The organism is Methylorubrum aminovorans, from assembly GCF_022179725.1.
GTDB lineage: Bacteria > Pseudomonadota > Alphaproteobacteria > Rhizobiales > Beijerinckiaceae > Methylobacterium > Methylobacterium aminovorans.
Map to the genome: position 1 here is coordinate 1 of NZ_BPRC01000026.1, position 56,463 is coordinate 56,463.

A 56,463-nucleotide genomic window follows, 5' to 3' on the forward strand; every position below is an offset into this window, starting at 1 on the left:
TGGCGGGTTCGGCGGTCATGGCGGGTTCGGCGGTCATGGCGGGTTCGGCGGTCATGGCGGGTTCGGCGGTCATGGCGGGTTCGGCGGTCATGGCGGGTTCGGCGGTCATGGACTGCGCCATGGCTTCTACGGGGGGCACGGGGGCTATGGAGGCCATTATGGCTACCGCCGTCACGGCCACTTCGGTTACGGCGCGGCGGGTCTGCTCGGTGGTTTCGCGCTCGGAGCTTTGGCCGCGAGACCAGCCTACTATGGGTACGGCTACCCTGCGGCTTACGGGTATGGCTATCCGGCCTATTACGGCGGTGACTGCCACCTCGTGCGGCGGCGCTTCATCGGAGCTTATGGCGGAACCTACATCCGCCGGGTTCGCGTCTGCGACTAGATCGCAGCAGAGCTTCAGCGCCGGTCAAGTGGACCTGTTCAATTTGTAATACTGGACAGGCGCGCGTTGGCCACAGTCAGCGGCCAACTAAAAGTCAGAAACCTTGTTGCCGCTGATGATAGCGAGAATCAATCGAGAGAGCACGCAGATGTGGCAGACTTCGATTGTGCTTGGCGCGCCAAGTCCTGATTGGGGCGCCAAGTTAGGACACCTCGTCGCAGATGTCATGCCGAAAAGCCTGGGCCTCCTCTTGCTGATCTTAATTCCGCTGCTGCCGTCGCAGGCGCAAGCCATTTCGGATCGACGGGATCAGCCGACACAGGCCGACATCCCGGAAGGCACGCGGCCGCCGACGGACATCGCGCCGCCTCGCGCCTTGAGGCCTGCCACGAAGGTGATGCCCGGCAATACCGGCCTGACCGGAACAAGGCGCTCGCGCACCAACCCGCTGGATCACCTGAGCAAGCCGTACCGGAGGCCGGGCGAGCATAAGGGCCACCGGCGCTGAGAAGGCCAGCCTGCCGTTTCCACCACCCTCGCTCCCGCGTGCGAAGGCAAACAGGACGCTATTTGCCGCGAGCAGCGTTCGGTACGAACCCACCACCGGTTTCTGCGCTGGCCGATCCAGCCGCGAAGCCCGGGCCCACTCCAGCCTCCGCTCAATCCTCCTCGACCGCGTCGACCGTGTGGCCTGCACTGTCGATGGCAAAGACCACGATCTGCGGATCGGCGGATGCGTCCACCCGGACCTCGCCCGTTCGGGAATCGGCTCTCACGACCGTGTCCTCGCCGAGCTGATCCATGATCGCCCGGGCGATCCTGCGTTCGCACTCGTTGCCGGTCATGCCAGTGACCTTGTAGACGCGCATGGTTGCCCTTTCTGCCTTGATCGTTGCCGTGCGCCGTGCCCGTCTGCCGCAACGGTGAACCGCTCTCTATTCCGCCGGCAATGCCGCGGCGTCTTCAGCGTCGGGGCTGCGCTCGTCGCGGTCCTTGCCCCGCCCTCGCACACGCTCCGCTGCGACGTAGAAGACAGGGGTCACGAACAAGGTCAGGATCGTGGCCACAAGCAAGCCGCCGATGACCACGGTCCCGATTGAGATGCGCGCGTTCGCGCCCGCCCCGCTGGCGGCGGCCAACGGCACCGAGCCGAGGATGAAGGCGAAGGCCGTCATCAGGATCGGCCGGATGCGCAGATGGGCGGCATCCTGCGCAGCCTTCAGGGCATCCACGCCGGTCGCGCGGGCCTCCTCGGCGAACGAGACGAGCAGGATTGAGTTCTTGGCTGCGAGGCCGACAAGCAGGAGCAGGCCGATCTGCCCGAAGATATCGAGTGGCAGGTCGCGCAAGGCCAGCGAACCAACCGCCCCGAAGATCGCCAACGGCGTGGCCAGGATCACCACGAAGGGCAGCCTCAGGCTCTCGTACTGCCCGGCGAGCAGCACGAAGACCATCAGCACGCCGAGCCCGAAGATCACGGGCGCATAGCCCCCCGCGAGTTTCTGCTGGTAGGCGACCTCCGTCCACTCGATGGCGTAGTCGTTCCCGAGCGTCTTCCCTGCCAATTGCTCCACCGCGGCGATCGCCGATCCCGAGCTCGATGCCTCGGCGGTCTCGACGGCGATCTCCACGGCCGGGTAGGTGTTGTAGGACAACACCGCCGTCGGACCGCTGACGAAGCGCGGCGTCACCAGAGAGCCGATCCGCACCGGCTCACCCTGGTTGTTCAGCACGGTCAGGCGCTCGAGATCCTCGATGCTGCGTCGGCCCGAAGCCTCGCTCTGGACATAGACCTGGTAGACGAAGCCGAATCGGTTGAAGAGGTTGACGAAGGACGAGCCCACATAGGTGCCGAGCGCGTCGAACAGGCGCTGCAGGGACACGCCGAGCTGCTCGGCTTTGGCCCGGTCGATGTCGAGCCGCACCTGCGGTACGCCGTAGCTGGTGATGGGAACGGCGCTGCCGATCTCGGGCAGCTTCTGGAGTTCGGCGACGAAGCGATCGGCCGCTTGGGCAAGCTTGAGGCCACCTGCGCCGCTCCGGTCCTGGAGTTCGACCGTCAGGCCGCCGCGGGAGCCGAGCCCGGGCAGGGGTGACGGATCGATGATGCGGATCTCGCCGTCCGGATGGTTCTTGAACTTGGCCTTGACCGCAGCGATGACCTGATCGGCGCTCTCCTTACGCTCGCTCCAGGGCTTCAGGGCCGGGATCTGGAAGCCGTAGAACGGCGCGATCGACTCGGACAGGATACCGCGTCCGACGACGCCGAGGGTGTTTGCCACCGCGGGCTGCTCACGCACGAACGTGCCGACCTCCTTGACCAGCGCCGCCGTGCGCTCCACCGAGGCGCCCTTCGGCATGGCGATGTCGGCGAAGAAGTAGCCCTGATCCTCCTGCGGCAAGAAGGCTGCCGGGCGCTGCGATACCAGCCAGTAGGTGCCGGCGGCAAAGCCGAGAAACACCAGGCCGGTGATCACGAGGTGACGCGAGAGCGCCCCAATTGCGGCCACGACGGTGTCCGCGCCGCGCTGGAGCGCGGCATCGAACCAGCGCAGGGGCGCGCGCCACCACCGCTTCTTCTCCCCGCCGTGGCCCGGCCTGAGCAGCAGGCCGCAAAGGGCCGGCGTCAGCGTCAGCGAGACGATGCCGGAGATGCCGACCGAGATCGCGATGGTCAGCGCGAACTGGTTGTAGAGCTGGCCCGTCAGCCCCGGGATGAAGGCGACGGGCACGAACAGGGCGCCGAGCACCAGCGTCGTGGCGATCACCGGGCCTGCGACCTCGTTGACGGCCTCGCGCGCGGCCTCCTTCGGACTCATGCCCTCGCCGATCAGCCGCTCGGTGTTCTCGACGACGATGATTGCGTCGTCGACGACGAGGCCGACTGCGAGCACCAAGCCGAGAAGGCTCAGGGTGTTGAGCGAGAAACCGAGCGCGGCCATCGGGCCGAAGGTTCCGACGAGCGCCACCGGCACTGCGATCGCCGGGATCAGCGTGGCGCGCCAATTCTGCAGGAACAGGTAGGTGACGAGTACCACGAGCGCGATGGCTTCGAGCAGGGTCTTGTAGACCTCTCGGATCGCCTCCTTCACGAACTCCGTGCGGTCGAGAGCGATCTCGTACTTGAGGCCGGGCGGAAAGCGCTTGGCGAGCTCCTTCATGGTGGCACGCACGCTCTGCATCACCTCGACGGCGTTGGCTTGCGGGTTCTGGTACAGGCGCAGCGCTGCCGAGGGCTTGTTGTCGAAGCTTGAGCGCACCCCGTACTGCTCCGAGCCGAGCTCCACCCGGGCGACGTCGCGGATGCGCACGACGGAGCCGCCGGGGTTGGCGCGCAGCACGATGTTCTCGAACTCGCTCGTATCAATCAGCCGCCCCTTGGTCACGATCTGCAGTTCCAAAGGCGGCGCGTCCTCCATCGGCGGCTTGCCGAGGGTGCCGGTGGTGATCTGCGCATTCTGCTGGCGCACGGCCTCGACGACGGCCTGGGGACCGATGCCGAGCGCCTCCATCTTGGCTGGATCGAGCCAGACCCGCATGGCGTAGCGCTTGTTCGAGAGATTGACGATGCGCCCCATCCCCTCGACACGGCGCAGCGGCTTGATCACCTGCGTCTCGGCCCAGTTCGACAGGAACAGCTCGTCGTACTGGCCGTCCTCGCTGTAGAGGACGACGTTGCCGAGCTGCTGGCGCGAGCTCTTGGTGATCTGCAGGCCCTGATCGCGGACCGCTTGCGGCAGCCGCGCCTCGGCGCGGTTGGCGCGGGTGAGCACGTCGGCGGCGGCCGCGTTCAGGTCCGAGCCGACTGCGAAGGTGGCGTAGAGAACGACGCTCCCGTCGGTGTTGCTGAACGAGTAGATGTAGATCAGGTTCTGGGCGCCGTTGATCTCCTGCTCCAGCGGGATCGCGATCGCCTCGTACGCCTGCTGGGCGCTCGCGCCGGGATAGGTCGCCTCGACGGTGATGATCGGCGGCGAGATCTGCGGGAACTGCGCGGTCGGCAGGCTCAGGCCCGCCACGGCACCGATCAGGGTGATCAGGAACGAGATCGCGCCTGCCAGAATGGGCCGATCGACGAAGTAGGCGAACATGCCAGGCCTTCCGCTCGTCTCCCATTCGAGCGAGGCTTGCGGCGCTCGCGGCGGTGCAACGCTTCGCGCTCGGGCGAGTTCCCCCCGCGCCAGGGCGCCTGACGGGTGCCCGTCTCACGGACTTGTTCGCTCCTGGATTTGTTCGCTCCTGGCTCGGAGGGCTGACGCGTGCGCACGCGGCTTCGTTATGGACTGGCCGGCCTCGCTCTCATCCTGGCCGGCATCGGCGTCTGGGCTGCGACGGGCCGTCCGCTACCGGCGGCCGTGCTGAGGATGTTGCCGGCTTCTCTCGCCGGACGCCTCGCAGCAGAGCCCCCCTCGGGTGCAGAAGCAGGCCAGAAAGGCCCGGGCGAGCCAGAGTTCGACGTCGGTGTGGTCGAGGCGAAGCTGGCGACGGTGCCGATCAGCTTCGACTACACCGGGGTGATCGTCTCGCCGCAGGACGCGGCGCTGCAGCCGCGCGTGACGGGCGCCATCATCGAGCGGCCCTTCGAGCCCGGTGGTACGGTCAAGAAGGACCAGGTGCTGTTCCGGATCGACCCCCGGCCCTTCGAGGTGGCGCTGCAGGACGCCAAGGCACAGAGCGAACGGGCCAAGGCTGCGCTGGAGTTCGCCGAGGCAGAGGTGCAACGAACCGACACGCTGGCCGACAAGGGCTACGCCACCCAGCAGCGCCTGCAGCAGCTCGAGAGCAACCGGACCTCGGCCAAGAGCCAGGTTCAGGCGGCAGAGGCCGCGATTGCCCGCGCGCAGCTCGACCTCGATTACGCCGTGATCAAGGCGCCCTTCGATGGCCGTGCCAGCCTCTCGGGGATCAATATAGGCGACCTTGTCACAGCGAACGCGACGAACCTCGTCAGTGTCGTGCAGATCGATCCGATCGACGTCCAGGTCGCGCTCTCGACCGACGATTCGAAGGCCGTACGGGCCGCCATGCAGGGTGGTGGCGCCTCTCTGACCGTGCTGGGCGATGACGACGAGCCGGGACGGGAAGCCGAGATCTACAAGCTCGACAACCGCTTCGATCCCGCGACGGCTCGGCGTCTGATCCGGGCCAAGCTCGCCAACGCGGATGGACTCTACCTGTCCGGTGAGTTCGTCCGGACGCGCCTGCAGGTCGGCCGCAAGGAGCGTCTCCTGGTGCCGACCCGCGCCTTGTCGGCGCAGCTCGACCAGCGCATCGTCTGGAGCATCGGCGCCGATTGCCGTCTCAGCATGCTGCCCGTCGAGACGGGTGGAAGCTACGGCGATCAGACTGCGATCGTGAGCGGATTGAAGCCCGGCACCCGGATCGCGTCGGATCATCTGCAACGCCTCAGCCAAGGCCTGTGCGTCGGTGTCCGTCCTGCAGCCAAAGCGGATATCGCGCAGGATGGCACACAAGGGCTGCCTAAGCCGGGCCCCTCAGGTGGTAGGGCTGGCTCGGCTGCTCCCTGAACGGGCCGGCCCGCTGCAGCGTGGAGATCTCTCGTTCGCTCACACCATAGGAGCGCTGGCAGGCCGAGGAACGACACGATCTCCGCAGCCGTTATCTCGTCCGCAGCCACAGGGCGCCCGGACGAAAAAGCGACTCCGCCGAAAAGGATCATTCTCGTGAGATCACGCCTCCTCGCATGCACGGCAGCCGCCCTCCTTGGAAGCTTTGCCCTGTATGGGTCCGCCGTGGCGGCCCCGGGCACGTCGGTGCCACGCGCTGGCCTGAACCCAGGTCTCTCACTCGTTCGCATGACCCGAGGCGAGACGATGCACCACCGGATGCCGCGCGGACACCGAATGCGGCCGCGCCGCATGGGTGATCCCAACGCGCGCAACCCCTCCCGCCCCGGGTACCAGCAGCAGAAGGGCAACACTTCGGGCGGCCCGCGCTACTGAGGGCCGTCATCCGGACGTGGTCACCAGTTCGTGCAGGCCCGCACGCCGAAGCGCCTCCAATGCGGAACAGTCGATATTGCGCCATCTCGCTCGGAACCGGCACGGAAGCGGGCGCTCGGCAGCAGACGGGCGTGTGGCCGGTTTCAGGGGGCACAGCGACCGGGCAACCGTTGCTCGACAGGCTTGGCTTTGGCCGGGGAGAGATTGAGCGCCGTGCCGATGAGGGCCAGATGCGAGAAGGCCTGCGGGAAATTGCCGAGCTGGCGCTTGGCCCGCGGATCGTACTCCTCGGCGAGAAGCCCGACATCGTTGCGGAGCGCAAGCAGGCGCTCGAAGAGAGCCTGCGCCTCCTCGCGCCGACCCTGCAGCATCCAATTGTCGGCAAGCCAGAAGCAGCAGGGTAGGAAGGCCCCTTCACCGGGCGGCAACCCATCCTCAGTTTCCTCGGTGCGGTAGCGCAGGACGAACCCGTCGATCAAGAGGTCTCGCTCGATGGCGCTGACCGTCGCGCGGATGCGCGGGTCGCTCGCGGGCAGGAAGCCGACCAGGGGCAGCAGCAGCAGGCTCGCGTCCAGGGTTCTTGAGCCGTAGGACTGCACGAAAGCGCCTACCTCAGGGTTGAAGCCCTGCCGGCACACATCGGAGTGAATCCGCGCCCGCAGCGCCCGCCAGCGCGCGACCGGCCCGTCCCAGTCGAACTCGGCTGCGGTTTTCACCATCCGGTCGAGCGCGACCCAGGCCATCACCTTCGAGTGGACGAAGTGCTTGCGCCCGCCGCGCACCTCCCAGATGCCCTCGTCCGGCTGGTTCCAGACGGTCTCAAGATACTCGGCCAGCGCCTTCTGCAGGGCCCAGGCTTCCGGGTTCTCGGCTAGCCCCCCGTGCCGGGCCTGGTGCAGCGCGTCCATGACCTCGCCAAAGACATCGAGCTGAAGCTGTGCAGCGGCGGCGTTCCCGACCCGGACGGGACGCGAGCCCTCGTAGCCTGGCAGCCAGCCGACCTCCCATTCGCGCAGGCGGCGCTCGCCGGCGAGGCCGTACATAATCTGGAGCTGGGCCGGGCTGCCGGCCACCGCCCGCAGGAGCCACTCGCGCCAGGCCCACGCCTCGTCGTAGTAGCCGGCGTTCATCAGCGCCAGCAGTGTGAGGGTCGCGTCTCTCAGCCAGCAGTAGCGATAGTCCCAGTTGCGCGCTCCGCCGATCCTCTCCGGTAGGGAGGTGGTGGGGGCAGCAACGAGGCCCCCGGTCGGTGCATAGGTGAGCGCCTTCAGCGTGATGAGTGAGCGGCCCACGGCCTCGGACCAGCGGCCCTGGTAGGTGCACCGGCTCGACCAGGCACGCCAGAACGCCTCGGTCTCGGCAAGCGCGCGGAATGGATCGACCGACACGGGCGGCGGCTGATGCGACGGGCCGTGGCTGAGGACGAACGTTGCGGTCTCCGCCTCGCCGAGCGTGAACGCTCCGACGGTTCTCAAGTCCTCACCGTGCAGCGGCACGCCCGTCTTCAGCACCAGCATGTCGGGTCCGGCGATGGCCCGCAGCAGACCGCCCTCCAGGCGGCTCACCCATGGCACGATCGCGCCGTAGCCGAAGCGCACGACGAGGTCCGTTTGCAAGGTCGTGCGTCCTCGCCGGCCAACAACGATGCGCACGAGGTCCGGAGCGGCACTGCGCGGGGGCATGAAGTCGATCAGGGTGACGGCGCCCTCGGCCGTCTCGAACTCCGTCTCAAGGATCAGGGTGCCTTCGCGGTAGCGGCGCGACATGCGGAACCCTGGGTCGGCGGGTGCGATCTGCCAGCGGCCGTTCTCGGATGAGCCAAGCAGGGCCGCAAAGCACGCCGACGCGTCGAACCGCGGCCAGCACAGCCAGTCGATCGAGCCGTCGCGCGCCACGAGCGCGGCTGCCTCGCAGTCGCCGATCAGGGCGTAATCCTCGATCCGGGACGGCACGGCCGGTGCCTCTCGCGCGCTCAGGTTTTTCGCAGCTTCTCCTCTTCCTGAAGGACCTCGTTCTCGACCTGAACGGTGACGTGGCGCGTGTTGAACTCGGCCGCCATGACCCGCTGCACCGCTTTGAGAATGCGCGCGGCCTCGGCCATGTCGGTCACGACGAGATGCGCGCTCATGGCGTCGATGCCGGAGCTGATCGAGCGCACGTGCAGGTCGTGGACGGAGCGCACGCCCAGGATCGTCAGCAACTGACGCTCGACGATGCGCGTGATCAATGACGCGACCTCCGAGCCCTTGAAGCCGTGCGCAGCCTCGTAGGCATCCAGCGGTTGAGCCCACGCGCCCTGTGCCTGCGCCCCAGGTGCAACTGAAGCGAGCATGAGGAGACCGGCGACGAGGGCGAGGGTGTTCGGCATCTGCGATCTCACGGACGAACCTTCCTCAGCAGTGGTCGGGTTGGCGGGTGCGATCCACGCCACGGTACGCCTGCAACCGCCTTCCTCGCCAGCCCGGCTTGCCGCAGTTCCGCCGGCCGTGCTCGCGCTCGGAATTGCCCCAGGCACCCGATCAAAGTCTGAACGCACAGCAGAGCGTACAGTGCCACCAAGCCCGATTTCCAGTCCAACGTTGCACGGGAGAGCCGCCGTCGCGAACCGCCCGGTTGCTCCTGCGTTGAGGCGGCACAGCTTTGCGGCTGTCCAACAACCGACAGGAGACGACATGTCCCGGATCGCCCTTTCCCTCGCTCCGCTCCTCTTCCTTTCCGGATTTGCTGCGGCCCAGACGAGCCCGCCTACCCAGGCACCGACCCCTGCGGCTGCCCCTCCGGGTGCTGCGCAACCTGCCCACGGCACGACCGGTCACAAGGAGCGCGAGCACGAAGGTCTGCAGACCGCCAAGGTCTCTCTCGCCCAGGCTCTCGACACGGCCGAGAGCAAGGGACCTGGTCGAGCGATCGAGGCGGACTTCGGGAAGGAGGGCGGCAAGCCCTTCTACGAGGTCAAGCTGCTTGGCAGCGACGGCAAGCTCACCGACCACCACATCGACGCGACCACGGGTCAGGTGACCAAGAGCGACACCCACCCGATCGAGAGCTACTTCGTCCGCCTGAAGCCGTCCGATGTGCAGAACGCCCCCACGACGCTGAAGCAGGCGGTCGCGACCGCCGAGCAGAAGGCGGGCGGCAAGGCGGCCGAGGCTGAGGTCGAGCGTGAGGCCAGCAGCGTGCAGTACAAGATCACGGTGATGACCGGCAGCCAGTCGCAGGAGATCAGGGTCGGGGCGGACGGAAAGATCATGCCGAGCAAGTAGGTCGGCAGCACTGGGCGGAGTTCTCGGCTCCGCCCGGACAGCACCGATCAGCGAGCCATAGGCGGCACGCGGCTCTCGTCTGCTGGTGGCTCCAGGTCGGTTCGTGCGCCATCCGAGAGATCCTCGGACGGTTGACCGGTGAGAGCGCTGCGCACCAAGGCCACAAGGCGGCGTCCGTTGATCAGGAACAGGATGCTGGCCAGTCCGAGATAGACCCAGGCAAGCCAGGTCAGCGTCGCGATCGTGCGCGCCTCGTCGTTGCGGTAGACGAAGGCCAGACCGACCTGCACGGCAAACAGCCCGGCCAGCGCCAGCGCGGACCAGAGGCCGAGGCGCAGGCGCAGCAGGAGCGCGATGCCGAGCAGCGACTGGGCCGCCGTCAGGAAGAACTCCTCGCCCTGGCGCGCATCGAGCGGCAGGGGGCTCATCGCGCCCGCGCCGACGCTCAGGGCCAGTGGCAGCATGCCGACGAGCAGCGTCCATTGGTTGATCTTGTCGCTGATCATGGCGATCAGCCCGTCGCCGGCACGGTTGGCCAGCACGAACAGCACCGCCACCGAGATCGCGGGCGCCTCGCTGGCCAGGGGCGCCAGCCACTGGATCAGCAGAAACTCGTTGAGCCCGATCGCCCGGCCGGTGCCCACCATGGCCTCGGCGAAGGGTTCGGCTGAGGCGAGGATGACGCCGCAGGCCACAACCACGAGAGCCCCGATCGCGGCCCATTGCTGAGCCGGAGACAAGGTGTTCAGCGCGGCTGCGGGGCCGGGCTCCTCCGCCTCGTCCGGGTTGTCGCTCTTCTGCAGGTTGCGCACGCGCCAGACATACGCCGCAAAGATGGCTGCCAGGACGGCGAAATCCACGACGGAGATGCTGCGCTTGAACAGGATGACGAAGGCGTAGAGGCTGGCGAGCAGCAGGAATCCGATCTCGACGGCATTGGCCGATGCGAGATCGACCGCACGGTGCCGGTCCTTCGTCCAGTGCAGGAACACCATCAGGGGCCAGGCCAGGCCGACGAGCAGCCGGTTGGCGCCGGTCATGTTGGCGGCGGCGTAATGCACGTACTGCGACTCCGGGCCTTCGAGCCCGGCCTTGTAGGCGTAGTAGAGGTCGACCGCGTATTCCGGCAGCACGGTCACCAGAGCGACCACGGCCAGGATCAGGCCTTGCGCGATGTGCTGCTCGGCGGTTTCCGCGCCCCACGACAATAGGAAGCCCGCCGCCAGGATAGCGCTGCCGAAGGCGGCGGCATCGAGGACCGGGCTTGGCCGCCAGCCCGTTATGCGCAGCAGGAGAGCCGGGAGGGTGGCCGCCACGGCGACGGCAACCAGGATCAGAAAGCGTCTCACGCGAGTTCCTCCGCACTAGGTCACGGCCTGCCCGTCCGCGTCCCGCTGAAGCGAGCGTCACGCGATCGCGCCGGCAAAGGACAGGTCCTGCCGCGCCTCAGCCCCGAGCGCCGCTCCGGCCTCCGAAGGTGGCGACACGGTAGAGGTAGAGCACGAGCGCCAGGACCAGCACGCCGTTGCCGATCGGCTCGATGAAGCGGCCCACGCTGCGGTAGCTCTCGCCAAGCCCGTAGCCGGCCGCCGTCAGCAGTCCGGTCCAAACGATCGTGCCCAGGGCCGAGTAGACCAGAAAGGGCGTGAGCGGCATGCCGGCAACCCCGGCCGGCACCGAGATCAGGCTGCGCACGCCCGGGACGACGCGCCCGACCAGGACGGTGAGGCCGCCGCGCCGGGCGAACCAGGCACCGGCCCGATCAATCTCCTCCGGGCTCAAGGTCAACCAGCGCCCATGTCGGGCAGCGAAGCGCCGCAGGCGCTCGCGCCCGAGCCAGCGCCCCACGCCGTACCAGACCAGCGCACCGGAGAGCGACCCGGCCGTGCCGGCAAGGAATACGCCGACGAGACTGAGCTGGCCGCGCGCCGCGGCGAAGCCTGCCAGCGGCATGATCACCTCGGAGGGGATCGGCGGGAAGATATTGTCGATCAGCATCAGCAGGAAGACGCCGAGGTAGCTGGTCCGCTCGATCGCGGTCACAATCCAATCGATCAGCGCAACCTCCTCGCGAGCGGCACCGTGCAGTGGCCTTGCCGCCGCCACAGGCCAGACCGGGAACGCGCCGGGCAGGCGCGGGTTCATACGCGGACACCAAAGCGCAGGCAGCGAGCCGCCATTCGGGGACCGAGACGCGCCGATGCATCATCCGCCCCACACGGCCTCGGTCCCGCTCACGGGCGGGACGAAGCTGCTGCAGCCAGGCCTGACCTGTTGGCGCGTCGAGCGGGCGGCGCGCTTTGCCCCGATCGTCGATGCCGCCGCCTACTTCGCGCATCTGCGCAGCGCTCTCCTGCGTGCCCGACACTCGGTTCTGTTCGTCGGCTGGGAGTTCGACACCCGCATCAAGCTCGACCCCGATCATCCCGTAGCGGGCCTGCCGGAGGAACTCGGCCCGTTCCTGTCGGAGCTCGGGCGGCGCCTGCCGGAGCTGAGCATTCGGGTGCTGCAATGGAATTTAGGGATCCTCGGCACGCTGGCGCGTGGCACCACACCGCTCTACCTCCTGAACTGGATGCGGGCTCGCGGCTTCCGGTTCCGGCTCGATAGCGCCCATCCGGCCGGGGCCTCGCATCACCAGAAGATCGTGGTGATCGACGATGCGCTCGCCTTCTGCGGCGGCATCGACATGACGGACGATCGCTGGGACACCCGCGACCATGCCGACGAGGACGAACGCCGAGTGCGCCCGTCGGGACGCGCCTATGCGCCGTTCCACGACGCCACGGTCACGGTCGACGGCGCGGCCGCCGCGGCCCTCGGTGCTCTCGCCCGGGAGCGCTGGCTTCGCGCCACGGGCGAGCGGATCACGCCACCCGACCGGCCCGATCACGATCCCTGGCCTGAAAATCTGATCCCGCGCCTGCGCGACGTCGATGTCGCAATCGCCCGCACCGAACCGGCCTATCACGACCGTCCTAGCGTGCGCGAGGTCGAGCAGCTCTACATAGCCGGCATCGCGGCCGCGCGGCACACGCTCTACGTCGAGAGTCAGTACTTTGCCTCGCGCTGCATCGCCGAGGCGATGGCAGCTCGTCTGGCGGAGCCGGACGGACCCGAGATCGTCGTCATCAACCCGGATCGCGCCATGGGCTGGCTCGAGGAAACGGCGATGGCGCGCGGGCGCAGCCGCGCGCTGGCGCACGTCCGGGCCGCGGACCGCTTCAAGCGCTTCCGCATCTATCGCCCCGTGACGGCAGCCGGGCGGCCGATCTACGTTCATGCCAAGGTGCTGATCGTCGATGGCCGCCTGCTGAAGATCGGCTCATCCAACCTCAACAACCGCTCGATGGGCCTCGACACCGAATGCGATCTCGCCGTCGAGGCGGTCCCCGGACAGGCGGCCGACCAAGCGGTCGAAGGAGCGATCCTCGGCTTGCGCGACGCGCTTCTCGGCGAGCACCTCGGTGTTCCACCGGACGACATCGCCCGCACCCTGACGCGCACGGGTTCGCTGATTGCGGCAATCGAGGTGCTCCGCGGCGATGCTGGGCGTACACTGCTTCCTCTGGACGCATCAACCGCGGGAGCCATGCAGCCGTTGAGCGAGGGCGAACTGCTCGACCCCGAGCAGCCCGAGCCGGTCTGGAGAGCCTTGCTGCACGCGCTCGCCGATCGGCGTCGCCGCCGTGCTGATCTCGCGCAGTCCCCCGCCGAGCGCAAGGGTGGTTCGCGGGCATGACGGACCTCAGATCTTCAGCAGGTCGACGGTGCGCCTGTTGAGGTCGTCGAGCGTCGCGATCACCTTCAGGTTAGACTCGTAGGCGCCCATGGCTGCGCGCAGCCCGGCCATCTCCGTGGCAGGATCAACGTTGGGCAGCTTGAGAGTGCCGCGCGCGTCCGCGGCGGGGTGGCCGGGGCTTTGGGTCACCCGGAAGGGACTGGTGTCGCGTACGACGCGGCCAATCGGCTCGGCCTCGGCCCCGACCGGCTCGAACACCGCGATCTTGCGCCGGTAAGGGTCGCCGCCGGGCGTGCTCGCCGTGCTGTTTGCGTTAGCGAGGTTTTCGGTCATGACCCGCAGGCGGCCCTGCTGCACCCGCAGGCCGGCCGCCGCAATGGAGGAACCCGTCATACCATCGGCCTGTGCCATCCGCCTCCTCCAAGAACCGATCAGGGGGCTGGTCGCCGAACCTGCAATACCTCAATGAATGATTAGCGATCGTGCTTAATAAACAGTTAATACCAAGCCTTGGTGAGGGTGACTCACGTGGGGCGAGTGGCGCGACGATCATGGGTGTGATTTCTTACTCTGGGCGTGGTTGCCCGAGGAGTATGCGATGGCCGCTCCTGTGCCGCTCCGGTCGGATTTCGATGCGCCGAGGCTGCGCGCGCTCGCCAAGACCTCACGGATCCAGCCCAGATACGCTGTCTCCTGGCACTCTCGGCCATCTACGCAGGCGGATCGCGTTCACAAGCAGCGCAGATCGGCGGGGTTGGGCTGCAGACCGTGCATGATTGGGTTGCTGGCCTTCAACGCACAGGGACCCGGCGGCCTGATCGACGGCAAGGCGCCCGGTGCGCGCCCGCGCCTGAACGCGGCCCAGCGCGAGGCCCTGCGCACCCTGGTCGAGCAGGGTCCGACACCGACCGCTCAGGGCGTCGTGGGTCGTGTCCCTTGGCGTGGTGTAGCTCGCTGAGGGCCACCACAATTACCGGCTCGGGCCGGGAGGATCAGGCTGTCAGGGTTGGCAGGCTGATGAGGGGATCATCGCCGATCGGGGCAATGCTTTCCAGGGTCACGTAACGGGACCGCTGGACGGCCCATTCGTCGTTTTGTTCGAGCAGGATCGCGCCGACGAGGCGGGTGATGGCAGCCTCGTTGGGGAAGATGCCCACGACCTCGGTCCGGCGTTTGATCTCGCCGTTCAGGCGTTCGAGGGGGTTCGTGGAGTGGAGCTTGACCCGGTGGGCGGCCGGGAAGCCCATGTAGGCCAGCACGTCAGGCTCGGCCGTGTCCATCAGGGTCGCGAGCTTGGGCACCTTGGGCCGGAGTTGATCGGCCACCCGCCGCCATTGCTGACGTGCGGCCTCCGCGTCGTCCTGGGCAAACGCGGTGGCGATGAAGGCCGACACGACGCGGCGACCCGAGCGGCCGTCATGGGCGAGGACGTTCCTCATGAAGTGAACCCGGCACCGCTGCCACGTGGCGTTCATCACCTTGGCCACCGACGCCTTGATACCCTCGTGCGCATCCGAGACCACGAGCTTGACGCCTCGCAAACCGCGCGGGGCGAGCTTGCGCAGGAAGGCGGTCCAGAACGTCTCGGCCTCGGAGGGACCCACATCCATGCCCAGGACCTCCCTTCGGCCGTCGCTGTTGACGCCGACCGCCACGATGACGACCACCGAGACAATGCGGCCGTCTTGGCGCACCTTCACGTAGGTCGCGTCGCCCCAGAGATAGGGCCAATCGCCCTCGATGGGGCGGTCGAGGAACGCACCCACCCGTTCGTCGATCTCCTGGCACAACCGCGAGATCTGGCTCTTCGACACGCCCGTGCCGCCCATGGCCTGCACGAGGTCATCCACCGAGCGGGTCGAGATGCCCTGGATGTAGGCCTCTTGGATCACCGCCGTCAGCGCCTTCTCGGCCATGCGTCGCGGCTGCAGGAAGCCAGGGAAGTACGAGCCCTTGCGCAGCTTCGGGATGCGCAGTTCCACCGTGCCGGCGCGCTTCTGCCAGTCCCGGTACCCATTGCGCTGGACCAGACGCTCGGCGCTCTTCTCGCCATGAGCGGCACCGGTCAGGCCACCCACCTCCAGCTCCATCAGCCGCTCGGCCGCAAAGCCGATCATCTCACGCAGCAAATCTGCATCGGCGCTCTTCTCCATGAGGCCGCGCAGGGTCATCATCTCGTCGGTCATCGGGGGGCTCTCGGGTTCGGGGTTGGCTGTCGCAACCCGACCCTACTCGGCAACCGCCGATGACCACCCGTCAGCTACACCACCGCCTGGGACACGACCATACCTGGCTCCTGTCGTGTGCCCCGAGGGGCTAACACCGGCAGGTGGCATCCGTTGGGCGGGCATGGAGCGGCTGTGTGTCCGGCTGCGGCCACAAATGCGAGCTACCAGGCGATCGCACCTTCTGTTCAGGTGCAGTTCAAAGGTGCACACCGAGGCTCAGAATACGACGGCCCGATACCCGTGCCGTTCACCCAGGAGAGAATGCAAATGACAGACGCGCCTCGCTTTAGAGCGGCCCTGACCGCCGGTCTGTTCGCCCTGGCGGTCGGTATCGGCTTCGTGTCGCTGTCAGAGCCGGCCGCCGCTCAGGGGCATGGCTATGGTCATTCCCGCGGTTACGGCGGATCCTACGGTCGCCACGGCGGCTCCGGCCGGCACGGCTATTCTGGTGGCCATGGACGGTCTTACGGCCGCCACGGAGGTTTTGGTCGCGGCCTTGGCTATGGGGGAGGTCACAGACGCTCCTTCGGCGGCCATGGCGGTCACGGAGGACAGGGCTACTGACCCTGCTCCGCCCCCAGCGAACCATCAGCCCCCCATCAGCCCCGCAGTCGACGCGACCAAGATGGCGTTGATGAGCGTGCCCCGGAACAAGGCAGAGTGGGGAGCGCCCGGTGAGAATGTAGCGCGGGCCGCCCAGCATCGTCGCGACCGCCAACTCTACGGTGGGCTACTCAAGCTCCCCGCTGCGATCCAGAGTGTATGGGCACGTCCATTTGGCGTCAGAGAGGAGACGGATCCTAATTCCGGCTTGAGCGTTAGTATTCGCGATAACGACAAGGAGGTCCAGGCTGCCGGGGAGGTCCAGGCTGCCGGGGCGGAGCAAAACTAGGCCATTGGCGGCAGGTAGGCTGAACGCTGAAGACGCCTGAGCGAGCCCCTTCAGCTTCGTAATTGATCGTCAGGGTCAGGTCGGCAGGACCTCGCCAGTCTCGGGATCGTGGGGATCGGCACTGGCCTGGTTTTGCTCCGCCGCGTCGAGGCGGCCGCGCCGGCTGCGGGAGGCTTTGAGGCGGTAGCTGTCGCCATTCAGGCTCAAGATGCTGACATGGTGGGTCAGCCGGTCGAGCAACGCACCGGTCAGCCGCTCCGAGCCCAGAACTGACATCCAGTCCTCGAACGGCAGGTTCGAGGTCACCACGGTCGAGCCGCGCTCGTAGCGCTGCGAGAACACCTCAAACAGCAACTCCGCCCCCGTCGACGACAGCGGCACGTAGCCGAGTTCGTCGACGATCAGGAGCTTGACCGCGGCCAGTTCGCGTTGAAGCCTGAGCAGGCGGCGCTCGTCACGCGCCTCCAGGAGCTGGTTGACCAGCGAGGCCGCGGTGGTGAACGTGAGCGGGAAGCCCTTCTGGCAGGCCGCCAGGCCGAGAGCCAAGGCGATGTGGGTCTTGCCGGTGCCCGAGTTGCCGAGCGCGATCACGTTCTCCCGGCCGAGGATGTAGCCGCAGCGCGCCAGTTCCAGCACAAGCATCTTGTTCAGGCTCGGGATCGCGGCAAAGTCGAAGGTGTCGAGGCTCTTCACCGCCGGGAAGCGTGCTGCCCGGATCCGGCGCTCGATCATGCGCCGCTCGCGGTCGATCAGCTCCAGCTCGACCAGCCGCAGCAGGGCTCACGCCACACAGCGCCGCGAAGCCTGCCTTCGAGCGCAGGCTTTCGAGGTTATCGCCGGCCGTCAGGAGAAGCTGGGCGGCGCCATTGCGGCCGATGGAGTTGCGGGCCACGAGGTCCGGCGCAAGCTCGTCGACGATGGTGCCGATCATGGCATCGAGATCGGCGATCTCGTCGTGCAGTTCCGGGTAGCGCCGCGCCAGGGACTTCAGGCCGATCCGGTAGGCAGCCTCGACGTCGCGGTAGGCGCTCAGATCGGGCCGCCACGCCGCCAGGGTCCGCACGAGCTGCATCCGGGTCATCCGGCGCAGCGTCTCGCGCAGGCCGTCGGGCGCGCACACGATGGTGTTGTGGATCATCTGCAGGGCGATGCGCCGAGCGGCGACCGCGGTCTTCCGGCACGCGTTCAGGACGCGCAACGCCTCGACCATGCCGTCGCGGGTGCGCGGCGTGACGGTACGGGTGCCGGCGAAGGCCGCGTGCGCTGCACTCTGGGCGTCGAAGTCGTCGTTCTTGCCTCGCCGCCGCCGATCCTGGACGTCGGGGGCGGTCACCTCCAGCACCTCGATCCCAGCCTGCTGCAGGAAGCGGAGCAGGCCGGCGCCATAGCTGCCGGTCGACTCGACCCCGACGCGTCGTAGCGCGCCGAACGAGCGCATCCAGGCCAGCATCTGCCGATAGCCCTGGCGGGTCGCGGCAAAGCTGGCGCTCGCCAGAACCTGATCCCGGTCATCGACGACCGCGGCAACGTGCAGATCCTTGTGGGTGTCGACACCACCAACAACGTGTCGCTTCTGAGCTTCCTGCGCACTCATCCCATCCTCCTGGCGATCGAGCCTAATGGCTTCACCACGACCGGATGCGCGGACAAGACAGTCACGAGACCAGACGGTCAGGCCCTTCTCGGGTCACAGGCATCGGCGAGGTAAAACCTCACCGCAGGGCGTTCCCAGGCGACCGACAGGTCCGGGGAAAGACACGTCCGATCGATCAGAGTGCGGGTCAGGCACACCGGGACGCCTTGCGGCGCCAGCTTAACCGATGGTCCATCGCTGTGCGGGTCAGACCGCCCGGGAACTGGCACCGATCTTCTGACTGTCGCTATGGTGCACGAGCCCGCCGCTCCGGAGAGGTCGGCGCTCGTGCAGGGCCTGCTCCAGAGCCCTCATCCTGAGCTTGTCGAAGGACGAGCACGAAGGCGGCGTGCGCCGTGCGGGAGACCCGCCAACCGACGATGCGCCGGGCATAGGCATCGATTACGAAGGCCACGTAGACGAAGCCGCTCCATGTGGCGACGTAGGTGAAGTCGCTGACCCATAGGGCGTTCGGATGCGGCGCCTTGAACTGGCGGTTCACCCGGTCGAGCGGACAGGCCGCAGCTGGGTCGGGGATGGTAGTGCGAACCTTCTTCCCCCGCACGATGCCCTGCAGCCCCATGACCCTCATCAGCCGAGCCACCGTGCAACGAGCCGCCGCAATCCCTTCCCGACCGAGTTGCCGCCAGACCTTGCGCACGCCATAGACGTGGAAGTTCTCCTCGAACACGCGCCGGATCTTGACCATCAGCGCCGCGTCCGAGCGAGCCCGGGCTGGCAGCCTGCAGGGATCGGCCCGCCGCGCGGCATGGGCGTAGTAGGTCGACGGGGCGATCGGCAGAACCTTGCAGATCGGCTCGACCCCGTAAGCGGCGCGGTGCTCGTCGATGAAGGCGATCATGTCCGCGACCGGCGGTCGAGCTCCGCCAAGGCAAAATACGCGCTGGCCTTCCTGAGAATCTCGTTGGCCTGCCGCAGTTCGCGGTTCTCGTGCTCCAACGCCTTGATCCGCTCGCGCTCGTCCGTTGTCGGGCCGGCCCGCTGACCTCGGTCCCGCTCAGCTTGGCGCACCCAGTTGCGCAGCGTCTCGCCTGAGCAACCGATCTTGGACGCGATCGAGCGGATCGCCGCATATTGCGAGCCGTGCTCGCCCTGATGATCAAGCACCATCCGGACCGCGCGCTCGCGGACTTCAGGCGAAAAGGGTATGCTGCTGACCTTGCCCCCTGTTTGCCCCCGTTCATAACCAGAGTCCGTTCTGGTTCTGGTCCTGTTTGGACCGGGTTGCAAACGCGTTCGGGGTGAGCCCGCCGAGGCTCGTGTGAGGGCGGCAGGTATTATAGTCGACCCGCCACGCCTCGATGATGGTCCGGGCCGCCGGCAGGCTCCGGAACAGATGCTCGTTCAAGCACTCGTCGCGCAAGCGCCCATTGAGGCTTTCGACAAAACCGTTCTGTTGCGGCTTGCCGGGCGCGATGTGGTGCCACTCGACTGCACGCTCCTCCTGCCAGCGCAGGATGGCGTGCGAGGTCAGTTCGGTGCCGTTGTCCGAGACGATCATCAGCGGCTTGCCCCGGTCCTTGATGATCCGGTCGAGTTCGCGCGCGACCCGCTGGCCGGAGAGCGACGTGTCGACCACCAGCGCCAGGCACTCCCGCGTGCAGTCATCGACCACGACGAGGATGCGGAAGCGCCGCCCGTCGTCGAGCGTGTCGGAGACGAAGTCGAGGCTCCAGCGCTGGTTCGGCTCCTGCGGCACCGCGGCCGGCGCTCGCGTGCCCAGGGCTCGCTTGCGACCGCCGCGCTTGCGCACCGACAGCCGCTCCTCCCGGTAGAGACGGAAGAGCTTCTTGTGGTTGAGAGCGAGGCCCTCCCGCCGCAGCAGGATGAGCAGGCGCCGGTAGCCAAAGCGACGGCGCTCGCCGGCCAGGCTGCGCAGGCGCACCCGTACGGCTGCATCGTCACCGCGGGTCGAGGCGTAGCGGTACGTCTTCGGCTCCAAGCCGATCAGCCCGCAGGCACGACGCTGCGAATAGCCCTTCTCCTCGATGGCCCAGCTCACGGCTGTTCTCCGTGCGCCGGGCGTCAGAAGTTTTTTCCCAGCGCCTCGCGCAGCGTGGCCACGTCGAGCATCGCTTCGGCCAGGAGTTTCTTGAGCTTACGGTTCTCCTCGTCGAGCGCTTTCAGGCGGCGCGCGTCCGAGACCTCCATCCCGCCGAAGCGCGAGCGCCACGTGTAGAACGTCGCGTCGCTGATGCCGTGGCGGCGGCAGATCTCAGCCACCGGCAGCCCGGCCTGCTGCTCCTTCAGAATGCCGATGATCTGCTCTTCGCTGAACCGGCTCTTCTTCATCGTCCGTCTCCTGCTCGACGGACCCTAGCTTCAGAACGAGGGCAGGACAGGGGGCAAGGTCACTGCGCTTCGTCATGGCTCCATCCTCTCAAGAGTGGGAGCCTCCGGGAAACCCGGAGCGGTTCACCGATCAAACCCAGACGTTCGATCCTTCACGCACCGGACGGCTGGGACACGATGCACGCACCCCGCTGTCACAAGGCGAGGCCTTACGCCTCATGCGCGCACCGCCCGCCGCCCTCCGACAGGCCCTATGGCCGATGATGGCCTTCCCCAGCGGGAGGCCTGAGAGCTGTTGAACCTCAGCGCTTTACGGCGAAGGCTCGGCCCTGGTGAGCACGAGGAATCCGCCCCAAAAATTTGCCAGTATGGCCGATAACTCGATACCGTCAGCCCTCAGCACTGCTGGGCGCAGCCGCTTGCCCCAGCAGGCCTCGTGCAGCGCATAGTCTTTGCTCAAATCCACGCCGTAAACCTCGCCCGTCAAACGGCCTTTCGGTGAGGGGTCCCGGCTGCTGACACGGGTCCGGCTCCGATAGCGACAGCAAAGCGCTTCTGAGCCGGTTCGGGTGACCTCCGGCTAGCGGGTCTGGGACGTCGGTGTATTGGCGGAGGGGGTAGGCACCTGCGTCTGTGCCGACTTGGCCTTGTCGAGAAGTAGCAGAGCGGCGTCCACACAGGCGCGCATGGGCTCACCGGGAGCGCAACGAGCCCCGAGCCGAAGGTCACCGCTGCGCAGCCAGAAGCTCGCTCCCTTGCCGCCACGCCAGCCCTCACCACTCTCTTGGCGATCCTCGTCCCGGTCCGCACGATCGGAACTGCGACGACTATCCCGATCGTTCTCACTGCGGCGGTTATCGGATCGCGGATCGCCCCTGCCGTAGTCACTGTCGGAGTGATCGTGTTCTACCCTCGAGAGGAGTGATGAGGGAGCCGTCAAGGCGTTGGCGAGTGGCGCCGCGCTGGCTGGCCAGGCGATCACGAGAGCGACCACACCGATGGCGGGTGCCGCGAACCGGGTTGTCATGCGAGCCTCCTACGCACTGAGCGGAATACAGACCGGTAATCCGTTCCCGCCGCCATCGTTCCTCAAGCCGGCACCAGGATCGCGCCTCAGCGGCCATAGCAGAGCCGATATCCCGGTCATCATCAGAACGTTTCAGAAGACAATCCCTGGGGTCGCCCCCACCAAGACTTGGTCACAAGGATAGGCAACCATTCCAAGGGCAGGTGGTTTCCTCGTCACTAAACCCCGCCTTCAGCCTGAAGACTCTCTATTGGCTTGCACCGGCAGCGGGGCATCTTCCGGCGGGTTGCCACGCAACGGAGAAACGCCATGCACCAAATGAGTTCGGACCTGCAGACCTGCATCGGCGCGTGCCTGCGTTGCTACCAGAGCTGTCTCGGGATGGCCTCGAACCACTGCCTGCCGGCCGGGGGCAGGCACGTCGAGCCCGAGCATTTTCGCCTGATGCTGGCCTGCGCCGAGATCTGCCGGACCTCGGCGCATGTCATGCTGATCGGCACCGAGCACCACAAGCACATGTGCCGTGAATGCGCCGACGTCTGCGAGGATTGCGCGCGCTCCTGCGAGGCGGTGGGCGACATGCAGCATTGCGTCGAGCAGTGCCGGGCTTGTGCCGAGAGCTGCCGCAAGATGGCGGCTTGATCGCGGCGGAGCACGCCTGCTGCTCCCTCCAACCACACCCTTTCTTCGATTGTTTCCTGTCAAGGAGAAACACCATGGTCGATGCGAGCGAAATCAAGGAGCACATGGAGGTCAAGGCTTCCGACGGTCAGCATGTCGGCACCGTCGACCACATGCAGGGATCCGATCAGATCAAGCTGACCAAGACCGATCCAGCCGCACATGGCGGTCATCATCACCTCATCCCGCTCGCCTGGGTCGATCACGTCGACACGCATGTTCACCTCAGCAAGTCGAGCCAGGATGTGACGGCGCAGTGGCAGCACCAGAGCTGAAATCAGTCTCCTCTTGATCCTCTAGCGGCTAGAGGTTCTAGGCTGCCGCGGATTGGGAGGATCTCATGCCGGAGCAAACCACGGACGCCAGGAGCGGGAACGAGGCGGCCTTCACTTGGAAGGTCGACGGGATGGATTGCGCCAGTTGCGTGGGCAAGATCCAGACCGCCTTGGCCAAGCTGCCGGGCGTCCTCGACGTCAGGGCTTCGGTGATGACCGAGACCCTGACGGCAGCGGTCGATCAGACCAGAACCTCCTCCGAGGAGATCGAGGCGCGTGTGGCCGGGCTCGGCTACACGCTCACACGCCAACTCCCGGCACCCTCAAACCGCGGCGCGGGGAGCGAGGAGCCCGACCACCCTCATGCGGATGCGAGGTCTGGCGGTCACGTGCATCGGCCTGACCCGGACCTGCGTGCGGAGGTGCTCTCGGCGCTTGCCAACGCCGTCGTGCTCCTCGTCCTCACAATCTATATCCTCTACGAGGCCTACCGCCGCTTCGTCGACCCGCCCTAGGTCATCGGCGGCCCCATGCTGGCGGTGGCGGCCGTTAACCTGATCAGCATGCGGCTTCTATCCGGCGGCTCGTCGGAGAGCCTGAACGTCAAGGGCGCCTCTACTTCGAGGTACTCTCCGATATGCTCGGCTCGCTTGGGGTGATCGTGGCGGCCGTGATCGTGATGGTCACGGGCTGGCGGCTAGCCGACCCGATCGTCGGAGCCGGCATCGGGCTGTTCATCGTGCCGCGCACCTGGGACCTGCTTAGCCAAGTCACCCACATTCTGCTGAGGGCACCCCGCCTCAGGTCGACGTCGCGCTGCTAGAGCGTCGCTTGGCCGAGAACCCCGGCGTGACCGGTGTTCACGACCTGCACGTCTGGACGATCACCTCGGGCTTGGACGCAATGAGCGGGCACCTGGTGTTGCCTGAGACGCGGGACGCTCCCCGCGTGCTGCGCCAAGCGCGGCAGATCCTAGCGGACGAGTTCAAGGTCGATCACGTCACGATCCAGATCGAGGATGCGGCGCTTCGAGCCGAGGAAAAGGCTCTGCATGTCTGACCGGACCTGAACTGATCGGCCTCACACGCCGATGCTGTCTCCCGGTCTCAATCCAAGAATACGGAGCCTCGATGTCAGCTTGGGTCTACACGCTCATCCCTGCCTTCGCGACAGTGCTGGGGGCAGCCGTCGCCGCCGTGCGTCAGCCTGGTCCCGCGGTCACCAGCGCCGTCCAGCATCTCGCGGCGGGCGTTCTGTTCGCTGCCGTCGCAGGCGAGATCCTGCCCGACCTCAAGCACCAGCAATCCCCGATTGCGGTGATCGTGGGCGGAGCCCTTGGCGTCGTCCTGATGCTCCTGGTCAAGCGTCTAGGCGAGAAGGCGCAAGGGTCGACCGGGCTCATCGTGACGGTTGGGATCGACATCCTGGTCGACGGGCTCGTACTCGGCATCGGCTTCGCCGCCGGGGCGAAGCAGGGGCTGCTGCTCACAGGCGCGCTCACGCTCGAAGTGCTGTTTCTCGGGCTCGCGCTCGCATCCGAGTTGAAGCAGGCAAGCGGCTCCGCGGCCCGGGTGATCGGTATCGTGGCCGGCCTCGCGATCCTGCTGCCACTCGGTGCGCTCCTGGGCACGCCGGTCGGTGGGCTGCCGGGTCCCTATCTCGCTGGCTTCTTCGCCTTCGCGCTCGTGGCGCTCCTGTATCTTGTCACGGAGGAACTGCTCGTGGAGGCGCATGCCGTGCCCGAGCGGCCCTGGACCACCGCGATGTTCTTCGCGGGGTTCCTCTGCATGCTGGTCATCGAGGAGATCGCTGCCTGAAGGCGATCTGCGCTCGTGCTGGCCATGGCTGCTGACCAGCGAATGAACAGCGGCCCCTCGGGGCGGCATAGAACTTGGCCCTTCCGAACATAGCTTGGACGTGACATGGGAGTAGGGCCGAGTCGCGCGAGAGTAGTCGGCACTCCTCCTCGGAAAAGGCCCCACATCGATGACGTTTACAGCCCTTAGGGTCTGGGAGGTGGCGTCTCACGTAATTGATCTCGCGGCTGCCTACGCGCTCGCGGTGCCGCTCGGTTGGGATCGGGAGCAAGAGGCGCGCTCGGCCGGCATCCGGACCTTCCCACTCGTTGCCGTCGCCGCCTGCGGCTTCGTGTTGATCGCGATCCGCGTGCTCGGTGCCGACTCGATGGGACAGGCCCGCATTCTGGAGGGGCTGATCACAGGCGTGGGCTTCATCGGCGGCGGTGCGATCCTCAAACATGCCGGTCGTGCCTCCGGGACCGCGACCGCGGCCAGCCTCTGGGCCACGGGTGCGCTCGGGGCGGCAGTGGGCTACGGCCTCTACGACATCGCAGCCATCTTGAGCCTCGTCACCTACCTGACGCTGCGCTACCTCGTGCCGCTGAAGCAGGCTGCCCGCCGCAGCGGAGGCGACACCAAAGGGAGAGGATCCGAAGCCGATCCAAAGGAGCCGGGCACCGATACGGCTGTGCGTTCGTCGGCCGCCGTGCAGGACCGGGAAGGAGCAGCGGATCCGCCACTTCCCCGCCGGGACGCTTGAGGCCGACCTAGGCGATGAAGGGCCTCATTCCGGCAAGAGGGGGCCATACCTTGTGCTTGCTTGCGGTCGATCGTAGATCAGGGCTGCGATGACGAGCCTACGGCACCTTTGGACAAGCGACCCAGCGCGCCTGCTGCGCGCTGCCGTGGCATGCCTGGTGGTCTTCGTGTTCGCCTTCTCCGTCATCTCTTCCGAGACTGCCGCGGCACCCAGTCCCGTTCAGGGCGATGGCCTGCTGACGCTCTCGTCGCATCCGACTGCGGATCATGCAGGGTCGGGCGACCCGGCGGACACGGGCATTCTGCTCCACGTCCACTGCGGATGTCACCAAGTAATGCGGGCCGAGCCGGTCACGTTCGAACCGGTCCGGACGGCTGACAGGGTCGTCTATCCCGTCCAGACCGAGCTGCTCACCTCCCGCTCCGCCTCTCCGCTTCGCAGACCGCCCCGGGCCTGACGCGTCCCACCGCTACGGTGGATTGTTGTCGCTCGCGCCTTCTCCGGGGGCTGAGCGTTGGGGGTCATGTGGGAATTGGAAGTGATCGGCCGCGTCTCTGCGCAGCCGGCACCCAAAGGCCCGGTCGAGGTCAGCGCCATGCGTGCGTTTCTTATTCTGATTGTTCTGGCGGTGGGTGTCGCGATCGGCGGTGCCGTGCCGCGCGTGTCCCAGGTCATCCAGGGGGCTTTGGCGGCGACAGGCCTGATAAAGACCGAGCCCGCACCGGAGGGCCCAGCACAACCCCCGAAGGCGGAGGCCGAAAAACCGGCCGGCGAGAAGGCGGAGGATCACGCCGCCGAGGGGCAGATCAAAATGTCGGCGGAGCAAGCTGCCGCGCAGGAGATCACGACCGCGCCCGTTCAGGGCGGCACGCTCTCGCGGCACCTGATGGCGCCCGGCACGATCACGCCGGACACCGACCGGATTGCCCGCGTGCCGGCGCGGGTCGTCGGCACCGTGTCCGAGATGCTCAAGCGCCTGGGCGACCCCGTGAAGAAGGGCGAGGTCGTCGCCGTCCTCGACAGCCGCGAGGTCGCCGACGCCAAGAGCGAGTACCTGACCGCTCTCGTCAACACCGAGTTGCAGAAGACCAACTACGACCGGCAGCAGGCGCTCTGGGATAAGCGTATCTCGGCCGAGGCCACCTTCCTGCAGGCGCGCGCCACCTATTCCGAGACGCAGCTGCGCGTGAACCTTTCCCGCCAGAAGCTCTCCGCTCTGGGGCTCAACGCGGATGAGGTCGCTAAGCTCGCCAAGCAGGACGAGGCAACCCCGAACCAATCAAGTCTGCGCCGCTACGAGCTGCGCTCGCCGATCACCGGACGTGTCGTCGAGCGCAAGGTCGACGTCGGCACGGCGGTGGGTAAGGAGGGCGATCCGGCCGATCTCTACACGGTCGCGGATCTCTCGACCGTCTGGGTCGAGCTTGCGGTGCCGACCACGGATCTGGCCAAGGTCAAGGAAGGGGCGGAGGTCCTGATCGCCGCCCGAGATGAGGATGCGGGCCAGCGGGCGAAGGGCAAGATCATCTTCGTCAGCCCGATCCTGAACGCCGAGACCCGCTCGGCCCGCGTGATCGCCGCGCTGCCCAACCAGGATTTCAGCTGGCGTCCGGGCACCTTCGTCTCGGCCGAGATCCAGGTCGGGCAGGACAGCGTCAAGGTGAAGGTGCCGCGCGACGCGCTCCAGAGCATGGGGGGCGAGAAGGTCGCTTTCGTGCGCACCCCGGAGGGGTTCGAGCGGCGCGACGTCAAGACCGGCAAGGCGGACGATGTCTCGGTCGAGATCGTCTCCGGTCTGGAGCCGGGCGAGGAGATCGCGATGACGAACACCTTCCTCCTCAAGGCTGAGCTCGGCAAGGGCGAAGCCGAGCACCACGACTGAGTGGGAGATCGGACATGATCAGTCGCATCCTCGATTTCTCCGTCCACCAGCGCTGGCTGGTGGTGCTCCTGTCGGTCCTGGCCGCCGGGTTCGGCGTCTACTCGCTGACCAAGCTGCCCATCGACGCGGTCCCCGACATCACCAACAACCAGGTGCAGATCAACACGGTCGCCCCCTCCTACTCACCGGTCGACATCGAGAAGCAGGTCACCTACCCGGTCGAGACCGCGCTGGCCGGCATCAAGGGGCTGGAATACACCCGCTCGCTCTCGCGCAACGGCTTCTCGCAGGTCACCGCCGTCTTCGCGGAGAAGCTCGACATCTACTTCGCCCGGCAGCAGGTCGCCGAGCGCCTCAACCAGGTGAAGGCCGACCTTCCGCCCGGGGCAGAGCCGCAGATGGGCCCGGTCTCGACGGGGCTCGGCGAAATCTACATGTGGACGGTGAACTACAAGAAACCTGGCGAGGGCGCGCCGGTCCTCGACGGCAAGCCCGGTTGGCAATCCGACGGCAGCTACCTGACGCCGGAGGGCCAGCGGCTCACGACCGAGATCGAAAGATCGGCTTATCTCCGTACGATCCAGGATTGGATCATCCGCCTTCAGATCAAGACCGTGCCGGGCGTCGCCGGCGTCGACGGCATCGGCGGCTACGAGAAGCAGTACCACGTCCAGCCGGACCCGGCGAAGCTCACCGCCCTCGACCTCTCATTCGGCGACGTCGCCCGCGCCTTGGAGGCCAACAACGCCAACCAGGGCGCGCGCTACCTGGAGGACAACGGCGAGGGCTACGTCGTGCGCGCGGCCGGGCGCCTGGAGAGCATGGACGAGATCACCAACGTCGTCGTCACCACCCGCGGCGGCGTGCCGGTGCGGATCAAGGACATCGCCGAGGTCCGGATCGGGCGCGACCTGCGCACCGGCTCCGGCAGCGAGAACGGCCGGGAGGTCGTCGTCGGCACCGCCCTGATGCTGATCGGCGAGAACAGCCGCACGGTCGCGGCGGCGGTCGACGCCAAGATGAACGAGATCCGCAAGTCGCTGCCACCCGGCGTCGAGGTCCAGACGGTGCTCAACCGCACGCTGCTAGTCGAGGCCACCATCAAGACCGTAGCCCGGAACCTGGCCGAGGGCGCGGCCCTGGTGATCGTCATCCTGTTCCTGCTGCTCGGCAACATCCGCGCCGCCATCATCACGGCCCTGGTCATCCCGGTCGCCATGCTGATGACGATGACCGGCATGGTCGAGGCGAAGATCTCAGCCAACCTGATGAGCCTCGGGGCCCTCGACTTCGGCCTCATCGTCGACGGGGCGGTCATCATCACCGAGAACGCTCTGCGTCATCTCGCCGAGAAGCAGCACGGTCTCGGGCGAGGGCTCGACCTGGAGGAGCGGCTGGCCACGGTACGGGCCTCGGCCGAGGAGATGATCAAGCCGTCGCTGTTCGGGCAGGCAATCATCATCCTGGTCTACGTGCCGCTCCTCACCTTCACAGGAGTCGAGGGCAAGATGTTCGAGCCGATGGCGCTCACCGTCATCATCGCGCTGGTCGCAGCCTTCGTCCTTTCGCTCACCTTCGTGCCGGCGATGATCGCCATCGTCATCACCGGAAAGGTGACGGAGAAGGACAACTTCATCATCCGTAGCTTCAAGGCGGCTTACAGGCCTGCACTCGCGGGCGCCGTGAAGACACCGCTGGTGTTCATCGCGGCCTCGCTGCTGCTGCTGGCCGGGGCCGGCCTGCTCTTCACCCGGCTCGGCGCCGAGTTCATTCCGACGCTCGACGAGAAGAGCATCGCCATGAACGCGCTGCGCATCCCCTCGGCCTCGCTGTCGCAGTCGCAGGCGATGCAGCTCAGGATCGAGCAGGCGGTCAGCAAGTTCCCGCAGGTGGCCTACGTTTTCTCGAAGACGGGTACGGCCGAGGTCGCGTCCGATCCGATGCCGCAGAACTCCTCGGACACCTTCGTGATCCTCAAACCCCAGGAGGACTGGCCCGACCCGGAGTTGTCCAAGGCCGAGCTCCAGGAGCAGATCGAGAAAGCCGCCGGCGAACTCGCCGGGAACGTGTTCGAATTTTCCCAGCCGATTCAGCTGCGCTTCAATGAACTCTTGGCCGGCACGCGCGGCGATCTCGCGGTGAAGGTGTTCGGCGAAGAGTTCGAGCCGATGCTCAAGGTGGCCAACCAGATCGCGGCCATCCTGAAGGGGACGGCCGGCGCCGAGGACGTGAAAGTCGAGCAGACGCAGGGCCTGCCCTTCCTGGAGATCAAGATCAACAAGGCGGAAGCGGCGCGGCTGGGCCTGAGCACCGGCGCCATCCAGGAGGTCATCGGGGCGGCCATCGGCGGGCGGGATGCCGGCGTTGTGTTCGAGGGTGACCGGCGCTTCCCCATCGTCGTACGCCTCACCGACAAGGTGCGGGAGGACCGGGAGGAGCTCGAGAACCTGCCCGTCGCGCTCCCGCCGGGTCCGAGTGGGCGTGCCGCGTCAGTGCTGCTGAAGCAGGTCGCGAGCTTTTCCGTCACGGAAGGGCCGAACCAGATCTCGCGCGAGAACGGCAAGCGCCGGGTCGTCGTGACCGCGAACGTCCGCGGGCGCGACATCGGCTCGCTCGTCGCCGAGGCGCAGGCCAAGGTTGCGACCCAGGTGCAGCTACCCTCGGGCTACTACGTGGCGTGGGGCGGGCAGTTCGAGAACCTCGCCTCGGCCCGGCAGCGTCTGATGATCGTGGTGCCGGTCTGCTTCTTCCTGATCTTCCTGCTGCTGTACTCGGCGCTCGGCTCGCCCCGGGACGCGCTCCTCGTGTTCAGCGCGGTGCCGCTGGCGCTGACCGGCGGCATCGCGGCCCTGTGGCTGCGGGGTATGCCATTCTCGGTTCCGGCCGCGGTGGGGTTTATCGCTCTGTCGGGCGTGGCGGTGCTGAACGGCCTCGTCATGCTGACCTTCATCAAGCAGCTGATCCAAGAGGGCCGGCCGAAGCGCGAGGCGATCCTGGAGGGCGCCATGACCCGGTTGCGGCCGGTCGCGATGACCGCGCTGGTGGCCTCGCTCGGCTTCGTGCCGATGGCCTTGGCTACCGAGACAGGCGCGGAGGTGCAGCGCCCGCTCGCCACCGTGGTCATCGGCGGTCTGATCAGCGCGACCCTATTGACGCTTATCGTGCTGCCGGCCCTCTACGCGCGCTTCGGCGGCCAGGAGACCCCGAAGTCTTCCGTGAAGGAGGCGACCAGAGATCGCGCCTATCCGCCGCTCAGGCCGGCCGCGGAGTGAGGCGATCATGTCCCCTCAGAAGCCCCTACGTCTTGGGCGAAGTCACAGATCCGGTCCGGACCGTACCGCATCAGAAGGCCGGGCGGGTTCGAGAGGGATCCGCCCCGTCCTCGCGATGGCACTGCTCTGGATGAGCAGCACAGCCTTCACGCAGGCCTCGGAGGCTCCGTTCGGGTTGTCCTGGGGGCCCGTGACGACGGTGCCGAAGCCGTCGATGGCCGATCGGGAGGCCAACATCACGGCCCTGTTCTACGTCCACGGGCAGCCGCCGGCATCCGGGCCGGACACGCAGCAGGTCGTGCTCGAGGTCTGCCAGGACGAGGGCCTGCAGCAGGTCATCTGGGTCAGCCAAGACTTCCCGGAAGCCGAACTCTCCGCACGCTACGAGCCCATCTACCAGGAAGGAGTCCGGCGCCACGGCGAACCCGTCAAGGATAGTAGACCGGAGACTGTGGTCTGGCCTGAGGGACACACGCTCCTGGCTGTTCGTTCCGTCGAAGGCGGCCGCAAGCGGCTGATCATGATCGCCACCGGCGATCAGTACGAGAAATGCTCCGCGGCGCACGAAGCCGGCGCGGGCCATCCTGCCACCGTCCACACCTCCGCCTTGCTAGAGGCGACGACCCCATGATGCCTATGCCGCCTTGCCGAACCGGTTCGCGTGCCCGGAGTTCGCAGAGGGAGGACGATTGCCACCTCCAGAGCGCGTTGCTCGTGCCTGACGGGCTGCCGGTGGGGCATCGGCCCGTTGCCATGGGATTGGCCACGCTGATGGCGATCGGGCAGCGGCCGTCTGCGTTCGGGCCAAGACGCTGGAGAGCGCTCGCGCGGGTCTACGGTGTCAATCCGCAGGCCAATACGGGCCGCGCGGGTGTGTGGACGACCGACGTGACCGGGGCCTGGGTGCGGGCAGGCTACCGCCCGACCGTGGCCGTCCAGGCCGGCACAGGGGTTTCATCGGCGGAAAGAACCTGGCCGGCAGGAGCTTGAGGCAGACCACACGTCCGAGTGGGGCGGGGCTCACCGTAAACCAAACCTGTTCAACGATGTCCAGATCGGGAACAGCAGCCGGCGCGCGGAGGCAAACGTGCTCAGCCAGCGCGAGACCCTGCGCTTCACGGAGCTGACCACGCCGTTCAACGCGGTACAGGCTTATCCGATCAGGTCAAGGATCTCTGGACGGCGTGCGACCGGCGGATGACTGCTGAGGAGCAGAGCAAGGTAATGCAGGCCAAGGTCAAGAGGCTGGTCTCGGACGCCGGCGTTGAAATCTGTTCCGATAGAGTGTCCTTCTCTGACCGACGGGAATGCTGAAGGTGCAGGCCGGCAAGAGCACGACAGGCTTCTTGTATGCCAAGAGCCAAACCGATCTCATACACACCGAGGTGCCGGCCAGCTGGCAAGTCCGCGGCCGCTGGCTCTCGGGGGCTTTCCGCATGCTGGTCGATGCCTGCCTTCTGGATGACCCAAAATGGTATGCCCCACTTTCGGAGGCACTCGTACCAAGGCCCGGCGAATGCATTCTCGACTGTGGCCCCGGAAGTGCTTTGCGCGCATTGTATTATGCGGACCGCTTCCCGGACGCCGAATTCACTGCGGTCGAGTTCAACCGGCGCCGGATCGCGAAAGCGTTCAAGCGCGCATCGAGCATGAACTTACCCAACTACAAAGCCATGACGTTCGATGATGCGAGAAGAACGCCATTCAGTGCAGGTCAGTTCGACAAGGCCATGTTGGTTCTCAATTTGCATGGTCTTTCACCGGAAGACAAAGTCAAGAATTTGCGAGAGCTTCGTCGGATCGTTCGATGGGGCGGCATCGCCTTAGCGGCGGACATCGACCGACCGAAGGCCTCGCGAGAAGATGTGATCTTGCGAATTACCCAGCTGCTCTATGGCGCGGAGGCGACCAAATCCCATACGTCGGGGACATGGCCGAAGTTCCTGTCGGAAGCGGGCTTTACGGGCGCACGCCGCTTATCGGAGCATCCCATCTGGATCGGCCGAATGGCCCTGGTCCGCAGCCGGAAGCAGTGAGATCATGCAGTCGAGCGGGTGAACGCTTTGAAGGGACATCGTGAAAGTTCAATTATGGCTGGAAGGTAAGCTCTGGTTTCACTTGGTTGCCTCTCGACAATAAGCCTGACTCGCATCACGCACTCGATTGCTGCGTTCATCGCGCAAGTTCATCCGCTGATTATTCCGAAAGGCTCATTCAGATTTGTGGGAAATAACAAATGATTATCAGGAACCCTTCAGACTCAACATCAACATACGGTCGAATGCCTTCGTGATCGCCATGTTCAAGGAATTGTCTCGGCTGACCTCGCCGGCATTGAGCATTTCCTGCTCGAGACTGACGGAGCTTGAGGTCGAAAGCGCATCCCAGGTATTGGAAGCCGTGATCTTTGTTGCGCTAAATGGTGGACCTGCTGCGTTCAGGTGGCCGCTTGCTGTCGTCGACAGGCTAGCCGTAGCCGTGCGTGCCATGACTTCGGCGAAGGGCAGGACGTCGCGCGCTTTGTAATCCGGTGTATTCGCGTTGGCGACATTGCCGGCGATCATGGACTGACGAACCGCAAGGTAGCGAGCCTGCTGCGACATAAGATCAAAGAGATAGACGCCTGTCACTTCAAACTCCAATCCGCATTTCAGGAAACTCAAGGCCTATCAGTGCAGCCTTGTCCGAAGCTGGCGAATCTTGGTGCAAGTGGCAGCCCTGGTAGAGTTGCTGATGCGCTTTGAAGCCTGTGTAGGGCGGTGACAAAACCATCCACTGGAGCGTCGGCGTGGTGCTGATGCGGGCGGCGCAAAAGCCGGCCAGTGGAGAAGCTTCTCTTTCGAGAGGAGCTGGGGATGTTTGCCGCGGAAGTCTATGCGGCCGTTCGGCAGTTCGTGTTCATCGAGGGCAACTCTCAGCGTGAGGCGGCTCGCGTATTCGGGCTGAGCCGGGAGACGATCGCCAAGATGTGCCGGTTCTCCCTGCCGCCGGGCTACACGCGCGCGAAGCCGGTCGAGAAGCCGAAGCTCGGGCCTCTTCTGCCGGTGATTGCGGCGATCTTGGAAACGGACCGGAGCACGCCGGTCAAGCAGCGGCACACGGCCAAACGGATCTTCGAGCGTCTGCGCGACGAGCACGGCTTTGCCGGCGTGAGTGCGAGTTTTCCGGTTGTGTGAGCCCCTGATGGGAGGAGCAGAGCCGTGAAGAAGAGCAGGTTCACCGAGGAGCAGATCGCCTTCGCGCTGAAGCAGGCCGAGACGGGGACACCGGTCGCGGAGGTGCTGCGCCGGATGGGCATCTCCGAACAGACGTTTTACCGCTGGAAGAAGCTCTACGGCGGCTTGGGCACAGGCGAGCTGCGGCGGCTGAAGCAGCTTGAGGACGAGAACCGCAAGCTCAAGCAGCTGGTTGCCGATCTGAGCCTCGACAAGCACATCCTGCAGGACGTGCTCGCAAAAAAGCTCTGACGCCTGCTCGGCGACGCGAGCTCGTGCACCAGGTTCAGGAGGCGCACGGGGTGAGCGAGCGGCGCGGCTGCGCCGCGCTCGGCGTCGGCCGGTCGAGCATCCGCTACCGCTCGACCAAGCCCGATCAGGCACCGCTGCGGATGCGCATCTGTGATCTGGCCAAGAGCCGGGTGCGCTACGGCTACTTCCGAATCTACATCCTGCTGCGCCGGGAGGGTTGGCGGGTGAATCACAAGAGGGTCCACCGTCTCTACCGGGATGAGGGGCTGAGCCTGCGGCTCAAGCGACCGCGCCGGCACGTCAGCGCGGCACACCGTGAGCGTCAGCCTGCTGCGCTCCAGCCGAACGAACGCTGGTCGATGGACTTCGTCTCCGACGCGCTGTTCGACGGCCGCCGGCTGCGGGCCCTGACGGTCGTCGATGCGTTCACGCGCGAGGCTCTAGCGATCGAGGTCGACCAGGGCATCAAAGGCGAACAGGTCGTGGCTGTCGTCGGCCGCTTGGCGCTGCTGCGCGGAGCACCGTACGCGATTCAGGTCGATAACGGGCCTGAGTTCGTCTCGAAAGCCCTCGACCGCTGGGCCTACGAGAACGGTGTCACGTTGGACTTCTCGCGCCCTGGCAAGCCGACCGACAACGCACTGGTCGAGTCGTTCAACGGCCGCCTGCGCGACGAGTGCCTGAACGCGAACTGGTTCTTGTCGTTGGCCGACGCGAGGAGCAAGATCGAGGCGTGGCGGCGGCACTACAACGAGAGCCGTCCTCACACCGCCCTGGGGTGGCGAACGCCCCAGGAATTTGCCCTGGCGGCGGCCCTGCAGCCCGCCGAATGAGACCCGGAGGCTCACCTTTCGGCCGGACCAAGATCCGGGGGACCCTCAACCAACCGTGCACTAACTCTATGCCTGGACCACCCGGTGGGGGCAGATCACTCATCGTGATCCTGAGCGGAGCGGTGGTCCTGGAGGAGCGAAACCTGCCGACTGAAAGCGATATTGCTCCCCTCAAACGCCAATGTCCGCAACAGGTGCACGCCGCGTGAAAACGCAGACGCGTCGCGCGAGACCCTAGAACAATCTTCCATCTGACAGACATTCCAGCCCACAAGGCGGCCCTTTGGAGGCTCACAGGACAGCTATTCTGGCACTGCTCGGAACGTCTGACGAAAAACTCTTCTACCGCATCCGGCGATTTCTACGTTTCCACACAGCGACGATCGAAAGCGGCCAATCCAATCTGTCAGGAAAGAAATCGTTTTCATGACATTCAATAGGCCGTCTGTACATTCTTCATTATAGTTAAAATGGCTATACGATCAATACATTAAACACATTTCTAGAAAGAATACAATTTATAATCCATCTGTTCTATAAAATATGACTAGATGTACTAAAGTCAATTTCCATAAATTTTAATACATTCTCGAAATTGAATCGAATAATATTAATTATAATCTATCATACCAAGTATTAACGGAAGGACACAGTTCAGAATGCTTTGAATTTCGGTAAATTTTGAGGAAAATGCGCAACGATTACCTTGGGCATGCCTTCTATGAAGCTCCAACCGGAAGGAGCACATAGTTCAATGACCTTGGCGCAGCGGATCTATAGAAGCCGCAACGAATACAAAGGCCGATTTGCCAATAGCATAAACGAAGCCAATAGGCTTATCCCAGAAGCTGGACGATTTCTTGTTGACCAAAGCATAATGAATGCAGTTCAGCGCATGGAAAAGACTCAATTTTCTGATCTTCTACAAGCCCTCAGCTACGCTCGTCCGCCATTTAGCCCTACATGGATTGAGTGGAACGCACCTGGTGCGGGCGATATTGGCTACCTCATCGAACAGACAGGGCACGCCCCAGGCTTTGCATTTCGGCAGTATTTACATATACCGCAGCTAGAGCAGAAAGTTGAATTGCCCATAATCTGTACTCTCGGCCGAATTTTTGTGAGCCAAAGAGGCTATCGATGCGAACATCCGGCTGAGGCTGCCAGTAGCCAAAACAATGCTGACTCAGATCCGTATGAGCTCGCGGCGTCGGACCTGATCAGTATGCTCCTCATTATCAACTCGCCTTCGCCAGTTGTGACAGTCGACGAAGCACCCAACACAGACCGAGTTGATGAGCGCCGCGCGCGCAAGGGTCGTCCTCCCCTCCCTAACCTGCGACGGATCCGTCTAGACGTCGCTCGGTTGCGCCGGATTGATGTCGAAGAAGGAGTTGCGCAAGCAGACGGCCAACCACGAACAGAGCATTTTGTACGAGGTCATTTTAAATTTCGTAATGGGCGGATGTGGTGGTGGTCACCACACATTCGCAACCAAGCTGGCAACAATAAAGAAGTTAAGCCAAAGGAATATCATGTCCTTGACTCTGGTATAAATTAAAATCAATAGCTTCTATTTCGCATCTGATTGACATTTGTCAAGCAGATGCAGCTGCGCAACACCTGCCAAACATCGCCATCACAGCCACACAGCCACACAGCCACACAGCCAGAATTAAGCGTGAGATTATGGGAAATACGAACAAATCGAGCGTTCCGGCACTACGACGTCGCGACTTTATCCTTATCGACCCGGAAAGGCACGTAGAATGGGTTAGGATTGGCAATCAACATGCACAGCAAGAAGGAATATTAGGGGCATACTTACTAACTGTCACTCAGCCGTCTCCAAGATGGTTCACAGATAATGGCCTAGAAATACCGAGCGATGCTGTACTTTCCGCCTTTAATGCAGAGGGCATAGCAGTACTTAGGCAAGCGTCAGTATCGAACACGCTGCTATACCGGCCAGAAATATTCGCTAAATTTGCTGTTGATGCAGCCATCGAAGAAACCCTCCGGTCGGCTCTTGATTCCACGCCGTCTACTACAACGGGCAGATCACCTGATATGACGCGATCACGCTTCGCGTCTGTGCTTACCGCACTTGATGCGTTGACGCCGGATGAGCGAAGCCGTCTGTTCCGCCAGGCCTATTACCGCTCATCAGCGAGTCAGATTAATCCAGGCCCCTTCGCGACTCTCGAACGCGAACATACCGACGTGCTTACCGAAGCCCTTGATAAAGTCTGGCGGAACAGGCGCACCGAACTCGAAGAGCGGGCGGCGATCCCACATAAGAGCAACGACAAAAATCCGGTCAACGAGCAAGTCGAAAAATACGGATTTTTGGTTCGCCTAAAGTCTATTCTGCGCTAAAACAAAGAAATCTAACCGATTAGTTGATGAAATGCGCTGGACTCTTACTTTTATTGCTTCCGCCCTCCTGGCCTACTCGGTCGCAGGATTGATCCAGCACGGGCTCGATCCGGGACTCTGGCCCAGCGACGTGATGCGTCCCGACGTATGGTTTGGCACGCTGCTCTCGTGGCAAGTCGCAGATGCACTTGCAGCGCCCTACCGCATGCTGATCGGCCGTGCCCCGGAGTTTGCCAACGGCGGATGGTCACTCGGGCCGCTCTTTGCTTTTGCGCCCTTCCTTATCCTGTTTGGGGCCGAACTCCTGCGGCGCGCTAAGCCTGAGTCGCAGCGCGACGTCTCCGACCTGTTTGGATCAGCGCGCTTCGCCAGCGCGGCCGAGCGTACGCGCCTGCACAGCGGCCTCGAACTTGGCCGCGACCCCGACACGGGCCGACCGGTGCGCGTGGCGGTACAGGGCACGCTCGTCACCATCGCGCCTCCGCGCAAGGGCAAGACCTCGGGTCTGCTCATCCCCAATCTCGCCTTCCCCGAGCCGCAGGGCTGGGGCGGCCCAGCGGTCGTGCTCGATCCCAAGGGTGAGGTCTACCGCGCCGTGGCCGCGCGGCGCGGAGCACTCGGCCGGCGCGTCGTCTGCCTCGACCCGCTGGGGCTTGCTGGCGGAGCCGACCGCTGGAACCCGCTTCACGGCCGTGACCCAGAGGATGTGCTCTACCTCCAGAGTACAGCGCTGGCGCTCCTGCCCGAGACGACCGGCGACAGCGAGGCCTCGGCCTACTTCCGCAACCGCGCTGTCGATCTCATCGTTGGCGCTATGCTGGTGGCGCTGCGCCTCCCCGCGGACCGCTCCGTAGTCCAGGTGCAGGACCTGATCGTCAACGAGGGCCGTCTTCTCGGCCTCCTGAAGCAGTATGTCGAGCGCTGGCCGGAACCGGCGGCTTACGCGGCGATGGAGATCCTGGAGGCCGATCCCAAGACCAAGGACCCGATCAAGTCCACCGCCTTGCAGGCCTTCCAGTGGCTCGCCGACCGGCGCCTGCGCGACCTCGTCGGCGCCTCGACCTTCGAGCTCGCCGATCTCTCCTCCGGCGCCGTCGACCTCTTCGTGGCGGTGCCGACCGAGTACAAGGCCGTGCTCGCCCCCTTCCTGCGCTGGCTGTTGTCCGACCTGTTCACCTCGGTGCGGCGCAATCGACCCGTCGAGCGGCTGGTGGTCTTTATCGATGAGGCGGCGGTGCTCGGCCGCTTCGACGCGCTCCTGACCGCGGCCGGTGAGCTGCCAGGCTACGGCGCAAGCCTGTGGACGATGTGGCAGGATCGCACCCAGCTCGTCGGCCTCTACGGTGAGGCCGGTGCCGACGTGCTACTCAACACCGCCGAGGTCGTCACCGTCTTCGATGTGCCGGCCGTCGATCCGGATGAGAGCGAGCGCTGGTCGCGGGCGATCGGCGACTACACCGCCTTCGTGGAGACCCGCACGGCGCCGAGCGGCGAAGCCAAGGGCAGCCCCTCCACCACCCGCGCCTCTCAGGGTGCGCGGCTGATGAGCAAGGAGGCGCTGATCGCGATGCCAGGCGACGAGCTTCTGGTCTTCCCCAACAGCGGCGGCCATGCACGCCACCCGCTGCGCCTGAAGAAGACCGTGGCGCACACCGACCCCCGCTTCCGCAAGCTGATCGCGCCGGTGGCGCCCGTGGGTCAGGCTCGCTGAGCCTCTGGCCGACAGAGCCTTGTCCGTCCCCGGGCCGCAGAGACGCACACCAGGGGACGGGAAGAGATGCCGGCGTATGCGCGGCTTACCGGCTGGCTAGGCCGAAGCCAGCGACCGGAACGCGCTGATGCCGCTCATAGAGGCATGCCAGGCCGTGGTTGCTTCGCTGCTCAGCGCAGAGCCGCTCGGGTCCGCAGCCAGTTGGTGGGAACCCGCGTCACCGCATAACCCTCACCCGGGCGCCAGTCCCGCAGCTCGGTCTCCTCCCCGATAACGCGCATCTGGGCGTAGGCACGTCCCGCCACGAGGCGGTCGCCGCCGGGCTGCCCATTCGGCATGACCCAGGTCGCGGCGACATCCCGGTCGCTTCGGACCTCGACCCAGGATGTCGGCGTACGATGATAAGCCAAGCCGATTGCACTCACCAGGCAGAGGGCAAGAAGCGCGTCGCGCGTGAGCCGGCGCGCCTGGAAGGGCAGACGCCCACGCCAGACCGCAAAGGCACTCGCGTGGAGGGCCGTGGGCCGGACCAGGGGTTCAACCTTGCCGGCCGGCTCTCGCACGGAGCGCAGCAGTTCGCGCCGGTGCTCGGGCAAGAGCTGGGGCGCGCCATCCTCCAGCGCGGCGAAGCGCTCCGCTGCCGGCCGCGCCCGGAGCCGGTCGAGCGCGGCACGGCTCTCCTGCTCGGCCGCTGTGGCGGCTTCACGCGCCACGCGAGCGGCCGCCGCGATCCGGGCGCGAACGTCCTCAGGCGTTGCCGGCACGCTTGGGGCCTCCCTTGCGCGCACCAGCCAGAGCCGGAGCAGCCTCGTCCTCTCCAACCAGCCAGAGGGCCGCCGGCTTGACCGCCTCCATCACGGCGAGCCGGAAGGCAGTGAGATCGCGCAGGATGCGCCCGGCCTGAGCCGGCGAGGTCTGCTGGACCAGACTCGCCCGGTCGAGCCGGGCGATCCCGCGCAGCTGACCGGCCGCTAGGACCTCGCGCGTTTCGTCCTCCAGCTCGAAGCCGCGAAGCTGCGTCACCGTGGCATCGCCCACGACCCGCTTCAGGATCACCGGGTCGACCGCCCCGCGCACACCGTTGGCCACGACGAAGCGGGCTCCGGTCCAGGCGGGCGTACCCTGCAGCAGCTTGCCTGCATCGGCGAGCGCGCCGGCCTCGGCCGCCACCACCACCACAAGCCCGAGCTCGATCCCGGCCTCGCGCAGCGTCGGCGCCTCTTCCTTGAGGATCCCGAGCAGGCTCGCCGAGGTGTTGGCGCCGATGTCGACGAGGCTCGCTGTCGTGACGGCGTAGAGCGCGTTGATCACCGGATCGAATTCGGCGCGTGCCGCCTTGCCGCCGCTGGCCTCGATCGCCTCGCGCGTGGCTCGCATCGGGAAGTGTTGCACGCTTCCGGCTTCGTTGGCCGCGCTGGCCGTCTTGAACTCGGTCAAGCGGGGCACCGACTCGATTTCGAGGATCGGTGCGTCCGGGACCGCCTCGGCCAAGCCTCGGGTCACGGTCGACTTGCCGATGCCGCCGGTTTCCTGGGCGACGAGGAGGATGCGGGGCATGGGTCTTTAGTCCTTCTTGAACAGGTGGCTGTGCTTCTCGGCTTGCAGCCGGCGGATCTCCGCCTCGCTGAGCGGGGCGTCCGAACCGGCCTGTGCCGGCACCTCGCGGTTGGGGCGCCGGGGCGGGTGGTCGCGGCTCAGCTCCGGCGCCAGCCGGGATGGGGGTGGGGCAGGAGTGGATGGATCGGTGAGGGCACGCGCAGGCTCCGGCCGGTCGAGGCGAGCCGCGCGGGCCGCCATCCTGGCCTCGCGGGCGGCAGCTTGGCGGCGCACGCTGGAGATGATGCCGGTGAGGTTGCGTCCGGTGACGGGCTGCCCATCCGCTGTGGTGAAGCCCTGCGCGGTGAGGCCGGCAGCCACCGCGTCCCAGGTCAGGCCGCCGGCTTGGAGGGCAACGAGAACGTCGAGGTTGGTGCGCACGGCCTCCATCAGGCCCGTTGCGAGCCGGCCACCCGGCGCACGCATCTCCCGGCGGCTACCGGGGGCAGCAGCAGCATCGCGCGCGAGGCGGCGCAGATCGAGGCGGGAGGACGGGGCCATGGCGGCGCCCTAGCAGGGTACAGCTTGCCACCCTGTGTGGCCGATCGCTCGAAAGCCGGGTGGAACGGCAAGCTTCCATTAGGCGACGGCTGCGGGCGGCAAAATACGGTAAGAGGCGGCAGCTTTACGGTAGCGGCTACGGCAGAAGAGAGGGATCACACCTCACGCACTGAAGTGCCTGCACCCCGGTTCGTTAACCCTGGAGGCACACGGCCCTCGCCGAGCCGCCCCCTTGCATGTCAGGACCAGCCGCGGCAACGGAGCCGCCGGCTTAGCCCGGCCTGAGGGCGCTGCGATCCCCGGAAGTGGTGCCATGCCCCAGGACGTCAGCTTCAGCGTCAGCCTGCCGCCCGAGCTCGCCGCAGCCTTGCGCCGAGCCGCGGCCGAGCGGGGCTGGACGCCGGAAAGCCTGATCGGCGACTGCGTGGCGCAACAGCTGGAGATCGCTCTGCGCCACCGTGTGCTGGTCGAGCGGATGGAGCATGTCGATGCCGCCCTCCTGGCGATGGCGCAGGCGGTCGGCGAGCTCAGCGCCGCCGCGGATGAGTTCGAGACGGGCAGCCTGTGCCGCTACCGGCCCGCCGAGACGCCAGTGCCGTGACGGCCTCGCTGCAGCGCTTGCGGCCAGGCTCGGACGCGGCGAACTACTATCTGAGCGAGAGCCAGGCCGAGGCCCGGCCGGACCGGCGTGGGGCCTACTACCAGGCGGAGGGCGAGGGGACTTGGTGGTCATCGGGTGAGAGCGTGGTGCGGCACGGAGCGGCGGTCACCGGCGCCTCGTTCCGCAACCTCTGCGCCGGGCTCGATCCGAGTACGGGTCGAGCGCTGGTGCGCGGCGCCGGTGCGCAGCATCAGTCCGGGAGCGACTGCACCCTGACGCCGGCCAAGGCGGTGAGCGTGCTCTGGGCGGCCGGCAGCCCGGAGCAGCGCGCCGGGATCGAGGCGGCGCATCGCGCCGCGGTCGCACAGGCCTTGAGCTTCCTGACGCGCGAGGGCCTCGTCGAGGTGCGCACCGGGGCAGGTGGGGTCGAGCGGCACCGACCAGGCGACCTGATCGTGGCGCGCTTCGATCACTTCACCACCCGCGAGGGCGATCCCAACCTGCACACCCACTGCGTGGTCCTCAACGTTGCAGGCGCACCTCGAAGCTCATCCTCAGGTAGATACAAATCACTGTCACATCTCACAGTTGAACCGGCCCGGATGTTCGAGCAGCAGCGCGGACTCGGTGCCGCCTACCGCGCCGCGCTCAGCCAGGAGCTGCGTGTTCGGTTCGGCTTGCGTTACCGCCCGGCCGGCCAAGGCCAGTGGGAGGTTGCCGGTGTGCCGGACGCGCTGCTCGCAGCCTTCTCCAAGCGCTCGGCTCAGATCCTGGAGCGGGTCGGGCCAGGCGCGACGAGCGCCCAGCGCGAGGTGGCGGCGCTGGCCACGCGGCGCGACAAGGCCGAGCTTCCGAGCGGGCCCGAGCTGGAGACGCGCTGGCAGGCCGAATTCGAGGCCGCTGGCATCGATCCCTGGCAGGAGGCCTTAAGCGCCGCGCAGGAGCCTGACCCGAGCCGGGTGCACGAGGCGGATCGCGCTGAGCGGGAAGCTCTCGACCCCTTCGACCCGCCTGAGATCGCCGGCGACACACCCGTCGCCCGTGCCGCCTCTTCCCTGTTCCGACACGAGAACGTGCTGAGCCGAGCGGCCCTGCTGCAGGCGGCCCTGGAGGAGGCATCCTTACGCGGTCTCGGGATCGGGGTGGTCGAGGCCGAGCTCACGGGGCTGGAACGTGACGGCCGGCTCATGCCCTTGAGCACGGTCGCGCTCGATCCCGGCCAGACGGCTTGCTGGACCAGCCCAGGCCTTGCCGCGTGCGAAGCGGCGCTGCTGCGCGCAGCGGAGCGGCTTGGAGAGCGAGTGTGGATCGCACCCGAGGCGGTGGCGGCTGCGCTGGCTGCCGCACCCCATCTCAGCCCGGAGCAGGCCGAAGCGGTGCGCCAGGTGGCCGGATCGGATGGCGTCTCAATCCTCGAGGCCGGAGCGGGGACAGGCAAGACCACCACGGCGCAAGCCCTGGTTCTTGCAGCAACCCGCAGCAAACTGCGCGTGATCGGCCTTGCGCCGTCTTGGGTGGCCGCCGACGAGCTCGCCCGCTCCGCCGGCATCCCGGCCCAGGCGATTGCCCGCTGGCGTTACGCCTGTGCCAGGGAGCAGGCTGAGGCCAGGATCAATCCTACGGAAGCAAGGACCGCCTCCCTCGATCGAGACACCGTGGTGCTGGTCGACGAGGCCGGAATGGTCTCGACGCGCGATCTGGAGGCAGTCCTGAGCGCGGCGCGGCATGCGGGCGCCAAGGTGGTGCTGATCGGCGACCGGCGCCAGCTCGCCTCGGTCGGGGGGGCGTCTGCCCTGCGGGCGGTCTCCGAGGTGGTCGGGCGAGCGGGCGTGCTCGCAGAGGTGCGGCGCCAAGCGGTGGACTGGCAACGCACCGCCTCGATGATCATGGCGGGCGGCGATGCCGAGGCGGGTCTGCGCGCCTACGCCGCCAACGATCGGGTCGAGCTGATCTCCGGAGCTGAGGCCGCTCAGGAGCGGACGATTACACTGTGGTCCGAGGCACGAGCGCGCCACGGTGCCGACGTGCTGATGCTGACACGCCGCAACGCCGATGCGGCGGCGCTGAACCTGAAAGCCCGGGCGGTGCTACGGGCAGAGGGGCGACTGGGACCTGACCTCATCAGCCTGCCGGCGCGGGATCGGGCGGACAGACCGGCCGTTCTCGCCCTGGCGGTCGGAGACTCCCTACGCTTCGGCGAGAGCCTGCCGCATCTCTCGGTCCGCAACGGCAATCGTGCCCAGGTCGAGAGCATCAGCAAGGACCCGGACGGGCAGCCCCGGCTGCGCCTGCTGCTGGAGGACGGACGGGTGCTCGACGCACCCTGGCAGCAATTGGCGCGACAGCCGCGGTTCGGCGGAAAGCTGCCTCAGCCTAAGATGGTACATTCCTATGCCGGGACCGTGCACGCCGCACAGGGGCGGACAAGCAGCGGGGCGGTGATGCTTGTGGCGGCATCGACAGATGCACGCGAGGTGTATGTCGGCCTGACCCGGCACCGGTCAGATGCCCAGGTGGTGGTCGAGCGCGACCGCCTCGACGCATTGTGCCGGCAGCGCCAGGCCGATCCACGCCTGCCAGCGAGCGCGACCGTGATGCTGGAGCGGCTATTTGCCGAGGCCCGGGTCTACCGCGAGAAGGCCAACGTCGCCGACTATGCCGCCGATCGGATCGCGTTCGTGCGCGACGGAAGCTTAGGCTCGCCCGAGCGAGTTCAGAGCGGCATCGAGGTCGCCCGCGCGGTGCGAGCGGCCCGAGCTTTGCGCACGACGCTCGCTAGACTCAAGCCAGAACGGCTCACAGTGCCGGCTTGGCGGCTCCTCGATGCCGAGAGGCGGCGGCGACTCGCCCATTCCTCGGCCTCCCACACGCGTCGCCTCGTCGCGCAGGTTGCCGGCCTTTTGGGGCGATCCGGACCAGACCGCGAGCATGGTGGGATCGAACGCTGAGGAGCAGGGAAAACGCTCGTCAGGGGCCTCACGAGTGTAAGGAAAACTGTCGTTTCCTGCACACTCTGGGCTGCATAGCTGACAGCACAAAGCGGGAACATTTTCACCCAGGCAACGTTGGTATGGTTAAGCCATAAGGGGCCACTCTTCGCCCAAGCAACGTTAGGCATGGCTAAGCCATATGGGGCCGCTCCATGAATTTTACGAAATATGATTTTGGCCATTTGAACCGCGGCGACGTCGTTGAGGTAATCCTGCAGGGCAGCGCCGCCAATGTCCGGCTGATGGACAGTTCTAATTTTAGCAACTACAGATCAGGCCGTCAGCATCGTTATACAGGCGGTCTAGCAAAACAGTCGCCAGTTCGCCTGATCGTCCCCAACTCCGGCCATTGGTATCTTACTGTCGATATACAGGGTCTACGCGGGACGGTCCGATCGTCTGCACGCGTTATTCCGGCTGCAGCAATGCGACCGTTGCCGGCATTGAATGAGGCACCACTTAGCAGTATCCGCTCGCTGGTTCGGGACGCTGATGAAGATCTTGTTCCCGTGTCTGATGCACCAGATGGGCGTACCTTCGATGTGTTTATTTCACATGCGTCAGAAGACAAGAGCGACGTTGTTCGACCACTCGTAAACGCCCTGAAAGAGGCCGGTCTCAGTGTCTGGTATGACGAGTTCGAGCTGCGGATCGGCGACAGTCTCCGCCGCAAGATCGACAAGGGCCTGGCCAGCAGCCGTTTTGGTGTCATCGTCCTTTCCAAAGCCTTTTTCGGACGCGGATGGCCGGAATATGAGCTGGACGGCTTAGTTACACGCGCCAATTCAGGTGAGCAGATCCTGCTGCCCGTCTGGCACAACGTCAGCAAGAAAGAGGTCATTGGCTACTCGCCATCGCTTGCCGATAAATTGGCACGTAGCACCTCGACCCACACAGTTGAGGAAATCGCCGCGGAAATTGTCGATGTGATCCGCGCTCCCACCGCGTAACCGGCGTCTCATGCATCATCTAAATCCTTATTGTTATATATACTTAAAACATGGCAGTTTATATCGTCACTTGGAACTTCAACAAGGAAAAGCCCAACTACGCAAAGGCACGGGCCGACTTTCTCAAAGTTTTAGATGGGTACGCCACAATTCGAGACAGAGATCTTGAAAGCGTCAGATTTTTCTCAACATCACAAACTGCCCAACAACTCGCAAACAGTCTACATACTCCCCTTGATAATAACGATGCCCTATTTGTCTCGTGGTTAAGACCTAGCGAATATTCCGGCTGGCTGCACTCCGATATCTGGAAGTGGATTGAGCCCAAGCTTTGAAACGTAGCAGCTCATCCTACAGCGTCGTGTACCCCGCGCCTGACATCGCAGCGGAAATTCGCGCTACCTACCCGACGCCGGTCAGCCGAGCATCCAATCTTCGGTATCGAACAGTTCGATGAGGTTACACCAAGGCACTTTGAGATCGTTGCAGACGCCCGGGATCTTCCGGAGGCTTGTCGGGCCGACCTCTTCCGTTACGACGCGGTAGCCGTGCACCTCGGCGGTTGCGATCACGAACGGGTCCGCGGCAAACTTCTCTTTGCCAGCCATCACCAACCCCTTGTAGGTGTTGATGATGTGGGCGCTGCGCAGCTGCACGTCCTCGTCCGGCGGCAGGAACATATCCTCACGCTCCACCAGCCACGCGTACAGCTCCGGCGAGCGCTTCTTGCATTCGGCGAGCACGAGGGCTGACGAGACCAGGCGCCCGTCGCTGACCAGTTGGTCGAGCTGATCCCATAGTTTCGGGAAACGATTGGGCTTGTACCGCTCATACCAGGCCGCAATCAGCGCGCTGGTGTCGATGCAGTAAACCTCCGCCACGCCGGGTTACCTCTTGAGCCCGAACGCAGCCTGCTCCAGCGCGGGAACAGATTTAACCTGCATGTTGAAGTAGTTGGATACGTCGCGCAGCGTCAAACGTCGGTCGTAATAGCCCTGGAAAATCAGCTGCGCATAAGCGCGGCCGAGCTGGCTGACCTTGACGACAGGTGGTGGGGGCGCCCCCGTGGCCTTCTTGCTGTTCAGCGCATCGTACTGCTTCTGGTAGGCCGCGCGCTGGCTCTCGTAGAATGTATGGGTGGTGCGTTTCAGGGTCAGCAGCCGGCGCAGCACCACCTCACGGCTGACGCCGAAGCGCAGAGCCAGGCTGCGCAGCTCATCGTCCTCCCAGGTTTTGCTGTCGCCCTTGCGCGTGACCAGCGGTTCGCGCAGCAGCCAGGCTTTGGGAACGAGGGTGGCCGCAGCGACGGCGTTGCAGAAGGCCTCGACCCGCGCGGCATCGGCGCGCCGCTCATCAGCGCCAAACCCGCTGACACCACTGGCGCGGATCGCCAGGTGGCAGAACTCGTGCAGCAACGTGAACGTGCGGCCGTTGGTGCGGTCCTTGGAATTGATCAGGATCAGCGGCAGGCGGCTTTCAGCGAGGGCCGCCCCGCGCATTTCGCTGAGGGGCAGGCCGGGCACCAGGAAGACCAGCACATCGCGGGCCTCAATCTTGGTGCGCCAGTTATCGAAGGCCTTGGCACGCCAGCCCTGCTGCTCGGTCTCGACAACATCCAGGAAGGCACGGACGCGCTCGCCTAGCGCTTCCTCGTCCTCTGTCAGCTTGGCGCTGAACGCGAACTCGGGGACAGGCTCGCCCATGTCGGCGTGCAGCTCCAGCGCCAGTTCACGGCGCTCTTGGGCCTGCCGGATGACGGTAACAAGGTCTGGGGTAAACGCACCGGGTTCTGCATCGGCCAGCTTGCGGAAGTCCTGGATCGGCTGGAAACCAGCTGGTGGCTCGTTGAGGTAAAAAAGGCTGGGCGCGCGCTTGTAGACGTTGGCGGCAGCGAGAAACTGCGGAAAGGTCAGCTGCACTTCGCCGTTTTCGGCGGCCTCAAGCTTGTCCACGGCAATGCCAATAGCCTTCGCAGCCGCCTCAAGAGTGAGGCGGGCTTGCTCCCGGGCCCATGTCAGCATGGCCGGGTTGATGAAGGCGGGTACGCTCTTTGCCATGGCTACGCTTGCACCATACCACGTCCGTCAAGAGAGGCAGGCATCCCGCGCAAAACGGCGAGAGATGGCTGTTGTTGCAGCAACAGTCAGATAGGTGTTCCTGATACGTTCTCCAATCTATTAAACGTGCAGGAGCTCGCCCCACCGCGTCGTGTACCCCTGTGATAGGAACTCCGCCCGGAGCTTCCAGGGTCTCTTGAAGGGATCGACGGCCACCGCGGCAACGCGGCGGCCGTCACCGTTTGCGGCTTACCGTAAACGGTATACCGCGGACCTCAACCAACACAGGAGCATCCTGCCGATATGGATTATCCATTTGATCTGGCGCGCTTTATTGAGGCGCAGCGTGGCAGCTATGATCAGGCGCTGGCCGAGCTCACGGCCGGAGAAAAGCGCAGCCGCTGGATGTGGTTCATCTTTCCGCAGCTCGCCGGTCTCGGCACGAGCGCGATGGCGCAGCACTATGCGATCAGCGGGCTGGATGAAGCACGAGCCTACCTGCGGCACCCGGTCTTTGGTGAGCGCCTGCGCACCTGCACGGCGGCCGTCAACGCGATCACCGGTCGAACCGCGCATCAGGTGTTCGGCTCTCCCGGCGATATGAAGTTCCGCTCGAGCATGACGCTGTTCGGACGTGCGGATCCGGCAGGCCCGGCGTTCAAGGAAGCCCTCGCCCGCTACTACGGCAGCGCAGAGGATCCGCGGACTCTCGGGCTGCTCGGTGACGCCTGAGCGCGGCCCGCCGTTTACAGCAAGCCGCATACCGCACCTCGAAAGCAGGTGGGAAAGCCGGCCCCAAATTGGCAGTTCTCTGCGGCGCGCGGCGGGAACACCGGCCCCAGTTTGCCGCCACGCTCGCGCAAAACGTCCCCTTCCCTCCAACGTGGGAAAGCCGGCCCCAATCTTGGTTCCGGGCGGCCGCGGGCGAGCGTCAACAGACGGAGCGGCACTCCTCCTGTTCGGGGTTCACGCGGTCGCCCTGCGACCGCACCATCACCTCACCGCGCTCTGCGCGGTGACAAAGCCTCTCAGGAGGGCTGTAGGCGGTTTTCCAGACTCCAGCGCTCCGCTTGTCGGTTCTGCGACCCCGGACGCTTCCTAGGGCCGCTCAGCTGGCCTGGGCCACCCGCACACTCGGAGAGCCCATCTTTGGCCGCCGTCAGGCGGCCGCCATCTGAAATTAGCCGCCGGAGGCGGCTTCCGTGCTGGGTGGGGGAGCGGGTTTTTGGCGGAGCCAAAAAGGGGCGGGGTCTGTGCCTGCGCAGACGGATCCGGAGATCCAGAGCGCTTCCACAGGGTTATTACCGGGTTGGTTTGAGGAGGCCTTCTCCACAGGGTCGCGTCTCTTTAGGTCTCTTTAAGATATCTATATAAAAAGTCTTTATAAAAATTCGTGTTTTGCGGCAGTGGTTTAGACCACAAATCTGGGGCCAGGATTCCGCTAAATTGGGGCTGCACTTCCCGAATTTGGGGCCACACTTCCGCAAATTTGGGGCTGCACTTCCGGCGGCCTCTCTCGCTATCCACAGCCTCACGGCCACGCTTCCGATGTGCTCTGAAGGGCTGTTTTCTGCGGAATTTTGGGGCTGCTGTTCCCACACGGATTGTTTGGTCGCCGAACCGCCCTTCAGCCCCCGACATCAGCATCCAATCGGCATGTCGGGCGGCCTATTCTGGAGCCGGCGTTCCGCTCTGACATGAGCAATCACAGTTACTTAGTGACTCACCGCCGGGTGCGTCGGCTGCGACCCCGCAGCGGTTCCGGAGCAATTCTGGGGCCGGCTTTCCGGTTCAGATGCAGAGATTTCAATGGTTTAGCTTGGCCCAAATACGCCGGCTTCCCCCGCGCCGGGCGCAGGCTGCGCCGCCAATTTGGGGCCGGAGTTCCGCTGCGATATAAGGTTTTCCAGAGACTTAGGCGGTGAGCTGAGCGGCGGCCTGCCCGGCAGCGCGGGCGAGATCCATCTCGAGCTGCGTTGGCGCCGCGTGGGTGTAGTGATAGCGGCGGGACTTGCGCCAGCCGGAGCCGGTGATCTCCTCACGCCACTCCTTGAGGCCGCCGGCAGCGACCATGTCGTTGAAGGCCTGCCGGCAGTCTTTGCGGAACTGGGCACGCGTGGCGCTGGTCTCCCGCTCGGACCAGAGATCCCGGCCGGCGAGCTGCGCCAGGCGCTCCTCGTCGATCCAGGCAAAGCCCGGCTGGCTGTCGATGAACGGCCAGAAGGTCTTAGCGTGGTCCCCCTTGAGGCGGAACTGCACGTCGGCGTTGATGCTGACCAGGTGCGCCTTCTCGATCATCTGCAGCACGCTCGGGCCGTAGCGTACGGTCACGCTGCTATCGAGCTGGGCGCCTTCCCAACTGACCTCGGTGATCAGCGGCGCGGCGCTGCCGCGGCTGTCCGGCAGGGCGCCGATCGCACGGGTTTTCTTGATCTTGTCGAGCTCGGCCAGGGAGCGGCCCTCGTGGATCAGCACGCTGACCTGCTGGATCTCCTGGAACACGTGCACGAGGCTCAGGAGGTTGTTGACGTGCTCGGTGCGGCCCATCACGCGGATCAGCTCGCGCCAACTGGTGCGCGTCTCGTAGTAGGTCCGCGTCGGCGAGATGAACGTGCCCGGCCGGTAGTCCGGGTTGGGCATTGAGACCTTCTCGCGCTTGAGGCGGAACAGCGCGTAGATCGCGTCGCGGTGCTGGCTGCCTAGCTCCCTGCCCTTCACCTCGACGACCGAGTAGCCCGGCACCTCGTAGACGCGGGTGAAGTTGCTGTCGGTGATCAGGTTGACCTTGCGCGGAACGAACGCCGAGGTCCGTGCCAGGCGGTCCGGCATAACTGCCGGGTTGCGCCGGCCGCGCCGGTTCTTGAGCGTGCGCTCGCGGCGCGCGAGGCGCTGCTGTTCTTCAGGCGTGAGCGGGCGTCCGGTCGTCATGCTGCGAGTCACGCTAGAGCACTTTGGGAACACTGGCACCAAAATACGGGAACAGCAGCCCCAAAATTCTGCCTACTGTGGCGGCAGTCCGCATACAGTCCGGCGGCCAACCTCGGTCATGCCCCTGCTCAGGCACCCACCCGGGGCGTACAGCACCGTCATTAAGCCCCTGTCATAAAACAAATACCGCATACAGCTTGCAGTAAGCGGCATGCGGTAGGATCGACCCCGCCTACTTCTTGGCGAACTCAGCTAAGGACGGCTGACCGTACTTTTCCAGCACCATGTTGAGGCCCTCGCGCAGGTAGCTGTTCAGATCGCGGTCGTGTTCGATGCACATCAGGCGCAGGCGCTTGCTGGCGGCCGGCGGCACGTAGACGGTCAGCTTGACGTCCTGCGGCTTGGCCGGGCGGCTCGCCTGGGTGGCCGGATGCTGCACGACCTCGGCGGTGTCCTGGGGCACGGGTTGCGTGTGGCCGCCGAGGGCAGCCTCAAGCGACGCGGGTTTCTTGGCCATGTGGCTTCCCTTCCATCTTGGTGAGCGCCCACTGCAGCAGTTCGCGCACTTCGGCGGCGGCCTTGCTGTTGGTGTCGCGTTCGGTGACCCCCTGCCCTGTCGCCAGGGCGTCCATGTGGTCGGCGCGCATGGCGAGCGGCGTGCTCGCCACCGCCCCTGACAGCTGCAGGACGCGGAAGGCGTCGCTGGTGCGGATCGAGCGGCCCGGCGGGCACTGGTTGAGGACGTAGGAGAAAGGTTTGTCGAGACGGGCGATGCTGCGCACGGTCGGCCGGGCCGCCTCGATGTCGGCGATGCTCGGGCGAGCCGGGATAAGGCACAGGCTGGCAACCTGGATCGCCGCGGTGGCGGCGGGGGTATCGACACCGGGGGTATCGATGATCACCAGCTGGACCCCCTGCTGCTTGAGCAGGCGCATGGCGGCCTCGAGCTGACCGGACTGCAGGGCGTTGACCTCGGGGCCCCCCTCGGCCTCACGGCGCTCGTACCAGTTCTTGGCGGTGCCCTGCGGGTCGAGATCGATGATCGACGTCTTGATGCCCCGCTCCTCGGCCGCGACGGCAAGGGAAACGGCCAGGCTGCTTTTGCCGGTGCCGCCCTTCTGGGTGACGAATGCGATGACGTTCATGGCGGCATCCTTTCCAGCCAATAGCCTAAACCGCAAGCGGTTAACGGCAAGCTGCAGGCGGCATGCGGCATGCGGTGTACCCTAAGCAACACACGGTAAACGGCATACCGTTTACCGTGGTACGTAAGCGCGGCCCTAGAAAGTGGCATCGTCAAAGGGGAGCAGCCTGCAAACCAGTAGCCGGAGCGCTGCCGTGTACCGTATACGGCAAACAGTACAGCAGTAATGCCAGGACTTAGGTCTCAGCAACGGTTGTCGTCTCTCGTGTGCAGGGAGCATTCGCATCCCGCAAACCGTTTTCGGCATACCGTAAGCGGCATGCCGCACGTCAGCACCAACCAGAAACCTGCCGCAAGAGCGGGCAGGATCGGGGACTCCAAGCCGCGCTCCGGTGTACCTCGGGACCAGCATCCTGTCAGAGCGGCTTTAATGGTAACATATATGCTACTATGATAGATGGAGATCAGGGAGTTTCTGGACGGCCGTGGCGGCAGCCCGTTCGCCAGCTGGTTCGATGACCTGGACGCCCAGGCCGCCGCCAAGTTGACAGTCGCGCTGACCCGGATGGAGCGGGGCAACCTTTCCAATGCCAAGGGCGTCGGGGGAGGGGTCCAGGAGTACCGGATCGACTGGGGGCCCGGCTACCGGCTGTATTTCGGGCAGGACGGGGACACGCTGATCATTCTGTTGTGTGGCGGCACCAAACGCCGGCAGCAGGACGACATCGCCGAGGCACAGGCGCACTGGGCGGAATACAAACGACGGAAAAAGGAGGAGGGGTGATGGCCCTGACCCGCAGCTTCAAGGACACAGTGAAGGCGCGTGCCGAGCGCGACCCGGCGTTCCGGGACGCTCTGCTGACGGAGGCGGTCGACCAGTTCCTGGCAGGCGACCTCGACACCGGCAAGGCGGTCCTGCGCGACTACATCAACGCGACGATCGGCTTCGAGCGTCTGGCCCAGGAGACCGGCTCGTCGTCAAAGAGCCTGATGCGCATGCTCAGTCCGACGGGCAATCCGACGGCCAGTAACCTGTTCAGCGTGCTGAGCACGGTGCAGAAGGCCGCGGGCGTGCACCTGGCGGTCGCCGCAGGCCGTTAGCCGTTTGCCGTTTACGGTTTACCGCAAGCGGCGGGGAGGGTGGGCCCCTGGTATCAGACGCCCACCTTCGCGAAGTCAGGCAATCTGCTCGCTCTGGGCGCCGCTGTCGGGCCGGGCTGGGCCGAGATCCTGCACCTGTCCCATCGGCGCATTCTGAACCACGTTGAACTCGCCCTTGCCGTCGAGAGAGCGGCCGCTCGTCCAGCGGCCTTCCGGCGGCGGAACGCCGTCACGGTTGGTGGCAAAGAAGCTGTAATTGTACTTCTGGTTCTCCTCCGATTGCGGGAAGGAGTTCGGGATCGGCAGGGCGCCCTCGTGACCGCCGACCTCCTCGATGACCGAGAGCCATTGCTGCTGGTGCATCGTGTCGCGGGCGATGAGGAAGCTCCACATGTCCTTCATGCCGGGATCGTTGGTGGCATTGGACAGGCGCACCGCGAGCGTTCGGCCCGTCGCCTCGGCGGCGACGTTGCAATACATGTCGGCCGCGAGGTTTCCGCTGGCGTAGATGTGGTTCATGTCGAACGGCACGCCGTCGGAATTGCCGGGGAAGGCGGCCATGCCTGAGGAGAGCAGGTGCTTGTGCAGCATGCCCTCGGCGATGTGGCGCGGGTTCTCGCCACCCATTACGGCGCCGACGATGGCATCGGCCGCGCCGGCCTCTTGAACCTTGGTGGGGGAGTTCTCCAGGTTCATCGCCACGGCGGTCGCGAGCATCTCGATGTGACCGATTTCCTCGGTCGCCGTGTGGAGCAGCATGTCGCGGTACTTCGAGTTCGGCGCCCGGTTACCCCACGCCTGGAAGAAGTACTGCATACAGACGCGGATCTCACCTTCGACGCCGCCGATGGCCTGCTGCAGCATACGGGCATAGATTGGGTCCGGGCTCTCAACCCGCACAGGATATTGGAGCCGCTTGTCATGATAATACATGGTGGATCCTTTGATCAGGCAGGATCGCGATCGCGCGAACCAGCATGGCGGCACCTCCCCAGGTCTGCCGCCTTCTGGACTGCGTAACCCAGGCCGTTCAGGCCGGTTCATTCGCCTAAGGTGTTTCAGCGCCAGAAGCAGATCCGACAGGCGCGGTCGGATAAAAAATTCTACCGGACAATTGCAGGCATGAGAAGAATCTTGCTTGTTGCGCAGGTCGCGGGCGGCTAAACGGCTGGCACCAAGACGAAAAAAGACCGCCCCGGTGAGGGAGCGGCCCGAAGTCTAGGGAGGAAACGCCCAAGAAGGGCTACGGGACCGCGACGCCATCGCGATCTCGCATAATGCAAAATTAGATGGTGCGCCGCACAAGGCAAGCCCCTCAAAGGGCGTTTGCCGATGCACGTACGGCATAGCTTGCACCGTAAGTTCGCCGGCACACCATAGCCAGCGTGCAACTAGCTGCATTGTGCCTTTTCCTGATTTTTCTTCAGCTGCAGCAGCAGCTCGGCCAAGCGTGGATCAAGCCCCTCGTCCAGCACGGATTCGTAGATTGCCTGCAGCTGTAGCCCGAGCCGCAGGCGTGTCCGGGCATCCAGGACTGGTCCGTGGTCGGTCATCGCTGACGCCGACGGATGCGTGTTTGAATTGGCGCTCATCATGGGCATCTGCTGAGAGGCGAGCGGGGTTGAGCAGCCGTTGAAAGCCCTACAGTCAGCCAAGAGCACCGGACGCGTTTCTGCGGGGCGCAGGCGCGCGTAGGCATTCAGTCTGCAGGTCGAGTAGATACCCGGCTAGCCGTTTGCGGACGGCGGGATCAGCGCAGGACACGGAGATGTAAACCGGCAGGGCCTCGCGCGCTATGTCGTAGACGACAGCCTCGGCATAGTGAGCAGCCTTGCGTTCGGTGTTGGCTGCCACAAGCCTAACCCCGGTCGGCAGTCCGAACGTGACGGTGATGATGGCCACAGCACACTCCAGGCACTCTGCGCGTCCGTGGAAACCCTCCTGATCCGGCGAAGTTTCTGGCGGGGTTATATCCATTATCCATACGCCCGTTGACCCGAAGCGGGACCGCTCCAGCTAAGCTCCGGGCCCTTTGGCGGGCCGGATTGCAGAGGCGAGCAGGGGTATGAAGACCAAGAACCTGTGCACTCCTCCCTTCCAGGTGACGACCTTCCGGGACGGGCAGGCAGTCATCATTGAGACACTGGAAACAGAGGTCGCGGCCCGGACACGCTTCAGCTCAGCGGTTGAGCTGTGCTCGGCCCTCGACAACGCTCACGCACATAAGGTCGAACTGCGCGCGGGCGCGGCCAACCTTTTGGACTCTTGGGCGTCAGTCGGGCCTGATGTACCGGAACGGGTAGGGGCCGAGGAACAGGTCGCCTAAAGCCTTCCTGTAGCGATAGGTGAGCCAGCGCTGGCGCAGGTGCTCGGCGCGGTCGTGCAGGATGTGACAGCGCTGACAGAGCGCCTTGAGGTTCTTCGGGTCGTTGTTGCCCGGGTCATGGTCCAGATGCGCACATGCCAAGTAGACGCGGGTGGTCTGCAGGTCTGTGCCGGCCGGCAGGCATTCCAGCGGCGCCAGCTTGAGGGGACGCCCCTTGCCGCTGCGCCAGGTCTGCGCACCAGCATCCCACCAGCGGCCTTCACCCAGATGGAACACGAGCTGCCCGTGCGGCCGGCCGCACTGCTCGCAGCAGCCCTTGGCCCGGCCGAAGCGGATCACGTCGGACAACTCGCGCCAGTCGATCGGATAGAAGAAGCGGTTCTCCGGGCGGATCGGCATGACGCTCAGCCCTTTGCCTGTTGGCTGCGCGCACGCGCCTGCGGGAAGTACTGGTAGAACGTGAAGCGGCTGACCCCGAGGCGCTTGGCGATCGCGGCGATTGAGATGTTGCCGGCAGCCAGCAGCGCCTGCCCCACCTCCAGATCGGCCTCGCTGAGCTTCTTCGGGCGTCCACCCTTGCGGCCACGGGCAACGGCCGCCTTCAAACCCTCCATGGTGCGCTCGCGGTTGAGGTCGAGGAAGTACTCGGCCATGGCGCCGTGCATCTGCAGAGCGAAGCGCCCGTGGGCAGTGGCGCTGTCGAACTGCTCGGTCAGTGAGCGGAAGTGGATCTCCTTGATCCGTAGGCCGTCGATCGTACGCATCATCTCCACGAGAGAGCGGCCGAGGCGATCGAGCTTCCAAACCACCAGGACGTCTGTGGGACGAAGATAGGCGAGGGCAGCCTCGAACTCCGGGCGTTTGGTCCCGGCCTTGCCGCTCTTCTTCTCCTCGAAGATCCGCTCGCAACCGGCCTTGGTCAGCGCATCGCGCTGCAGGTCGAGGTTCTGATCCTGGGTCGAGACGCGGGCATATCCGACGAGCATGGCAGGATAGTCTCACAACACCCTTATACGTACAATAGATTTCCTATCATATTTTCCGTACATAAACGGGGCTGTTTCGGGGTGCCGACGAGGCGCCAATGCCGATTGTCAGAAAAACGTTCGTTTTTCGCCCATGCACGATCGCACATGATCCGCCCCCCTGAAGTGGTCCGCCCTGAGGTATGGCTTTTGAGCCAGATGAGGACGGACAGATGGGAACGAAGCGGCACAAGCCGGAAGACGTGGTCGCCAAGCTGCGGCAGGTGGATGTTCTGGTCTCGCAGGGCCAGAGCGTGGCGGAGGCGATCCGGGCCATCGGCGTGACGGAAGTGACCTACGGGACGAGCTTTTGAACGGTGAGATCTTCTACACGCTCAAGGAGGCGCAGATCGTGATCGAGAGTTGGCGACGACACTACAACAGCGTGCGCCCGCACGCCTCGCTCGGCTACCGACCACCGGCCCCGGAGGTGTTCGTGCCGGCCTTCACCGCTTGGCCGGCTGCGCTCACCCGGTCGGCTCCGCCGGCCAAGCGACCCGTGGAGCAAAGGCCGACCCTGCACTAACTTAGAACTTGGACCACCGCGTGGGGGCCGATCACCGACGCCGTCGACTGGCAGGCCTACCATGCCATCCGCCGTTCCTCGCTCTGGGAGGAGAGAGGTCTTGACGGCTACGACGATGCTCGCCCGCAGGAGCGCTTTGCTCACCATCACGCGCTGCTTCTGAAGCTGGATAAGGATGGGATCGGCACCACGCGGCTGGACGACCTGCGGGAC

General features: G+C 65.4%; 47 protein-coding genes, 10 pseudogenes and 1 other annotated feature (1 of these 58 only partly in view). Of the genes and pseudogenes, 30 read left to right on the top strand and 27 right to left on the bottom strand.

Annotated elements, in window-relative coordinates; genetic code table 11:
- A partial coding sequence (locus MFF24_RS22835; protein WP_238228177.1) for a hypothetical protein occupies positions 1–385 on the top strand: 385 nt, incomplete at its 5' end.
- A gap of 226 nt (positions 386–611) precedes the next feature.
- Positions 612–893 carry a hypothetical protein gene (locus tag MFF24_RS22840; RefSeq protein WP_238228184.1) on the top strand — a complete coding sequence of 94 codons (282 nt, stop codon included), beginning with the start codon at positions 612–614 and terminating at the stop codon, positions 891–893.
- 151 nt (positions 894–1,044) lie between these two features.
- Here MFF24_RS22840 and MFF24_RS22845 read toward each other — a convergent pair whose 3' ends face one another.
- Both MFF24_RS22845 and MFF24_RS22850 read right to left on the bottom strand, forming a co-directional pair.
- The gene (locus tag MFF24_RS22845; RefSeq protein ID WP_238228185.1) at positions 1,045–1,254 is read right to left on the bottom strand and encodes a hypothetical protein; all 210 of its coding nucleotides are present in this window, start codon (positions 1,252–1,254) and stop codon (positions 1,045–1,047) included.
- Positions 1,255–1,320: 66 nt separating this feature from the next.
- A complete protein-coding gene (locus tag MFF24_RS22850) occupies positions 1,321–4,476 on the bottom strand; it encodes an efflux RND transporter permease subunit (protein ID WP_238228187.1) in 3,156 nt (1,051 codons plus the stop codon).
- Positions 4,477–4,644: 168 nt separating this feature from the next.
- Between MFF24_RS22850 and MFF24_RS22855 the strand changes: the two genes are divergently transcribed.
- Entirely contained in the window at positions 4,645–5,913 is a 1,269-nt protein-coding gene (locus MFF24_RS22855; protein ID WP_238228188.1) for an efflux RND transporter periplasmic adaptor subunit, read from the top strand.
- Positions 5,914–6,491: 578 nt separating this feature from the next.
- Here the strand turns inward: MFF24_RS22855 and MFF24_RS22860 are convergent.
- Positions 6,492–8,300 carry a glycoside hydrolase family 15 protein gene (locus tag MFF24_RS22860; RefSeq protein WP_238228197.1) on the bottom strand — a complete coding sequence of 603 codons (1,809 nt, stop codon included), beginning with the start codon at positions 8,298–8,300 and terminating at the stop codon, positions 6,492–6,494.
- 20 nt (positions 8,301–8,320) lie between these two features.
- The gene (locus tag MFF24_RS22865) at positions 8,321–8,716 is read right to left on the bottom strand and encodes a cation transporter dimerization domain-containing protein (protein WP_238228199.1); all 396 of its coding nucleotides are present in this window, start codon (positions 8,714–8,716) and stop codon (positions 8,321–8,323) included.
- 304 nt (positions 8,717–9,020) lie between these two features.
- On the opposite strand from MFF24_RS22865, the gene MFF24_RS22870 reads away from it, so the two are divergent.
- A complete protein-coding gene (locus MFF24_RS22870; RefSeq protein WP_238228201.1) occupies positions 9,021–9,611 on the top strand; it encodes a PepSY domain-containing protein in 591 nt (196 codons plus the stop codon).
- 47 nt (positions 9,612–9,658) lie between these two features.
- Here MFF24_RS22870 and MFF24_RS22875 read toward each other — a convergent pair whose 3' ends face one another.
- The gene (locus MFF24_RS22875) at positions 9,659–10,960 is read right to left on the bottom strand and encodes a calcium:cation antiporter family protein (RefSeq protein ID WP_238228203.1); all 1,302 of its coding nucleotides are present in this window, start codon (positions 10,958–10,960) and stop codon (positions 9,659–9,661) included.
- Between the two features lie 97 nt (positions 10,961–11,057).
- On the bottom strand, positions 11,058–11,756 hold the full coding sequence (locus MFF24_RS22880) for a DedA family protein (protein WP_238228205.1): 699 nt from the start codon (positions 11,754–11,756) through the stop codon (positions 11,058–11,060).
- A 55-nt stretch (positions 11,757–11,811) separates the two neighbouring features.
- Here MFF24_RS22880 and MFF24_RS22885 point away from each other — a divergent pair, with 55 nt between their 5' ends.
- The gene (locus MFF24_RS22885; RefSeq protein WP_238228207.1) at positions 11,812–13,353 is read left to right on the top strand and encodes a phospholipase D-like domain-containing protein; all 1,542 of its coding nucleotides are present in this window, start codon (positions 11,812–11,814) and stop codon (positions 13,351–13,353) included.
- Between the two features lie 6 nt (positions 13,354–13,359).
- On the opposite strand, the gene MFF24_RS22890 is transcribed toward MFF24_RS22885, so the two are convergent.
- Positions 13,360–13,764 (bottom strand): flagellar basal body rod C-terminal domain-containing protein, encoded by a 405-nt coding sequence (locus tag MFF24_RS22890; protein WP_238228209.1) that lies wholly within the window; start codon positions 13,762–13,764, stop codon positions 13,360–13,362.
- A 187-nt stretch (positions 13,765–13,951) separates the two neighbouring features.
- Here MFF24_RS22890 and MFF24_RS22895 point away from each other — a divergent pair.
- A pseudogene (locus tag MFF24_RS22895) lies at positions 13,952–14,278 on the top strand (helix-turn-helix domain-containing protein); the annotation flags it as partial.
- A 67-nt stretch (positions 14,279–14,345) separates the two neighbouring features.
- On the opposite strand, the gene MFF24_RS22900 reads toward MFF24_RS22895, so the two are convergent.
- From MFF24_RS22900 to MFF24_RS22920, 5 genes and pseudogenes are all read right to left on the bottom strand, one after another.
- A complete protein-coding gene (locus MFF24_RS22900) occupies positions 14,346–15,539 on the bottom strand; it encodes an IS256 family transposase (RefSeq protein ID WP_238228211.1) in 1,194 nt (397 codons plus the stop codon).
- Between the two features lie 1,009 nt (positions 15,540–16,548).
- A pseudogene (gene istB / locus MFF24_RS22905) lies at positions 16,549–17,250 on the bottom strand (IS21-like element helper ATPase IstB); the annotation flags it as partial.
- Positions 17,195–18,067 (bottom strand): annotated as a pseudogene (locus MFF24_RS22910) (IS110 family RNA-guided transposase); the annotation flags it as partial. The pseudogenes istB and MFF24_RS22910, both read right to left, overlap by 56 nt.
- A 282-nt stretch (positions 18,068–18,349) precedes the next feature.
- Positions 18,350–19,237 (bottom strand): annotated as a pseudogene (locus tag MFF24_RS22915) (IS3 family transposase); the annotation flags it as partial.
- Positions 18,894–19,010 (bottom strand) — a sequence feature (AL1L pseudoknot). It overlaps the preceding pseudogene by 117 nt.
- 70 nt (positions 19,238–19,307) lie before the next feature.
- Positions 19,308–20,419 (bottom strand): IS3-like element ISMex1 family transposase gene (locus MFF24_RS22920; protein WP_238228213.1). Its coding sequence is split into 2 segments (ribosomal slippage): positions 19,308–20,170 and positions 20,170–20,419, totalling 1,113 coding nucleotides; the frame shifts between segments, so codons are not numbered across the junction.
- 1,336 nt (positions 20,420–21,755) lie between these two features.
- Between MFF24_RS22920 and MFF24_RS22925 the strand changes: the two genes are divergently transcribed.
- From MFF24_RS22925 to MFF24_RS22970, 10 genes and pseudogenes are all read left to right on the top strand, one after another.
- A complete protein-coding gene (locus MFF24_RS22925) occupies positions 21,756–22,088 on the top strand; it encodes a four-helix bundle copper-binding protein (RefSeq protein ID WP_238228215.1) in 333 nt (110 codons plus the stop codon).
- 74 nt (positions 22,089–22,162) lie between these two features.
- Positions 22,163–22,402: a DUF2171 domain-containing protein gene (locus MFF24_RS22930; protein ID WP_238228217.1), complete on the top strand. Its 240-nt coding sequence runs from the start codon at positions 22,163–22,165 to the stop codon at positions 22,400–22,402.
- A 131-nt stretch (positions 22,403–22,533) separates the two neighbouring features.
- Positions 22,534–22,689, top strand: a pseudogene (locus MFF24_RS22935) (cation transporter); the annotation flags it as partial.
- A 123-nt stretch (positions 22,690–22,812) separates the two neighbouring features.
- Positions 22,813–23,461 (top strand): annotated as a pseudogene (locus MFF24_RS22940) (cation diffusion facilitator family transporter); the annotation flags it as partial.
- Between the two features lie 71 nt (positions 23,462–23,532).
- Positions 23,533–24,219: a ZIP family metal transporter gene (locus MFF24_RS22945; RefSeq protein ID WP_238228219.1), complete on the top strand. Its 687-nt coding sequence runs from the start codon at positions 23,533–23,535 to the stop codon at positions 24,217–24,219.
- 199 nt (positions 24,220–24,418) lie between these two features.
- Positions 24,419–24,961 carry an MgtC/SapB family protein gene (locus MFF24_RS22950; protein WP_425543201.1) on the top strand — a complete coding sequence of 181 codons (543 nt, stop codon included), beginning with the start codon at positions 24,419–24,421 and terminating at the stop codon, positions 24,959–24,961.
- A 595-nt stretch (positions 24,962–25,556) separates the two neighbouring features.
- On the top strand, positions 25,557–26,843 hold the full coding sequence (locus tag MFF24_RS22955; RefSeq protein ID WP_238228221.1) for an efflux RND transporter periplasmic adaptor subunit: 1,287 nt from the start codon (positions 25,557–25,559) through the stop codon (positions 26,841–26,843).
- 14 nt (positions 26,844–26,857) lie between these two features.
- Positions 26,858–30,115, top strand: a complete 3,258-nt coding sequence (locus MFF24_RS22960) for an efflux RND transporter permease subunit (protein ID WP_238228224.1) — start codon at positions 26,858–26,860, stop codon at positions 30,113–30,115.
- Positions 30,116–30,230: 115 nt separating this feature from the next.
- Positions 30,231–30,746, top strand: a complete 516-nt coding sequence (locus MFF24_RS22965; protein ID WP_238228232.1) for a threonyl-trna synthetase — start codon at positions 30,231–30,233, stop codon at positions 30,744–30,746.
- 676 nt (positions 30,747–31,422) lie between these two features.
- Positions 31,423–32,151, top strand: a complete 729-nt coding sequence (locus MFF24_RS22970; protein WP_238228239.1) for a class I SAM-dependent methyltransferase — start codon at positions 31,423–31,425, stop codon at positions 32,149–32,151.
- Between the two features lie 207 nt (positions 32,152–32,358).
- Here MFF24_RS22970 and MFF24_RS22975 read toward each other — a convergent pair whose 3' ends face one another.
- Positions 32,359–32,718 carry a flagellar basal body protein gene (locus MFF24_RS22975; protein ID WP_373322741.1) on the bottom strand — a complete coding sequence of 120 codons (360 nt, stop codon included), beginning with the start codon at positions 32,716–32,718 and terminating at the stop codon, positions 32,359–32,361.
- A 252-nt stretch (positions 32,719–32,970) separates the two neighbouring features.
- Between MFF24_RS22975 and MFF24_RS22980 the strand changes: the two are divergent.
- The 5 genes and pseudogenes from MFF24_RS22980 to MFF24_RS23000 form a co-directional block, all read left to right on the top strand.
- Positions 32,971–33,264 (top strand): annotated as a pseudogene (locus MFF24_RS22980) (IS21 family transposase); the annotation flags it as partial.
- Positions 33,265–33,315: 51 nt separating this feature from the next.
- Positions 33,316–34,415, top strand: a protein-coding gene (locus MFF24_RS22985) for an IS3 family transposase (RefSeq protein WP_231343837.1) whose coding sequence is annotated in 2 segments (ribosomal slippage) — positions 33,316–33,568 and positions 33,568–34,415 — 1,101 coding nt in all. Because the reading frame shifts where the segments join, the coding sequence is not laid out codon by codon here.
- 754 nt (positions 34,416–35,169) lie between these two features.
- Positions 35,170–35,976, top strand: coding sequence for a hypothetical protein (locus MFF24_RS22990; RefSeq protein ID WP_238228244.1), 807 nt, complete (start codon positions 35,170–35,172; stop codon positions 35,974–35,976).
- Between the two features lie 128 nt (positions 35,977–36,104).
- Complete coding sequence (locus MFF24_RS22995) at positions 36,105–36,794, top strand: hypothetical protein (RefSeq protein ID WP_238228246.1); 690 nt, start codon at positions 36,105–36,107, stop codon at positions 36,792–36,794.
- A gap of 31 nt (positions 36,795–36,825) precedes the next feature.
- On the top strand, positions 36,826–38,505 hold the full coding sequence (locus tag MFF24_RS23000; RefSeq protein WP_238228247.1) for a type IV secretory system conjugative DNA transfer family protein: 1,680 nt from the start codon (positions 36,826–36,828) through the stop codon (positions 38,503–38,505).
- Positions 38,506–38,675: 170 nt separating this feature from the next.
- Here MFF24_RS23000 and MFF24_RS23005 read toward each other — a convergent pair whose 3' ends face one another.
- Genes MFF24_RS23005 through MFF24_RS23015 form a run of 3 tightly spaced genes read right to left on the bottom strand, consistent with a single transcriptional unit; the run spans position 38,676 to position 40,602 of the window.
- Positions 38,676–39,269, bottom strand: a complete 594-nt coding sequence (locus MFF24_RS23005) for a hypothetical protein (protein WP_238228249.1) — start codon at positions 39,267–39,269, stop codon at positions 38,676–38,678.
- Positions 39,253–40,062, bottom strand: a complete 810-nt coding sequence (locus MFF24_RS23010) for a chromosome partitioning protein (RefSeq protein WP_238228250.1) — start codon at positions 40,060–40,062, stop codon at positions 39,253–39,255. Before MFF24_RS23010 ends, MFF24_RS23005 begins: the two co-directional genes overlap by 17 nt.
- A gap of 6 nt (positions 40,063–40,068) precedes the next feature.
- Entirely contained in the window at positions 40,069–40,602 is a 534-nt protein-coding gene (locus tag MFF24_RS23015; protein WP_238228251.1) for a hypothetical protein, read from the bottom strand.
- Positions 40,603–40,915: 313 nt separating this feature from the next.
- Between MFF24_RS23015 and MFF24_RS23020 the strand changes: the two genes are divergently transcribed.
- The 3 genes from MFF24_RS23020 to MFF24_RS23030 all read left to right on the top strand — a co-directional run bounded on the left by MFF24_RS23020 (position 40,916) and on the right by MFF24_RS23030 (position 45,143).
- The gene (locus MFF24_RS23020) at positions 40,916–41,203 is read left to right on the top strand and encodes a hypothetical protein (RefSeq protein ID WP_238228252.1); all 288 of its coding nucleotides are present in this window, start codon (positions 40,916–40,918) and stop codon (positions 41,201–41,203) included.
- Complete coding sequence (gene mobF / locus MFF24_RS23025; RefSeq protein WP_238228253.1) at positions 41,200–44,151, top strand: MobF family relaxase; 2,952 nt, start codon at positions 41,200–41,202, stop codon at positions 44,149–44,151. The genes MFF24_RS23020 and mobF overlap by 4 nt, the downstream gene beginning before the upstream one ends.
- A gap of 194 nt (positions 44,152–44,345) precedes the next feature.
- Positions 44,346–45,143 (top strand): DUF1883 domain-containing protein, encoded by a 798-nt coding sequence (locus tag MFF24_RS23030; protein WP_238228254.1) that lies wholly within the window; start codon positions 44,346–44,348, stop codon positions 45,141–45,143.
- A gap of 416 nt (positions 45,144–45,559) precedes the next feature.
- Here the strand turns inward: MFF24_RS23030 and MFF24_RS23035 are convergent, their stop codons facing one another.
- The 3 genes and pseudogenes from MFF24_RS23035 to MFF24_RS29090 all read right to left on the bottom strand — a co-directional run.
- Positions 45,560–46,024: a DUF4411 family protein gene (locus MFF24_RS23035; RefSeq protein WP_238228255.1), complete on the bottom strand. Its 465-nt coding sequence runs from the start codon at positions 46,022–46,024 to the stop codon at positions 45,560–45,562.
- Between the two features lie 6 nt (positions 46,025–46,030).
- Positions 46,031–47,200, bottom strand: coding sequence for an ImmA/IrrE family metallo-endopeptidase (locus MFF24_RS23040; RefSeq protein ID WP_238228256.1), 1,170 nt, complete (start codon positions 47,198–47,200; stop codon positions 46,031–46,033).
- A 120-nt stretch (positions 47,201–47,320) separates the two neighbouring features.
- Positions 47,321–47,422: pseudogene (locus MFF24_RS29090) on the bottom strand (DUF4113 domain-containing protein); the annotation flags it as partial.
- An 81-nt stretch (positions 47,423–47,503) separates the two neighbouring features.
- Between MFF24_RS29090 and MFF24_RS23045 the strand changes: the two are divergent.
- Positions 47,504–47,932, top strand: a complete 429-nt coding sequence (locus tag MFF24_RS23045; RefSeq protein ID WP_238228257.1) for a DUF1810 domain-containing protein — start codon at positions 47,504–47,506, stop codon at positions 47,930–47,932.
- A 1,182-nt stretch (positions 47,933–49,114) separates the two neighbouring features.
- Here the strand turns inward: MFF24_RS23045 and MFF24_RS23050 are convergent.
- The 3 genes from MFF24_RS23050 to MFF24_RS23060 form a co-directional block, all read right to left on the bottom strand.
- Positions 49,115–50,128, bottom strand: a complete 1,014-nt coding sequence (locus tag MFF24_RS23050) for a hypothetical protein (protein WP_238228267.1) — start codon at positions 50,126–50,128, stop codon at positions 49,115–49,117.
- Between the two features lie 232 nt (positions 50,129–50,360).
- Positions 50,361–50,645, bottom strand: a complete 285-nt coding sequence (locus MFF24_RS23055; RefSeq protein WP_238228269.1) for a ribbon-helix-helix domain-containing protein — start codon at positions 50,643–50,645, stop codon at positions 50,361–50,363.
- Entirely contained in the window at positions 50,620–51,273 is a 654-nt protein-coding gene (locus MFF24_RS23060; RefSeq protein WP_238228271.1) for an AAA family ATPase, read from the bottom strand. The genes MFF24_RS23055 and MFF24_RS23060 overlap by 26 nt, the downstream gene beginning before the upstream one ends.
- Positions 51,274–51,729: 456 nt before the next feature.
- On the opposite strand from MFF24_RS23060, the gene MFF24_RS23065 reads away from it, so the two are divergent.
- Together MFF24_RS23065 and MFF24_RS23070 are read left to right on the top strand one after the other, a co-directional pair.
- On the top strand, positions 51,730–52,056 hold the full coding sequence (locus tag MFF24_RS23065; RefSeq protein ID WP_238228272.1) for a type II toxin-antitoxin system RelE/ParE family toxin: 327 nt from the start codon (positions 51,730–51,732) through the stop codon (positions 52,054–52,056).
- Complete coding sequence (locus MFF24_RS23070; RefSeq protein ID WP_238228281.1) at positions 52,056–52,373, top strand: helix-turn-helix domain-containing transcriptional regulator; 318 nt, start codon at positions 52,056–52,058, stop codon at positions 52,371–52,373. The genes MFF24_RS23065 and MFF24_RS23070 overlap by 1 nt, the downstream gene beginning before the upstream one ends.
- 75 nt (positions 52,374–52,448) lie before the next feature.
- On the opposite strand, the gene MFF24_RS23075 is transcribed toward MFF24_RS23070, so the two are convergent.
- The 5 genes from MFF24_RS23075 to MFF24_RS23095 all read right to left on the bottom strand — a co-directional run bounded on the left by MFF24_RS23075 (position 52,449) and on the right by MFF24_RS23095 (position 55,685).
- Complete coding sequence (locus MFF24_RS23075; RefSeq protein WP_238228283.1) at positions 52,449–53,306, bottom strand: manganese catalase family protein; 858 nt, start codon at positions 53,304–53,306, stop codon at positions 52,449–52,451.
- A gap of 458 nt (positions 53,307–53,764) precedes the next feature.
- A complete protein-coding gene (locus MFF24_RS23080; protein WP_238228284.1) occupies positions 53,765–53,968 on the bottom strand; it encodes a hypothetical protein in 204 nt (67 codons plus the stop codon).
- A gap of 52 nt (positions 53,969–54,020) precedes the next feature.
- Positions 54,021–54,275, bottom strand: a complete 255-nt coding sequence (locus tag MFF24_RS23085; RefSeq protein ID WP_238228286.1) for a hypothetical protein — start codon at positions 54,273–54,275, stop codon at positions 54,021–54,023.
- A gap of 370 nt (positions 54,276–54,645) precedes the next feature.
- The gene (locus MFF24_RS23090) at positions 54,646–55,098 is read right to left on the bottom strand and encodes a hypothetical protein (protein WP_238228288.1); all 453 of its coding nucleotides are present in this window, start codon (positions 55,096–55,098) and stop codon (positions 54,646–54,648) included.
- Positions 55,099–55,103: 5 nt separating this feature from the next.
- Positions 55,104–55,685, bottom strand: coding sequence for a recombinase family protein (locus MFF24_RS23095; protein WP_238228290.1), 582 nt, complete (start codon positions 55,683–55,685; stop codon positions 55,104–55,106).
- Positions 55,686–55,897: 212 nt separating this feature from the next.
- Here MFF24_RS23095 and MFF24_RS23100 point away from each other — a divergent pair.
- The 3 genes and pseudogenes from MFF24_RS23100 to MFF24_RS29095 all read left to right on the top strand — a co-directional run.
- Positions 55,898–56,023 (top strand): annotated as a pseudogene (locus MFF24_RS23100) (IS3 family transposase); the annotation flags it as partial.
- Positions 56,020–56,250, top strand: a pseudogene (locus tag MFF24_RS23105) (integrase core domain-containing protein); the annotation flags it as partial. The pseudogenes MFF24_RS23100 and MFF24_RS23105, both read left to right, overlap by 4 nt.
- A gap of 159 nt (positions 56,251–56,409) precedes the next feature.
- Positions 56,410–56,463, top strand: partial view of a GNAT family N-acetyltransferase gene (locus MFF24_RS29095; protein ID WP_373322742.1) — the start only. Its footprint extends 186 nt past the window's final position; the window shows 54 of its 240 coding nt (coding positions 1–54); its start codon is at positions 56,410–56,412; the stop codon falls past the right edge of the window.

What these genes read in the sequence shown, in the direction of transcription:
- MFF24_RS22990 (WP_238228244.1), top strand. Translation starts at nt 35,170, where the DNA reads ATGACCTTGGCGCAGCGGATCTATAGAAGCCGCAACGAATACAAAGGC.
- MFF24_RS22840 (WP_238228184.1), top strand. Translation starts at nt 612, where the DNA reads ATGCCGAAAAGCCTGGGCCTCCTCTTGCTGATCTTAATTCCGCTGCTG.
- MFF24_RS23050 (WP_238228267.1), bottom strand. Translation starts at nt 50,128, where the DNA reads ATGACGACCGGACGCCCGCTCACGCCTGAAGAACAGCAGCGCCTCGCG.
- MFF24_RS23040 (WP_238228256.1), bottom strand. Translation starts at nt 47,200, where the DNA reads ATGGCAAAGAGCGTACCCGCCTTCATCAACCCGGCCATGCTGACATGG.
- MFF24_RS22850 (WP_238228187.1), bottom strand. Translation starts at nt 4,476, where the DNA reads ATGTTCGCCTACTTCGTCGATCGGCCCATTCTGGCAGGCGCGATCTCG.
- MFF24_RS23095 (WP_238228290.1), bottom strand. Translation starts at nt 55,685, where the DNA reads ATGCTCGTCGGATATGCCCGCGTCTCGACCCAGGATCAGAACCTCGAC.
- MFF24_RS22865 (WP_238228199.1), bottom strand. Translation starts at nt 8,716, where the DNA reads ATGCCGAACACCCTCGCCCTCGTCGCCGGTCTCCTCATGCTCGCTTCA.
- MFF24_RS22845 (WP_238228185.1), bottom strand. Translation starts at nt 1,254, where the DNA reads ATGCGCGTCTACAAGGTCACTGGCATGACCGGCAACGAGTGCGAACGC.
- MFF24_RS22995 (WP_238228246.1), top strand. Translation starts at nt 36,105, where the DNA reads ATGGGAAATACGAACAAATCGAGCGTTCCGGCACTACGACGTCGCGAC.
- MFF24_RS22955 (WP_238228221.1), top strand. Translation starts at nt 25,557, where the DNA reads ATGCGTGCGTTTCTTATTCTGATTGTTCTGGCGGTGGGTGTCGCGATC.
- MFF24_RS22900 (WP_238228211.1), bottom strand. Translation starts at nt 15,539, where the DNA reads ATGACCGACGAGATGATGACCCTGCGCGGCCTCATGGAGAAGAGCGCC.
- MFF24_RS22870 (WP_238228201.1), top strand. Translation starts at nt 9,021, where the DNA reads ATGTCCCGGATCGCCCTTTCCCTCGCTCCGCTCCTCTTCCTTTCCGGA.
- MFF24_RS22975 (WP_373322741.1), bottom strand. Translation starts at nt 32,718, where the DNA reads ATGTCGCAGCAGGCTCGCTACCTTGCGGTTCGTCAGTCCATGATCGCC.
- MFF24_RS22925 (WP_238228215.1), top strand. Translation starts at nt 21,756, where the DNA reads ATGCACCAAATGAGTTCGGACCTGCAGACCTGCATCGGCGCGTGCCTG.
- MFF24_RS23090 (WP_238228288.1), bottom strand. Translation starts at nt 55,098, where the DNA reads ATGCCGATCCGCCCGGAGAACCGCTTCTTCTATCCGATCGACTGGCGC.
- MFF24_RS23020 (WP_238228252.1), top strand. Translation starts at nt 40,916, where the DNA reads ATGCCCCAGGACGTCAGCTTCAGCGTCAGCCTGCCGCCCGAGCTCGCC.
- MFF24_RS22965 (WP_238228232.1), top strand. Translation starts at nt 30,231, where the DNA reads ATGGCACTGCTCTGGATGAGCAGCACAGCCTTCACGCAGGCCTCGGAG.
- MFF24_RS22970 (WP_238228239.1), top strand. Translation starts at nt 31,423, where the DNA reads ATGCTGAAGGTGCAGGCCGGCAAGAGCACGACAGGCTTCTTGTATGCC.
- MFF24_RS23045 (WP_238228257.1), top strand. Translation starts at nt 47,504, where the DNA reads ATGGATTATCCATTTGATCTGGCGCGCTTTATTGAGGCGCAGCGTGGC.
- MFF24_RS23075 (WP_238228283.1), bottom strand. Translation starts at nt 53,306, where the DNA reads ATGTATTATCATGACAAGCGGCTCCAATATCCTGTGCGGGTTGAGAGC.
- MFF24_RS23070 (WP_238228281.1), top strand. Translation starts at nt 52,056, where the DNA reads ATGGCCCTGACCCGCAGCTTCAAGGACACAGTGAAGGCGCGTGCCGAG.
- MFF24_RS23080 (WP_238228284.1), bottom strand. Translation starts at nt 53,968, where the DNA reads ATGATGAGCGCCAATTCAAACACGCATCCGTCGGCGTCAGCGATGACC.
- MFF24_RS22885 (WP_238228207.1), top strand. Translation starts at nt 11,812, where the DNA reads ATGCATCATCCGCCCCACACGGCCTCGGTCCCGCTCACGGGCGGGACG.
- MFF24_RS23000 (WP_238228247.1), top strand. Translation starts at nt 36,826, where the DNA reads ATGCGCTGGACTCTTACTTTTATTGCTTCCGCCCTCCTGGCCTACTCG.
- MFF24_RS22960 (WP_238228224.1), top strand. Translation starts at nt 26,858, where the DNA reads ATGATCAGTCGCATCCTCGATTTCTCCGTCCACCAGCGCTGGCTGGTG.
- MFF24_RS23015 (WP_238228251.1), bottom strand. Translation starts at nt 40,602, where the DNA reads ATGGCCCCGTCCTCCCGCCTCGATCTGCGCCGCCTCGCGCGCGATGCT.
- MFF24_RS22945 (WP_238228219.1), top strand. Translation starts at nt 23,533, where the DNA reads ATGTCAGCTTGGGTCTACACGCTCATCCCTGCCTTCGCGACAGTGCTG.
- MFF24_RS23055 (WP_238228269.1), bottom strand. Translation starts at nt 50,645, where the DNA reads ATGGCCAAGAAACCCGCGTCGCTTGAGGCTGCCCTCGGCGGCCACACG.
- MFF24_RS22890 (WP_238228209.1), bottom strand. Translation starts at nt 13,764, where the DNA reads ATGGCACAGGCCGATGGTATGACGGGTTCCTCCATTGCGGCGGCCGGC.
- MFF24_RS23030 (WP_238228254.1), top strand. Translation starts at nt 44,346, where the DNA reads ATGAATTTTACGAAATATGATTTTGGCCATTTGAACCGCGGCGACGTC.
- MFF24_RS23065 (WP_238228272.1), top strand. Translation starts at nt 51,730, where the DNA reads ATGGAGATCAGGGAGTTTCTGGACGGCCGTGGCGGCAGCCCGTTCGCC.
- MFF24_RS22880 (WP_238228205.1), bottom strand. Translation starts at nt 11,756, where the DNA reads ATGAACCCGCGCCTGCCCGGCGCGTTCCCGGTCTGGCCTGTGGCGGCG.
- MFF24_RS23010 (WP_238228250.1), bottom strand. Translation starts at nt 40,062, where the DNA reads ATGCCCCGCATCCTCCTCGTCGCCCAGGAAACCGGCGGCATCGGCAAG.
- MFF24_RS22930 (WP_238228217.1), top strand. Translation starts at nt 22,163, where the DNA reads ATGGTCGATGCGAGCGAAATCAAGGAGCACATGGAGGTCAAGGCTTCC.
- MFF24_RS23060 (WP_238228271.1), bottom strand. Translation starts at nt 51,273, where the DNA reads ATGAACGTCATCGCATTCGTCACCCAGAAGGGCGGCACCGGCAAAAGC.